General features: G+C 56.4%; 46 protein-coding genes (2 of these 46 running past the window's edge). 26 read left to right on the forward strand and 20 right to left on the reverse strand.

All coding sequences use genetic code 11. The features are described from left to right. The 4 genes from ACWJJK_RS03415 to ACWJJK_RS03430 all read right to left on the reverse strand — a co-directional run. On the reverse strand, positions 1-1,359 hold the 5' portion of the coding sequence (locus ACWJJK_RS03415; protein WP_454128650.1) for a spermine/spermidine synthase domain-containing protein. It extends 1,119 nt beyond the left edge of the window; the window shows 1,359 of its 2,478 coding nt (coding positions 1-1,359); it begins with the start codon at positions 1,357-1,359; the stop codon falls past the left edge of the window. Positions 1,360-1,361: 2 nt separating this feature from the next. Beyond that, the gene (locus tag ACWJJK_RS03420) at positions 1,362-2,099 is read right to left on the reverse strand and encodes a protein-L-isoaspartate(D-aspartate) O-methyltransferase (protein WP_156880204.1); all 738 of its coding nucleotides are present in this window, start codon (positions 2,097-2,099) and stop codon (positions 1,362-1,364) included. Between the two features lie 227 nt (positions 2,100-2,326). Then, a complete protein-coding gene (locus ACWJJK_RS03425) occupies positions 2,327-4,192 on the reverse strand; it encodes a YVTN family beta-propeller repeat protein (protein ID WP_454128651.1) in 1,866 nt (621 codons plus the stop codon). 38 nt (positions 4,193-4,230) lie between these two features. Further along, positions 4,231-5,232 (reverse strand): multicopper oxidase domain-containing protein, encoded by a 1,002-nt coding sequence (locus ACWJJK_RS03430; protein WP_454128652.1) that lies wholly within the window; start codon positions 5,230-5,232, stop codon positions 4,231-4,233. A gap of 262 nt (positions 5,233-5,494) precedes the next feature. Between ACWJJK_RS03430 and ACWJJK_RS03435 the strand changes: the two genes are divergently transcribed. Further along, on the forward strand, positions 5,495-5,947 hold the full coding sequence (locus ACWJJK_RS03435; RefSeq protein WP_454128653.1) for an Rrf2 family transcriptional regulator: 453 nt from the start codon (positions 5,495-5,497) through the stop codon (positions 5,945-5,947). Between the two features lie 20 nt (positions 5,948-5,967). Here ACWJJK_RS03435 and ACWJJK_RS03440 read toward each other — a convergent pair whose 3' ends face one another. Further along, positions 5,968-7,203 carry a competence/damage-inducible protein A gene (locus ACWJJK_RS03440; protein ID WP_454128654.1) on the reverse strand — a complete coding sequence of 412 codons (1,236 nt, stop codon included), beginning with the start codon at positions 7,201-7,203 and terminating at the stop codon, positions 5,968-5,970. A gap of 2 nt (positions 7,204-7,205) precedes the next feature. Further along, on the reverse strand, positions 7,206-8,141 hold the full coding sequence (locus tag ACWJJK_RS03445; RefSeq protein ID WP_454128655.1) for an AEC family transporter: 936 nt from the start codon (positions 8,139-8,141) through the stop codon (positions 7,206-7,208). A 96-nt stretch (positions 8,142-8,237) separates the two neighbouring features. Here ACWJJK_RS03445 and pyrF point away from each other — a divergent pair, with 96 nt between their 5' ends. Together pyrF and ACWJJK_RS03455 are read left to right on the forward strand one after the other, a co-directional pair. Beyond that, positions 8,238-8,972: an orotidine-5'-phosphate decarboxylase gene (pyrF, locus tag ACWJJK_RS03450; protein ID WP_454128656.1), complete on the forward strand. Its 735-nt coding sequence runs from the start codon at positions 8,238-8,240 to the stop codon at positions 8,970-8,972. Between the two features lie 37 nt (positions 8,973-9,009). Beyond that, positions 9,010-9,963, forward strand: coding sequence for an MDR/zinc-dependent alcohol dehydrogenase-like family protein (locus ACWJJK_RS03455; RefSeq protein ID WP_156880195.1), 954 nt, complete (start codon positions 9,010-9,012; stop codon positions 9,961-9,963). 7 nt (positions 9,964-9,970) lie between these two features. Here ACWJJK_RS03455 and ACWJJK_RS03460 read toward each other — a convergent pair whose 3' ends face one another. Further along, entirely contained in the window at positions 9,971-10,552 is a 582-nt protein-coding gene (locus ACWJJK_RS03460) for a DUF4124 domain-containing protein (protein WP_156880193.1), read from the reverse strand. A 174-nt stretch (positions 10,553-10,726) separates the two neighbouring features. Here ACWJJK_RS03460 and ACWJJK_RS03465 point away from each other — a divergent pair, with 174 nt between their 5' ends. Together ACWJJK_RS03465 and ACWJJK_RS03470 are read left to right on the forward strand one after the other, a co-directional pair. After that, complete coding sequence (locus tag ACWJJK_RS03465) at positions 10,727-11,452, forward strand: sulfite exporter TauE/SafE family protein (RefSeq protein WP_454128657.1); 726 nt, start codon at positions 10,727-10,729, stop codon at positions 11,450-11,452. A gap of 21 nt (positions 11,453-11,473) precedes the next feature. Then, positions 11,474-12,415 carry a sigma-54 interaction domain-containing protein gene (locus tag ACWJJK_RS03470; protein ID WP_077728389.1) on the forward strand — a complete coding sequence of 314 codons (942 nt, stop codon included), beginning with the start codon at positions 11,474-11,476 and terminating at the stop codon, positions 12,413-12,415. An 80-nt stretch (positions 12,416-12,495) separates the two neighbouring features. Here ACWJJK_RS03470 and ACWJJK_RS03475 read toward each other — a convergent pair whose 3' ends face one another. Both ACWJJK_RS03475 and ACWJJK_RS03480 read right to left on the reverse strand, forming a co-directional pair. After that, positions 12,496-13,722 (reverse strand): argininosuccinate synthase, encoded by a 1,227-nt coding sequence (locus tag ACWJJK_RS03475; RefSeq protein WP_156880191.1) that lies wholly within the window; start codon positions 13,720-13,722, stop codon positions 12,496-12,498. Between the two features lie 312 nt (positions 13,723-14,034). Continuing rightward, on the reverse strand, positions 14,035-15,354 hold the full coding sequence (locus ACWJJK_RS03480) for a sigma-54 interaction domain-containing protein (RefSeq protein ID WP_240502380.1): 1,320 nt from the start codon (positions 15,352-15,354) through the stop codon (positions 14,035-14,037). 265 nt (positions 15,355-15,619) lie between these two features. Here ACWJJK_RS03480 and ACWJJK_RS03485 point away from each other — a divergent pair, with 265 nt between their 5' ends. The 3 genes from ACWJJK_RS03485 (at position 15,620) to thiE (ending at position 18,160) form a co-directional block, all read left to right on the forward strand. Further along, complete coding sequence (locus ACWJJK_RS03485) at positions 15,620-16,324, forward strand: MBL fold metallo-hydrolase (protein WP_077728385.1); 705 nt, start codon at positions 15,620-15,622, stop codon at positions 16,322-16,324. Positions 16,325-16,414: 90 nt separating this feature from the next. Beyond that, on the forward strand, positions 16,415-17,338 hold the full coding sequence (locus ACWJJK_RS03490; protein WP_077728384.1) for a sulfite exporter TauE/SafE family protein: 924 nt from the start codon (positions 16,415-16,417) through the stop codon (positions 17,336-17,338). Positions 17,339-17,485: 147 nt separating this feature from the next. Beyond that, positions 17,486-18,160, forward strand: a complete 675-nt coding sequence (thiE, locus tag ACWJJK_RS03495; RefSeq protein WP_156880189.1) for a thiamine phosphate synthase — start codon at positions 17,486-17,488, stop codon at positions 18,158-18,160. A 42-nt stretch (positions 18,161-18,202) separates the two neighbouring features. Here thiE and xdp1 read toward each other — a convergent pair whose 3' ends face one another. Continuing rightward, the gene (gene xdp1, locus ACWJJK_RS03500) at positions 18,203-19,021 is read right to left on the reverse strand and encodes an exosortase-dependent surface protein XDP1 (RefSeq protein ID WP_143735049.1); all 819 of its coding nucleotides are present in this window, start codon (positions 19,019-19,021) and stop codon (positions 18,203-18,205) included. A gap of 287 nt (positions 19,022-19,308) precedes the next feature. Next, complete coding sequence (gene prsT / locus ACWJJK_RS03505) at positions 19,309-22,149, reverse strand: XrtA/PEP-CTERM system TPR-repeat protein PrsT (protein WP_133717672.1); 2,841 nt, start codon at positions 22,147-22,149, stop codon at positions 19,309-19,311. Positions 22,150-22,352: 203 nt separating this feature from the next. On the opposite strand from prsT, the gene ACWJJK_RS03510 reads away from it, so the two are divergent. Next, positions 22,353-23,102, forward strand: coding sequence for an ElyC/SanA/YdcF family protein (locus ACWJJK_RS03510; protein ID WP_208110136.1), 750 nt, complete (start codon positions 22,353-22,355; stop codon positions 23,100-23,102). 46 nt (positions 23,103-23,148) lie between these two features. On the opposite strand, the gene ACWJJK_RS03515 is transcribed toward ACWJJK_RS03510, so the two are convergent. Continuing rightward, positions 23,149-25,842, reverse strand: a complete 2,694-nt coding sequence (locus tag ACWJJK_RS03515; RefSeq protein WP_454128658.1) for an EAL domain-containing protein — start codon at positions 25,840-25,842, stop codon at positions 23,149-23,151. Continuing rightward, entirely contained in the window at positions 25,839-27,416 is a 1,578-nt protein-coding gene (locus tag ACWJJK_RS03520) for a methyl-accepting chemotaxis protein (RefSeq protein ID WP_347258972.1), read from the reverse strand. Before ACWJJK_RS03520 ends, ACWJJK_RS03515 begins: the two co-directional genes overlap by 4 nt. Before the next feature lie 442 nt (positions 27,417-27,858). Here ACWJJK_RS03520 and ACWJJK_RS03525 point away from each other — a divergent pair, with 442 nt between their 5' ends. The 14 genes from ACWJJK_RS03525 to galU all read left to right on the forward strand — a co-directional run bounded on the left by ACWJJK_RS03525 (position 27,859) and on the right by galU (position 44,404). Continuing rightward, on the forward strand, positions 27,859-29,514 hold the full coding sequence (locus tag ACWJJK_RS03525; protein WP_434131052.1) for a helicase HerA-like domain-containing protein: 1,656 nt from the start codon (positions 27,859-27,861) through the stop codon (positions 29,512-29,514). Positions 29,515-29,895: 381 nt separating this feature from the next. Further along, positions 29,896-32,475 carry a DNA gyrase subunit A gene (gene gyrA, locus ACWJJK_RS03530; RefSeq protein ID WP_156880179.1) on the forward strand — a complete coding sequence of 860 codons (2,580 nt, stop codon included), beginning with the start codon at positions 29,896-29,898 and terminating at the stop codon, positions 32,473-32,475. Continuing rightward, positions 32,468-33,550 (forward strand): 3-phosphoserine/phosphohydroxythreonine transaminase, encoded by a 1,083-nt coding sequence (gene serC, locus ACWJJK_RS03535; protein WP_077728377.1) that lies wholly within the window; start codon positions 32,468-32,470, stop codon positions 33,548-33,550. The genes gyrA and serC overlap by 8 nt, the downstream gene beginning before the upstream one ends. Before the next feature lie 4 nt (positions 33,551-33,554). Beyond that, positions 33,555-34,718 (forward strand): phosphoglycerate dehydrogenase, encoded by a 1,164-nt coding sequence (locus ACWJJK_RS03540; RefSeq protein ID WP_086135201.1) that lies wholly within the window; start codon positions 33,555-33,557, stop codon positions 34,716-34,718. A gap of 9 nt (positions 34,719-34,727) precedes the next feature. Next, on the forward strand, positions 34,728-35,834 hold the full coding sequence (gene pheA / locus ACWJJK_RS03545; RefSeq protein ID WP_077728375.1) for a prephenate dehydratase: 1,107 nt from the start codon (positions 34,728-34,730) through the stop codon (positions 35,832-35,834). 30 nt (positions 35,835-35,864) lie between these two features. Continuing rightward, the gene (hisC, locus tag ACWJJK_RS03550; protein ID WP_086135202.1) at positions 35,865-36,980 is read left to right on the forward strand and encodes a histidinol-phosphate transaminase; all 1,116 of its coding nucleotides are present in this window, start codon (positions 35,865-35,867) and stop codon (positions 36,978-36,980) included. Beyond that, on the forward strand, positions 36,977-37,846 hold the full coding sequence (locus ACWJJK_RS03555; protein WP_086135203.1) for a prephenate dehydrogenase: 870 nt from the start codon (positions 36,977-36,979) through the stop codon (positions 37,844-37,846). The genes hisC and ACWJJK_RS03555 overlap by 4 nt, the downstream gene beginning before the upstream one ends. A 7-nt stretch (positions 37,847-37,853) precedes the next feature. Further along, positions 37,854-39,182 (forward strand): 3-phosphoshikimate 1-carboxyvinyltransferase, encoded by a 1,329-nt coding sequence (aroA, locus tag ACWJJK_RS03560; RefSeq protein WP_156880177.1) that lies wholly within the window; start codon positions 37,854-37,856, stop codon positions 39,180-39,182. After that, positions 39,179-39,847, forward strand: coding sequence for a (d)CMP kinase (cmk, locus tag ACWJJK_RS03565; protein ID WP_077728371.1), 669 nt, complete (start codon positions 39,179-39,181; stop codon positions 39,845-39,847). Before aroA ends, cmk begins: the two co-directional genes overlap by 4 nt. 109 nt (positions 39,848-39,956) lie before the next feature. After that, on the forward strand, positions 39,957-41,627 hold the full coding sequence (rpsA, locus tag ACWJJK_RS03570; protein ID WP_077728370.1) for a 30S ribosomal protein S1: 1,671 nt from the start codon (positions 39,957-39,959) through the stop codon (positions 41,625-41,627). Positions 41,628-41,670: 43 nt separating this feature from the next. Then, positions 41,671-41,970, forward strand: coding sequence for an integration host factor subunit beta (locus ACWJJK_RS03575; protein WP_276205321.1), 300 nt, complete (start codon positions 41,671-41,673; stop codon positions 41,968-41,970). A 490-nt stretch (positions 41,971-42,460) separates the two neighbouring features. Continuing rightward, the gene (locus tag ACWJJK_RS03580) at positions 42,461-42,766 is read left to right on the forward strand and encodes a ComEA family DNA-binding protein (RefSeq protein ID WP_077728369.1); all 306 of its coding nucleotides are present in this window, start codon (positions 42,461-42,463) and stop codon (positions 42,764-42,766) included. Between the two features lie 137 nt (positions 42,767-42,903). Then, a complete protein-coding gene (cysC, locus tag ACWJJK_RS03585) occupies positions 42,904-43,497 on the forward strand; it encodes an adenylyl-sulfate kinase (RefSeq protein WP_077728534.1) in 594 nt (197 codons plus the stop codon). 28 nt (positions 43,498-43,525) lie between these two features. Continuing rightward, complete coding sequence (galU, locus tag ACWJJK_RS03590) at positions 43,526-44,404, forward strand: UTP--glucose-1-phosphate uridylyltransferase GalU (RefSeq protein WP_077728368.1); 879 nt, start codon at positions 43,526-43,528, stop codon at positions 44,402-44,404. Between the two features lie 331 nt (positions 44,405-44,735). Here the strand turns inward: galU and ggt are convergent, their stop codons facing one another. From ggt to hrcA, 6 genes are all read right to left on the reverse strand, one after another. Continuing rightward, positions 44,736-46,481 (reverse strand): gamma-glutamyltransferase, encoded by a 1,746-nt coding sequence (gene ggt, locus ACWJJK_RS03595; RefSeq protein ID WP_156880175.1) that lies wholly within the window; start codon positions 46,479-46,481, stop codon positions 44,736-44,738. Positions 46,482-46,515: 34 nt separating this feature from the next. Then, a complete protein-coding gene (gene dapB, locus ACWJJK_RS03600) occupies positions 46,516-47,322 on the reverse strand; it encodes a 4-hydroxy-tetrahydrodipicolinate reductase (protein WP_156880173.1) in 807 nt (268 codons plus the stop codon). Positions 47,323-47,397: 75 nt separating this feature from the next. After that, positions 47,398-48,540, reverse strand: a complete 1,143-nt coding sequence (gene dnaJ / locus ACWJJK_RS03605; protein WP_077728365.1) for a molecular chaperone DnaJ — start codon at positions 48,538-48,540, stop codon at positions 47,398-47,400. Positions 48,541-48,763: 223 nt separating this feature from the next. Continuing rightward, the gene (dnaK, locus tag ACWJJK_RS03610) at positions 48,764-50,692 is read right to left on the reverse strand and encodes a molecular chaperone DnaK (RefSeq protein ID WP_077728364.1); all 1,929 of its coding nucleotides are present in this window, start codon (positions 50,690-50,692) and stop codon (positions 48,764-48,766) included. Positions 50,693-50,768: 76 nt separating this feature from the next. Beyond that, positions 50,769-51,386, reverse strand: a complete 618-nt coding sequence (gene grpE / locus ACWJJK_RS03615) for a nucleotide exchange factor GrpE (RefSeq protein WP_077728363.1) — start codon at positions 51,384-51,386, stop codon at positions 50,769-50,771. An 85-nt stretch (positions 51,387-51,471) separates the two neighbouring features. After that, positions 51,472-52,530, reverse strand: coding sequence for a heat-inducible transcriptional repressor HrcA (gene hrcA, locus ACWJJK_RS03620; RefSeq protein WP_077728362.1), 1,059 nt, complete (start codon positions 52,528-52,530; stop codon positions 51,472-51,474). Between the two features lie 174 nt (positions 52,531-52,704). Here hrcA and bfr point away from each other — a divergent pair, with 174 nt between their 5' ends. From bfr to recN, 3 genes are read left to right on the forward strand one after another with little or no spacing between them, the layout of a single operon-like run. Next, positions 52,705-53,169 carry a bacterioferritin gene (gene bfr / locus ACWJJK_RS03625; RefSeq protein ID WP_077728361.1) on the forward strand — a complete coding sequence of 155 codons (465 nt, stop codon included), beginning with the start codon at positions 52,705-52,707 and terminating at the stop codon, positions 53,167-53,169. Between the two features lie 60 nt (positions 53,170-53,229). Then, positions 53,230-54,114: an NAD(+) kinase gene (locus ACWJJK_RS03630; protein WP_077728360.1), complete on the forward strand. Its 885-nt coding sequence runs from the start codon at positions 53,230-53,232 to the stop codon at positions 54,112-54,114. Between the two features lie 2 nt (positions 54,115-54,116). Next, positions 54,117-55,805, forward strand: a complete 1,689-nt coding sequence (recN, locus tag ACWJJK_RS03635) for a DNA repair protein RecN (protein WP_077728359.1) — start codon at positions 54,117-54,119, stop codon at positions 55,803-55,805. A 163-nt stretch (positions 55,806-55,968) separates the two neighbouring features. On the opposite strand, the gene ACWJJK_RS03640 is transcribed toward recN, so the two are convergent. Continuing rightward, a protein-coding gene (locus ACWJJK_RS03640) for an Rne/Rng family ribonuclease (RefSeq protein ID WP_077728358.1) crosses the window boundary here: on the reverse strand, positions 55,969-57,671 show its 3' portion. 877 nt of this gene lie beyond the right edge of the window; only the last 1,703 of its 2,580 coding nucleotides appear in the window; its start codon lies off the right edge, out of view — the gene reads right to left on this strand; it ends in the stop codon at positions 55,969-55,971.

The raw sequence follows: 57,671 nt of genomic DNA on the forward strand, positions 1-57,671 counted from the left end.
GCGGGTGATGGCCAGAAAACCGCCGGATCTCAAGTGCGCCAAATAGGCTTGCAGGGCCTTAACCGTATAAAGATAGCTTTCATTCAGCGCATAGGAACCCGCCGACGAGGTGTTGAAGGCGTCCAGCAAGGCGATTTGAATCAAATCGTAATGCTCCGCCGACGCGGCGACGAAACTCCTCGCCTCGGCCGCATGTACGCGAACCGAGGGCTGACCGTAAACCTGCCCGGCAAAATCGGCAAAATCGCGGGATACCAGGTCGATCATTTGCGGATTGAGTTCCACGGCGTCGATGCGTTCCGCATCGTGATAGATCGCCTGAAGCACCTCGCTGCCCCCTCCCGCGCCCAAAACGAGGACTTTCGGCTTCCGAGGCAACAGGTGATACGGCAGGGCGGACGGCACGTAATCGAGAAAAGCGAGCCTGCCTCGGCTTCCATCCCAACGATTGATGGCGCTCATGCCTTCGCCGTCGGTAAACACCGCCAGTTGCTCCGGCACCGGAACCGGGCTGTTCAGGCTGAGCCCCGGCGCATGGCGGAACGGTACTTCGGGGCTGCGCACCACGCTGAGCAGCCCGAGCGGGCTGGAACGTTCCTCGATTCGCTCCGCTCCGGACACGCGCAATGCCTGGGAGAGGCTTTTGTATTCCACCGGCCGGAGTTCCACACCGCTCCAATGAACCAAAAGCCACAAAGCGGCAATCACGGCAATTAAAGGCGCGATCAGTTCGCGGCGGCGCATCCCCAATGCGATCCAGGCCAAGGACGCGGCCGCAAATCCCACTCCGCTCGCGAGGACCAGCGCATTCAACGGAAACACCAGGAACAGCATAAGAACGACCGCCAAAGCGCCTGTTCCCGCTCCCGAGAGATCGGCCGCATAGGTGCGGCCGATCGTCGCTTTGTAGCGCTGGAAGGTCAGGCCGATGCAGTTGGCCGCGAAAAAGAAGGGCGGCGTCAGGATAAGGTAGATCAGAACGAGATGCCCCCACTCCCGCGGACTCCAAAGCACTTCCAGCGCATTGAAGGGCACTTGCTGCGCGGCCAGAAAGCACAATGTCGCGCTCAAGCCGAACAAAGCCGCGTTGAGAACGAATGCGGCGCCGAAACGGGGCAACAAGTATTCCCGTGCGAGCGTCAGGAACGTTCCGCTCGCGCCGTAGCCGAGCAGCGCCAAGCTGATCATCATGTAGGCAAAGTGATGCCATTGGATAACGGAAAAAAGCCGCATCAAGAGGATTTCATAGACCAGCGCCGCAGCCGAAATCAGCGAAACCGAGAGCAAGAGCAGCCGCGGCGGCGCTTCATGGCGCGCGCGCTCCTCGTCGCGGCGAGATTCGATCGCGGAATCGGCCATGTCTAATGAGCGCCAGTCAAAGGCACGAATTGCACCGGCACGATCTGCCGAGTCGAGATCTTGCCCTGTTCGCTCTTCTCGACGAGCACCAGATACTGCAACAGGAATTGTCCGCCGACCGGTATGATCATGCGGCCGCCCGGCTTGAGCTGTTGCACCAGCGGCGGCGGAATTTGCGTGGGGGCGGCGGTGACGATGATGGCATCGAAAGGCGCGTGTTCCGGCCAGCCGTAATAGCCGTCGCCGGTCTTGGTCTCAACCTTGGCGTAGCCCAGCCGTTTCAGACGTTCCGTCGCCATTTGGGTCAATTCCGGCACAATCTCGATGGAGTAGACCCGCTCGGCCAATTCCGCCAGGACGGCCGCCTGATAGCCGGAACCGGTGCCGATTTCGAGCACCGTGTCATCCGGTTTGACCCGCAGCAGATCGGTCATCAGCGCCACGATGAAAGGCTGGGAAATCGTTTGTCCGTAACCGATGGGCAAAGGCCGGTTCGCATACGCGATACTGCGCAGATCCTCGCTCACGAACTCGTGCCGGGGAACCTTCCCCATGGCGGCCAGGACTTGGGCGTCCAACTCGGTTTTGCCGATTTCGCTGCTGACCCAGCGTGTTTCGCGCCGGATTTCATCGATCAGAGCCTGGCGTTTGGCGGCATATTCGTCGGCGTGAGCCGCTGTGCCGAAGAGTCCGATGCACAGCAGCGCGACCGAGAATCTCAGACGGCGAGTGAAAGGCATCACTGAATCTCCTCCTGACGGATCGCCCGATCATACCGTTAGAGAGGGCTCGTGAGTCTTGGTATCCGTGAAAGTTGGAATAAAGTCGAGTCTGCGGCCGAATCCGCGACTCGGGGTAGCGTGTGAAGGGATGTCGTCGAAACGAAAAGACGCCCGCTCAAGCGCCATAGTGTCGCTTGAGCGGGCGGAGAGCTCCTAACTTTGGAAAAAGAGGAACCGTTTCCGGATCAGTGCTTGCCCTCCGATTGCACCATCTTTCCGGATAATTCAATTCCGCGTTGAGCGGTCGTCAGAGCGCCCAGCCAAGACTCGACCTCGGCGCTGAGCTGGCCGGAGCCCGACAGTTTGGCGGTTTGCTCGATCCATCCGTGATCGGCGACGGGCAGCGGCAGGACGCCTTGGCCGCCCATGCCGTTGTTGCCGACGATATCGGCATCCTTGACGTCGGCGAGCATCACGCGGCCGGCGACTTCAAGCTTGTCCATGTCGACCACGATGAGGTCGTTGGCGAACTTGCTGGCGACATAGGCGTAGTAGCCACCGCCTTTTTTCATGCCGAAGTTGACGCCATGGCAGCCCGGCTCGCAGGGCAGGCTCTTGACCACCTTGTGAGTCGACGTGTCGGTGATGGTAATGGTTGCGCTCAGAGTGTTGGCCGTGACCACGTATTTTCCGTCCGGGCTGATCGGGGTCTGGATCGGCAGCAAGCCATACGCCTCGCCTGTCGTCTTGCCGCTGATCGGATCGTAATCCGCAGCGAGATCGATGTCCTTGATCTTCTGCTTGCTCTTGATGTCGATCACGCTCAGGGTGCTGAGCAGCGGCGGTGTCCCGAGCAGGTTGGCTACATAGGCCTTGTCGGTCGCGTCGCCCCAGATGGCGATGGGAATCACGCCGACGTTCGGCACGGTGGAGGCCTGGCCGCTGTCCAGATCGACGATGGATACGGAGCCCGCCAAGGCATTCGGCGTCAGCGCGTATTTGCCGTCATGGGTCACGTGATGGCCATGGGGTCCGGAGTTCGGGCCAGTGTTAACGCTGTCCTGAGCCGTCGGGTGCTTGCCTCCGGTCAGCTTCAATACGCGGTCTTCGCCGTTGAGTGCCACGGTCAGGCTGTCATCCGACGGTCGCGACATGACATGAGAAGGCGATTGGCCGACCGTCAGAGCGCCGTAAATCTGTCCGGTTTCACGGTCGAAGGTGACCAAGCGCTTATCGAACCATTCGGTTTGATAGATGTACTTGTAGGACCTGTCCGTCCACATGTTGTGAGGATTGTTCATATTGATGTCGACGCCCTTGACCTTTTTCTTGATGGTCCAGTTCGCTGCGTCAACTTGTGTGGCGGAACCCGGCTTGCTCTTGCCCTTGATGGTCTCGAACTGAGCGTTCACCCAGACCTCGCCGACACCGGGCGTAGCCGGATTGGACAACTTGTTCGGCATGGATACGTTCAGCGCATCCAGGCTGATGACGGTTCCGCCCAGATTCAGGGGGATGGACGGGAGCTTTAGGTCCCAGTTCGGTTTGGAATAGTCACGCCAGAGCGACGGCGTGGTGGCAACGAAGAAGGTCCGAAGCAGCTTCTTGGCGATATCGCTGGTGGTCGGCACTTTTGCCCCGGTGACGAGCTGGATTTCGCTGCCCAGATCCAGCCCTTCCGTATTGGGGTCATCCACTACGACGGCGCCAAACATGTAGGGATGGACCTTGCAGGTAAATACGTACAGGCCGGGTTTATCGAACGTTTGTGTGACGCTGGCGCTCGACGGCTTGTCCTGGTCGACCGGGAACTTGGCGGCGCCGGGCTGCCACAACAGGCTGGTAATCGTGTGTTCGGCGTTGACGTCGGTCATCTTGATCAAGACCGCGTCGCCGGGTTTGACCACGACCAGGCTGTCGCCATCCGTCGGGTCTTTGAACCACCGACCGGGCTCGTCGGTCATTTCCAGCGCGCCGACCGGCATGACGCCCGGAACGCTGAGAATGACGTCGTCTTCGGACGAGGCTGTTTCGGCGCTCACGATGGGCGTCAAGCTCATGGTTCCGAGACTCACGGCAATGGCGGTGGTCAGTTTGCGAAACTTATTCATATTCATAACCTCTTGTTTTGATGTGATTTTGATAGAGCTTACTTGACGACTTTGAAGTCACCCATCATGCCGGCCTGCATGTGCTGGATGACATGGCAGTGGAAGTGCCAGTCGCCGGTGCCGACGCCTTCGCCGGCTTGGACGACGAACGTGTCGCGGCTGATCGGTCCGATGTTGACCGTATCGACGACATGGGTGGTGCCGGGGTTGAGCCAACGGTGCCCGTGCAAATGGAAGGTGTGGAAGGCGGTTCCCAGCCCGATCACGTGGAAGCGGACTTTCTCGCCGAGACGCGCGCCCACCGTGGGATTGGTCCACAGCGGAACCTGCTTGCCCTTGAGGATGTTATTGACTTCCATCCCCCAGAATGTCGTTTCGTGCATCCACAGGATGAACTCGCGTTTGATATCGCCGACATTCACATCCTCGATCTTGCCGTTGATGAGTGCCGGCACCTTTCCGCTACGCGGATTGACGATCAGGGTGCCGAACAGTCCCTTGTCCTCGGCTCCGAGCATGGGATTGCCGAAGGTGTGGTCGTGATACGGCCAGGTGCCCGCGGTACCCGGCGCTGCGGTCCATTTGTAGGTGTACGGCTTGCCGGGGAAGGCGGCTTCGTCGGCAACGCCGTTGAGCATCTTCATCGTGCCGTCGCTGCGGATATCGAAATGCACCCCGTGCACGTGCAGGCTGACGGGCTGATCGGTGTTGGGGATGCCGTTTTCCAGGGTGATTTCCGCAACATCGCCCTCGGTCATGACGATGGCAGGGCCCGGAATGGTCGGCTTGTCGCTGTACCGCGCAGTGACATCCTCGGTTTGGCCACCAGCAGTCTGGATCTTATGGCTCACCATCTGATAGCCGAATTGCCCGGACGGTAAGGGGGCGGCACGCAAGGTGATGCGATGGGTGCTCCCCGAAACCGAATCGGTTTTGGCAGGGACATACTCCGCTTGCGCGATCGGGATAAAAAAGATCGCCAACAGCAAAGGTGATGAGAGAAACGATGACGTTCGTCGGAGAATACACGAGAGACTCATAGTCACACTCCTAATAAAGGGTTCCAGTCCGTTTCCGGACCTGACGTCGGCCCAAAAAATTGATGCATCTCTTATGGCATCTTGTTTATCATGCATATCAAATACATGATTACGGTTCTAATGTATCGCACATGCATGTTTATATTTCAAGACGGCATGACCGAAAAAGTCAAGAAATTATTGAGTCGATACTTGTGTGCCGCATTTGCCTTAAGCCAATCGGTATCGTAAAACGGCTCTAATTGTCCATTCGAGGTGCTAAATGCAGCTGACCCGTTACACCGATTACGGTTTAAGAGTGCTGATGTATGTCGGCATACACACTGAACGCATGGTGACTATCGCCGAGATCGCCAGCGTGTTCGATATGTCTCACAACCATTTGATGAAGGTCGTTCAGGAGCTGTCCGCAAAGGGCTATGTCAAGAGCACGCGCGGAAAGCATGGCGGGATAGAGCTCGGACGCCCTCCCGAGGAGATCAATATCGGCGAAGTCGTACGCCACATGGAGAGCAACTTCCACGTTGTGGAATGCCTTGATCCCGGACGCAGTTTGTGCCGAATCATTCCGGGCTGCACCCTGAAAAAGGTGCTTCAGGAAGCGGTCTCGGCCTTTCAGGAAGTTCTGAATCGGTATACGTTGGCGGATCTTCTTAAGAATCGCGCCGTGCTGAACCGATTGCTGACCGAGCGACGAGTCGTCAGCAGGGCTTGAGACGGCCGCTTTGTGCCAAATTACAAGGCGTGGAAACCTGGTTTTTTCTGGAAATACCGACGCAAGAGATCGAAACTAAGCGCCGTGGCGGTGGATTGTTTACGTGCGGTACCGCCGCCTATAGTCCGCGTTTGCCGCCAGACGCCATCGGGAGCCGCAAGGATGAAATGGATTTCGATCGTTGCGGTTTCGTCGTGTAGCTTGTCGCGGGCGTAGTACGCGATTTGAGCAAGCGCATGATCCGCGCCTTGCTCCCGTAGACGCGGGGCAATCCATGCTGCGGCCTGGGCAAGATCGTCGGACGGCTCCACTCCGAAATATCGGCACAGGCCGGCCGAATCCGGGATCACGACCGCTCCGCGGAACCAGGGCTCGCCGGCGCAGCGGTTGGCCAGCTTGCCTCCGCTCAGAGTTTCGACGACATGAAGCGTCGACCCGCGCGCGGCGAGTTCGCGGCCCACCACCGAAGCTATGTCGTTTTCCGCTTCCCCCGAGCCGCCGATCGAAAATACTGCATCCCCGATTGCGTCGGCGGCGCGTTTTGCGATGTCGTTGATCTCGGTCTCGGAGAAATCGGCGGGAAACAGCAGCTTGACCTGGTTTTCCGGTCCTCCGGCGCGAAAGCCGAGTTTTACCTCGGGCGGCAAGGCGATTCGATCGAGACGCTCCTGTAGACTCGATTCGCCCATGCCCACAGTGTTCAATACCACCAGCCGCGCCGGACACAACCGAAAGCGACGGCGCAGATCCGGTTCGATCCAGCGACGGAACATCGCCTTCATCTCGCCGGGCACGCCGGGCATGAAGACGAAGCGGCAGCGGCCGGCCGTGAGGGCGAAGCCGGGAGCGGTGCCCCAAAGATTGTCGAGACGCTCCGAGCCGCGCGGGAGGAGTGCCTGCTTCCTGTTGACGTCCGGCATAGCGCGTCCGAATCGCATGAAATAAGACTCGACCTGAGCCAGCGCATCTTCGTCCAGTTCGAGGGGCGGGCCGAAAGCCTGGCTGACTGCTTCGGCGGTGAGATCGTCGCAGGTCGGTCCCAATCCGCCGGTACAAATGCAAAGATCGGCGCGCCCGGCGATTTCGCGGAGCAGATCGACCAACGCTTCCAGCCGGTCGCCGACCGCGGTATGCCGGGCCACGTCAAACCCCAGGGCGGTCAACTTTCGCGACAGCCAGGCCGAATTGGTATCGGTGATTTCGCCGGTGACGACTTCATCCCCTTGCGAAAAGATTTCTGCGACAGGTCTTTGCATGATCAATGTCCGGAATGTATGGCAGCCACCCGATGATGCCAGAAGGGTAGGGAGACCATGGCGAAGAGCGTGGTCAGCGAGACGGCCAGGGCGTAGAACGAGGTGTCGAGGCGGTAGCGGTCGCAATAAACGACGCCGAGCAGCATGCTCGGCATGGCGGCCTCCAGCACCAACGCAGTCAGGGTATCGCCCTCGAATCCCAGGGAGAGTCCCAATCCCAGACCGAACAACGGCATGGCGCCCATTTTGGACGCCACGACAAGCGAAGCGAGCGGCAGGTTACGGCTGTGCCAGGAATTCCAGCGCAGGCCGAGTCCCAGTGAAATCAGCATGAGAGGCACGACGGCCGCAGACAAGCCCATCAAAAACCGCTCCATCCAGGCGGGTTGCGCCACGCCCGCGAAATTCAGGCCTAGTGCGACCGCCGCGGCCCAGAGCGGCGGATTGAGCAGCAGAGAGCGGAGCATCGAATCGTTTTCAGAATTCGTCGTACCGTAATGCCGGGCGATCAGGATACCGAGAGTAAAAACCAGCGGCATGGATGCGAACAAATCGATTTGAATGACGATGGTGCGTGCCCACGCACCGAAGGTCTGCTCCAGCACGGGAAGCCCCATGTAAGTCACGTTCGAGAAAGCGATGCTCAGCATCGCGGCGCCCAGGCGTGGCGGAGCCAGCCTGACGATTCGGGCAGCCAGCCAGGTGATGGCGATGCCGAACAGAATGATTCCCGCGCCGAACAGCGAGATCTTCAGCGTTTCGATACCTAAATCGGCCGTCCACAGCACGGAAAGCACCAGCGACGGCAACAAAAGATGGAACACCACAGCGGTCAGCACCAAGCGAGTTTGATCGGCATCCAGGCCGCCAGGCCGTATAATGCGCCACATTGCGCCGCACAGGATCAATACGGCCATCTGCATCAGCACGGAAACCATTCGCGACTCCTGGGTTCGAGGAGGCGTTATTCTAGCAATCGCAGTGCCGACACCGAGACCACAGCGGTCGAACGACCCGGAAAAAGAGGAACAGCCATGACCGACACCCTTTCGAAGAAACCTATCCCTCCCCGAGACCGCCTCATCATGGCGCTGGACCTGCCGAGCATGACCGAAGCCAAGGACCTGGTGGAAACCTTGGGCGATTCGGTGAGTTTTTACAAAATCGGGCTGGAACTGTTCATGGCCGGCGACTACTTCGAATTGATCGAATGGCTCAAGAAGCGGGGCAAGAAGATCTTCGCCGACCTCAAGTTTTTCGACGTGCCGGAAACGGTTGCGCGGGCAGTTAGAGCCCTGAGCGCCCATGGCGTCGAATTCGCCACCGTGCACGGCAACGATGCGATCATGGAAGCCGCTGCGAAAGCCAAGGGCAATCTCAAGATTCTGGCCGTCACGGTATTGACCAGCCTCGATCAAGGCGATCTCAGGGATCTCGGCTTCGAGTGCGACGTGCAGCGCTTGGTTCTCTCCCGCGCCCGGCGCGCTTTGGCCTTGGGCTGCGACGGCGTGATTTCTTCGGGCCTTGAGGTTCCCGCATTGCGGCGGGAGATCGACGAAAAGCTGCTGGTCATTTCACCCGGCATTCGTCCCGTGGAAAACCGTCCGACGGACGACCAGAAGCGGGTCGTGACGGTCGAGCAAGCCTTCTTGAACGGCGCCGATTACATCGTCGTCGGCCGCCCGATACGGGATGCGGACAATCCGCGCGAGGCGGCGGAAAAGGTGCAGGCGCAGATCGAAAACGTGTTCAGAAGGGTGGCGAGTTAAAACGTCAGCTCTGGCTTGTCGTCTCGCGAGTCCCGCTATGCAAGCCCTTTGGCTGGAAGACAGACGGCTCTCCATTCGTAACGATCTTTCCATTCCCGTCCCGCCCGCAGGCGAGGCGCTGGTTCGGGTGCGGCTCGCGGGCATCTGCGGCACGGATTTGGAGTTGGTGCGGGGTTATTATCCTTACGCCGGCATTCCCGGACATGAATTCGTCGGCGAAGTCGCCGACTCGCCCGATGGTACGCTCATAGGCTGCCGGATAGTCGGTGAAATCAATGTCTCTTGCGGAGAGTGCGAGATCTGCCGGCGAAATCTTCCTACCCACTGCGCGCGCCGTACCGTGCTCGGTATCCGCGATCGGCGCGGCGCATTCGCCGAATATCTCACCTTGCCTTTGCGGAATCTGCATCGGGTGCCGGACACCGTGCCGGATGAGGCGGCGGTCTTTGCCGAACCACTCGCCGCGGCGCTGCAAATTCAGCGGCAAATATCGATAAATGCCGGCGATCGAATATTGTTGATCGGAGCGGGCCGATTGGGACAGCTCATTGTTCAGACGCTGACGCTTACCGGCTGCGATTTGTGCGTTTCGGCGCGACATCCCCGGCAGAAAGCGCTGCTTCTGAGTCGGGGAATCCGGTTGATTGCCGAAGACGAGATTCCCGCTCGACATTACGACATCGTCATCGAGGCGACCGGTTCGCCGGCCGGTTTCGATCTTGCCCGGCGCGCCGTCCGCCCGCGCGGCACGCTGGTGTTGAAATCGACTTATCGGGACAGCGTAAACGTGAATCTTTCTTCCTTGGTCGTGGACGAGATTTCGCTGCTCGGTTCTCGCTGCGGTCCTTTCGACTCGGCCCTGCGCTTGCTGGAGCAGAAAGCCGTTGATCCCTCTCCGTTGATCGATGCGGAATATTCTCTAGCTCGTGCGGTCGAAGCCTTCGAATTGGCCAAGAGGCCGGGCGTCCTTAAGGTACTGATCCGTCCATAGTCGACTATTAGCGGCGGTGGACGCTTCCCGGAACCACTATCGGATATGGCGCGATCGGGATATGCCTTGCGGCCTCGACCTTCCGGCGTGCCCGTTCCAGTTGATCTTGCTGGGTTTGAATCGTTTCGTCTTTCGATTCCAAAGCTTGCTGCAAGCGGGCCTTCTCCTCCCGATATCTTTCCTTCAGCCGTTCCATGTCCTGCCCGCTCGGAGACCTGAATTCGGACGCCTTCCTGCCGCTCAATAGGGCGGCGCGATGAGCGAGCAAGTCCAAAATCAACTCTTGCTTGGCCGCAGGCGTCAATTCGTACTCCGGTCCCAAACCGGCCGGCATCTTCTTTATTCGATCCATTTCCCGATCGATCCGGCGCAAATGGTCCTTGGCGAGATTTCGGCAGACTGCGTCGATCGGGCCTTTATAAACGTTTCGCTGCTCGTCCTCGGCCGGAGTCGCATTCATGCCCGCGGGTGGATGATAGCCGTAGCGGACAGTGCCCGAATTATCCGTCCAACGATAAAGAGTCGCGGCTCCTGCCGGCGTGGCCTGACTCGCGAAAAGAAAATAAACAGCAGCAAAACGCAGTTTCATGGAATTTCTCCTGCGATGGCAGTTCTTAATCTGACTGTGGGACCCCCGATTCGCTCCCGTCGACTCGCCTGAACGTTGCCTGACGAAGGGCTCTCCAGGATACGCGCCGAGGCAGCTTATCGTTAAGCCCGATCTGTTATACCTATAAGTTTTTGTGCTATCGTTCGCCCCCTTATGCACCATCTCGAAACCGCGTTCAGCACGTCCTATCTCGTAGCCCTGCTGATGGGGCTTTTCAGTTCCCTGCATTGCTTAGGGATGTGCGGTTCCATCATCGGTTCGCTGACCCTGAGTTTGAGGCGGGAAATCCGCGAGCAAAAATCCCTGCTCATGCCCTTCGTATTCAGCTACAACTTGGGGCGCATAGCCAGCTACTCGTTGGGGGGGCTGCTTGCGGGTCTTGCTCATCATGTTCTCAGTATGCCGCTCGGAGAAGGGCACGGGCATCGCATCTTGCAAATCATATCCGCACTGATCATGGCCGGAGCGGGTCTGCATATCGCCGGCTGGTTTCCGCGATTCGCTTACATCGAGAAGGCCGGCGGAATCATCTGGAAAAGAATCGAGCCTTACGGCCGGCGCCTGATCCCGGTGGAGACCTTGCCCAAGGCTTTCATCTTCGGCATGATTTGGGGTTGGCTGCCGTGCGGTCTGGTCTATACCGCGTTGGCGCTCGCCGCGACGACCGGAGATGTGGTGCGCAGCACCTTCACCATATTGGCGTTCGGCATAGGTACTTTGCCTGCCGTCATGGGCGTCGGTATAATGACCTCGTTAATGGTGCGGTTGTCCAATATGAAGAAATTTCGCCAGGCGGCAGGGGTCACTCTGATTGTCTTGGCCCTATTGGCGGCATTCCCTTGGCTCAACCCCATGGTTCGCCATACAATAGGTTCCTAAAAGAAGGAGGAGGGTGAGATTATGTTTGAGAAGCTGATCGGCCAATCACCGAATTTCGAGGCGTTATTGCGCAGCGCCAGAATGATTGCCGCGACCGACGTGACTGTTTTGGTCGTCGGAGAGACCGGTACCGGCAAGGAGGTGCTGGCGCATGCTTTGAAAGAACATAGTCCTCGTGCAAATAAACCTTTCATCACGCTGAATTGCGCCGCACTTCCCGAGGCGTTGGCCGAGTCGGAATTGTTCGGGCATCGCAAAGGCTCGTTCACCGGTGCGGTGAATGGTCAAACCGGCCGTCTTCAAGCCGCTGACGGGGGTACCGTATTCCTCGACGAAGTCGATTCTCTGCCCATGGCTCTGCAGGCGAAGTTCCTGCGTTTCCTCGAGACCGGCGAGATTCAGCCGGTCGGCGAAACCCATACGTTGAACGTAGACGTCCGGATTATCGCCGCGACCAATGCCAATCTTCAGGAAAAGATTGCGCGGGGAGAGTTCCGTAAAGACCTCTATTACCGTCTCAACGTCGTTCCGATCGAGATACCGCCGTTGCGCGAGCGCATGGGCGACATCCAGTTGCTGCTGCAGCACTTTATGATGCAGTTTGCCGAAGAGCATAAGCTTCCGGAGGCTTCGTTCAGCAAGGCGGCTCTCAGCCGGCTTGCAACTTACTCCTGGCCTGGCAACGTCAGAGAACTTCGCAATGTGTGCGAGCGACTGTCCATCCTGCTGGCCGGGCGGACTATCGATGAGGGCAATCTGCCTCTGGAGATCGTCAATAGGGTGCCGTCGCAGAAGCCGGTATTTGACTTGCCTGAGCTGGGCATCGATCTGGAAAAAGTCGAGATGGATCTGATTCGCCAGGCCTTGGCGCGGACCAATGGCAACCGCAGCCGCTCGGCCCGGCTTTTGGGAATCTCACGGGATACTTTGCTTTATCGCATGCAGAAATACGGAATCAGCTAAGAGACATTTTCCTGGGCGGTCTCACTCTCCCGCCCAACGGAATTCTTAAAGCCCGCGGTAAGACCACGGGCTTTTTTCGTTTAGACGAACTTCAGACCTTTTTTCGCAGCAATCCGCATGCGTAAGGCATTGAGTTTGATGAACCCTTCCGCGTCTTTCTGGTTGTACGCGCCGCGATCGTCCTCGAACGTGGCGATGCTCATGTCGAACAGGCTGTTGCTGTCGGACTTGCGGCCGACGACGGTCACATTGCCTTTGTAAAGCTTCACTCTGACTTCGCCGTTCACTGCCGCCTGCGAGGCGTCGATTAGTTCTTGCAGCATCAGACGTTCCGGGCTCCACCAGTAGCCGTTGTAAATTAGGCTGGCATAGCGGGGCATCAGTTCGTCCTTCAGATGTGCTACTTCGCGGTCCAGCGTGAGGGATTCGATGGCGCGATGGGCTCTGAGCATGATGGTGCCGCCCGGTGTTTCGTAGCAGCCGCGGGACTTCATGCCGACGTACCGGTTTTCGACGATATCCAAGCGGCCGACGCCGTTAGCGCCGCCCAGTTGGTTGAGCTTCGCCAGGATTTGTGCGGGTGAGAGCGATTCGCCGTTGATAGCTACGATGTCGCCGCGCTCGTAACTCAGCTCGATATAGGTCGGTTTGTCCGCTGCTTTTTCCGGGGACACGGTCCAGCGCCACATGTCTTCCTCGGGTTCGGCCCATGGATCTTCGAGAATGCCGCCTTCGTAGGAGATGTGCAGCAGGTTGGCGTCCATGGAATAAGGCGATGCCTTGCCACGTTTCATTTCGATCGGAATGCCGTGCCGCTCGGCATAGGCCAGGAGCTTCTCGCGCGAATTCAGATCCCATTCCCGCCAAGGGGCGATGATCTTGATGTCGGGCCGCAGCGCGTAAGCGCCCAATTCGAACCGGACCTGATCGTTGCCCTTACCGGTAGCGCCGTGGGCGATGGCGTCGGCCCCGGTCTCGTTGGTGATTTCGATGAGACGCTTGGCGATCAAGGGTCGGGCAATCGACGTTCCCAAGAGGTATTCGCCTTCATAGATCGCATTGGCGCGGAACATCGGGAACACGAAATCCCGGGCGAATTCCTCCTTGAGGTCGTCGATGTAGATTTCTTTGATGCCGAGAGCCTGAGCTTTGGCACGCGCGGGCTCCAACTCCTCGCCCTGGCCGATGTCCGCGGTGAAGGTGACGACTTCGCAGCCGTAGGTCTCCTGCAGCCACTTGAGGATGACAGAGGTGTCGAGCCCGCCGGAGTAGGCAAGGGCGACCTTTTTTACAGTCTGGTTGGACATGATGTTCCCGTTGCGTGAAGAAGAGAAAAACGGCGAGATTATAACGTTGTCGCGAAGCTCGCGCAGCGTGAGGCTACGGATTTCGAACGTTTCGAGAGGTCAAGGTTCGGATGACCTCGGATGAATTTTTCTGCTATCCCGATCTGACGGTCCCGTGAGAGTAGGCGACCAACAGCGATCGTCTGGGAAATCCCGCGTTGATCGCGGAGCTGCTGTCGTGTCCATGGCCGAGTTCGATTCCCCAAACACGCGCGACGGTCATCGAGTTCGTCGCCGATGCCGGCTCGTAACGGCAACGATATCGCAGTTCTTTCACAGCCCGTACTTCTTCCGCTTTCTCCAAAAGGTCGCTCGGCTCATGCCGAGCAATTGCGCAGCGCGGTCGATATGGCCATGGGCGGATGCCAGGGCTCGGCGAATGCGATCGGCCTCGTTTTCCGTTACCGGCAAGTCGGCGACCGTCGGCGATAGGGGCTCTTCTCGAAATTCGGGCGGCAGATCGTCCAGCTGCAGTACGTCGCCCCGTCCCACGGCAAAGGCGTATTCCACGACATTTTGCAGTTCGCGCACGTTGCCGGGCCAGTGATGATCCAAAAGCACCCGCATGGCTTCCGGTTCGATGCTCTGGATACGGCGCGGCCCGTGAAGATTGTGCTGGTCGATGAAGTGCTGCAACAGAAGACCGATGTCCTGCCGCCGTGCCCGCAGCGGCGGCAGAAAGATGGGGACCACGCGCAAGCGGTACATCAAATCCTCGCGGAAGTGTCCGGCCTTGACTTCCTCGCGCAGCGACCGGTGGGTGGCCGCGACGATGCGCACGTCCACGGTGATCGGATGATCGCCGCCCACCGGGATAAAGGTTTTCTCCTGGAGTACGCGCAGCAGCTTGGCTTGCAGCTCCAGCGGGAGTTCCGCGACTTCATCGAGGAAAATCGTGCCGCCGTCGGCGCGTTTGAACAGTCCCTGGTGATCCTTGATCGCGCCAGTGAATGCGCCGCGGACATGCCCGAAGAGCTCGCTTTCCAACAGATTGGCGCTAAGCGTGGCGCAGTTGATGGCTAAGAACGGATGACTGCGGCGATGGCTTTCCTCGTGCAGGGCTTGAGCGACCAATTCCTTGCCGGTGCCCGATTCGCCCCGGATCAAAACCGTTGCTTCGGTCTGGGCGACGTTGCGGATGATTTGGAAGGCTTGCTTGAGGGCGGAATCGCGGGTGATGAGGCCATGAAAGACTTCCGCTTTATCCGCCGCTTGCAGTCCGATGCTTTTCGTTCTGGGCTCGGCCTCTGCCGGCCAAAGCATTTCGATCGCTCCCGCAAAACGCCCTTGGGCGTCGAAGAAAGCTTGGGCCGAGCGTTTGACGCGGACGGTTCCGCCCTGTGCATGATCGAGTTCAATCGAAACGCCGTCGATCCTTCCTTCTTGGGCAATGCTATTTCGAACATCGCGATCTCGGCAACGGATGGCAGAGCTACAAGGTTGTCCCAGCACTTGCTCGCTGGAAAAGCCGAGCAGGCGCTCTGCTCCACGGCTCCATAGCAAAATTTCGCCTTTTGCGTTAACGACGAAGACGGCGCCGCCCATCAGTTCGGCCAAAGTCGATACGGCTCTATCGGGTCCGACGGTGCTCAACCAACGATTCAGAAAAGGAGAGAACTGGCTCACAATGAGGCGATTGAAAGGTTTCGGGGGTGTTTCAAGCGACGTGTTTTGTTGCACATAATGTATCACGCGAAACGTATAATGAAACGTCGGGTAGGTAGGGCCATGGCCAGGAGTCGTAAAAACCCGCGAAACGCCGGGCACGCCGTAGATGCGAAGGGTTGTTCCGGCGTAGGCACGGTCTTTGTAAGTAGTCAGTCAGAGTTGGCGGATTCCTGATCCAAAGGAGGCTACGATGATCTTCAAACAACTTTTTGAACCCGATACCTTTACCTACACCTATCTGCTCGCCTGCGAACGGACCCGTCGCGCGTTGCTGATCGATCCGGTCGCGACCGAGGTCGAAAATTATATTGGCCTAATAAAAAAACTTGACCTTGATCTGCGCTACACGATGGAGACTCATGTCCATGCCGACCACATTACGGGCTCCGGGCTTTTGCGCGAGCGTTTGGGCAGCAAGAGCGTCGTGCACCGTGACGCTGGCGCCATGTGCGCCGATCTTCTGGTGACCGACGGCATCCTGCTTCAGATAGGGGACATCGAAATCGAGGTGCGGCACACTCCCGGCCACACCAACGGCTGCGTAAGCTATGTCGTCGGCGACCGGGTTTTTACCGGCGATGCGTTGTTCATCGGAGGTTGCGGGCGTACCGACTTTCAGCAGGGCGATGCCGGTCGGCTGTACGACAGCATCATCAAGAAACTGTTCACCCTGTCGCCCGATACTCTGGTTTATCCGGGGCATGACTACAACGGCAACACGGTTTCTACCATCAAACAGGAGATGGCCAAAAATCCACGCGTGGGAGGCGGCAAGAGTCGCGAGGAATTCATCGATATCATGAATAAACTTGACCTGCCGTATCCGAAGTACATCGATCAGGCGTTGCCGGCAAACCAAGCCTGCGGCCGGGAACTCGCCGTACGCCACGGCTGAAACGCTCGCTCGCCAGAGAAACATTACCGGAACCCGGCCTCTGTGCGTAATTGAGAGGTCGGGTCATCCGGTATTTGAGGGAGATTGCTCATGACCCTCGTCGTCATCTTATCGCTCGTGATCGGTTTGCTGCTGGGATTGCTCGGCGGTGGCGGATCGATACTCACAGTCCCGGTGCTGGTCTATTTGGTCCATATCGAACCTAAAACAGCCATTGCTACATCTCTAGTCGTCGTGGGCGTCACCAGCCTCGCCGCAGTTGTCAATCACGCCCGCAACGGGCGGGTCTGCTGGCGTACCGGACTGATCTTCGGCATCGCGGGCATGGTGGGTGCCTATGGCGGCGGACGGCTGGCGGCCTATGTTCCGGGCGGCGTTTTGCTGTTGCTGTTTGCTGCCATTATGTTCGGCACAGCTTTGGCGATGTTGCGCGGGCGACGGCAAAACAACGTGGAAGCGGATGCGGTTAAGCCGATTTGTCCGGCCGATCTCCCTTTGCTGGCGATTATATTCGACGGGCTCATGGTTGGTGTCCTCACCGGATTGGTTGGTGCCGGCGGCGGCTTCTTGGTCGTGCCTGCCTTGAATTTGCTCGGTGGATTGCCCATGCACGCGGCTATCGGCACCTCATTGTTGGTCATCGCCATGAAATCGTTTGCGGGCCTCGCCGGATATATTACTCACGTCAGTATCGATCTCGAATTGGTTTCCATCGTCACCGGCGTCGCAATCGTTGGCAGCGTGTTAGGCGGACTGCTCTCTCGCCATGTCAGTGGACAATCATTGCGGCGGATCTTTGCGGTATTCGTCATCGCGATCGCCTGCTACCTCCTGTACAAAGAACTGACGCCCCAATTGATCGCAGAGACTCGGGAAGCGCTTCTGAATCGTCCCGATTTCTTTTTAGGTATGGCCACCATGCTGGGGATCGTTGCGATTGCACGGCTTTGGCGATGGATTCATGCTCAAGGCCTGCATCAAAAAAAAAGTAGCATTTACGCTGAATCCCGGTAAAGTGCTGAGCGCTATAAAGATGATTGGCATGCAATTTCGGTAATATTGGCATCCGGCACGGAATTGTTCGGCGATTCTGAGAGCGCCAAATTTGGCGCTCAAATGCCCATTCACCAGTTTACCCATTAAGGGCTGATCGACCAGGACATGCATAACATCCGCTTACCGTTTCCCCGCTCTGGGCTTTATGCCATCACTCGAGAAGCTTACCGGAATGAACAAGCCTTGGCCGAGGCTGTGGCGGCAGCCATTCGGGGCGGGGCTGCCGTGGTTCAGTACCGCGCGAAAGCCTCCCGCGATCCGCTACGCGAGGCGGCGCGTCTCTTGGCCGTCTGTCGCGACGGCGGCGTGCCGTTGATTATCAATGATGATGTGGAACTTGCCCGTCGTGTCGGTGCCGACGGGGTGCACGTGGGTAAGGACGATCTGTCGTTGACGGAAGCGCGGGACGTTCTGGGGCCGAACGCCATCATCGGCGTATCCTGTTACGATTCGGTCGATCTCGCCGTCCGGGCCGAAGCCGGCGGTGCCAGTTATGTCGCTTTTGGCCGGTTTTTCCCTTCCAAGACCAAGCCCGATGCGCCTTGCGCTCACCTCGAAACGTTATCGTTGGCCAAGCGGCGGTTAAGCATTCCTATCGCGGCCATTGGCGGCGTTACGGCTGAGAACGGTGGCCAGTTGGTACATGCCGGGGCGGATTTATTGGCGGTGATCGAGTCGGTATTCGGGGTGGGCGATCCTTGCCTTGCTGCCTCGGAATTTGCTCCTTTGTTTGAACACGTAGGAAGAAGCGAAAGGCCCGTCTCGCCGCCAGCACTTTAACTGGAGTGGCGGCTCGGCGCGGACCAATGGATAACACTTCAGTTAGGCAGTTAGCGTCTTCTTGCCGCGACGAGTTTTCAGCAGGGGAATGCCCCATGCCAGCAACAAGAGGCTCGCCGGCTCTGGAACCGGGCTTCCCGAAGTCGGGGGAGGAGTGCGAATCAAGCCGTGCAGCGAGGCGATCTTCACGAAGTCGTCTTTCGTAGTCAATCCACAAGTCTGTCCAGACCCGCAGGAAATTTTCGGATTGTAGGCGCTGACCAGCCAATATTTGGAGGTGATGCCGGTCGGGTTGATGTTCGTCGGCTGGTCTTTTTGTAAATTGGCGTAGTTGTCAACCAAGGACCACCCGCCGGTCGTGGTTAGATTGCTATAGTTGTATCCGGTTAGGTTCGGCAACACAGCGGTGTCGCTCGTATCTGCGGTATACGCCAGAACCGTGATATCCGTGTCGCAGGTTATTTGAGTATAGCCAATGTCACATTGGCTAGTGTTGCCAAAATTCGGCCATCCGATGGTGATTTGGTCCAGTGCGACGGCTGCATCGAAAGCGAAGACTATCGAATCAATGCGTCGGTAATTGTCCATCGCGTGTTCCGGTGTGGAGCAACTTGAGTCGCCGGCGGAACAAACGCCCAATCCTCCGGAATAGGTGCCTACGTTTGCTGTCCGGAGATTTCCGCTTCCGTAGGTGTTGCTTGAATTTACGTAGGCTGACCACTCTAGGCCCGGAGCACCGCTAGTCGTCGTGATGCCACTGTTGGGGAGTCCCCAGGTATAGTTCGCCGAAGCTATGGGCGCTAAAAATGAAGCAAAGAATCCAACCAAAGCGAATTTACCGAGTCGTTTCAGTGTACGCATTCTGTTACTCATCGTTTTATTGTTGTTACAGCAAGTATTATGCAACCGAGGTGCCAATACTGTTTTTTTGTTAATTTTCAATGGCATGGGCTTTAATGTCGCTAATGAGCGACGGCCATATGGAAAAACTGTAAAAAAAACTGACATGAGGACGCGCTTGTGGGAACAGAACGAGAACGAAAAACTTGGGTGAATCGGTGCTCGTTTCTTAAGTAACGAATTTTTCAAGCGATTGTTCTCGACAAGGAAAATGTAAGCGTCGTACAGCGATCCGAATCTCGGCCCGCTTACCGATGATCCTGCAGCTTAGCCTGTAATTTCTTCGCGTCTTCGATCTCATCGAACATCGTATTCGCACGTAAAGCTTCGTTTAGCTCGTTAAGGGCCTCTTTTCTCCGGCCCAGTGCATCCAAGGCGACGGCAGTGTGGTAACGGATTTCGGGGTCGGACGACGAACGAATATGGGCATTCCGCAAGTAGGGCAATCCTTCGGCAGGCTTTCCCTGTCGCACGAGAATCCATCCGATCGTGTCGTTCACCGAGGGGTTGTCCGGAGCCGCTTTGTGGGCTCGTTCCGCGAGCTCCAAAGCTCTCGGGTCGTTTGCATTCGAATAGAGAACAGCCAGGTTGTTTAAGGTAGGCGGGTAGTCCGGGTATCTTTTGAGAATCCGTTCGAAATACCCGATCGCCTCAGCCTGTTTCCCAGCCTGGAGATAGCCCTCGGCGAGGGCTTGCATCGAATTGAAATCCTCCGAGTGGGAACTTACCCATTGCTCCAGGAAACGGAACGCTTCCTCGCCTTTCCCCGCCAGTCTTTGCGCCTGATAGAGCCTGACGGCGCCCAGTGAATCTTGGTTCTTCTGGAAGGCGGATCGATAACTGACAATGGCCTCGGCGTATTGGGATTGATGCATCCGAATGTCGCCCGTCAGTTGATCGCTCAAAGCGAGGTCGGGATGTCGGTTGTGCAGATTCTCTACTACTTCGATGGCTTTTTCGGTTATCCCAGATTTTAGGTAAGTCTCCACCAAAGCCGCCTGGACGGGAAGATAATCCGGGTTGGCGCGGGCGGCGCTTTCGAGAGACCAGATTGCGTCGCTCACGGCATCCGCAGCGATTTGCAATCCAGCCGTTTTAAACAATCGCTCGGCATCGTTGAATGCCGAGCGGGCTATCTTCTGCAAGATAACTTGCGCGACCGGTTTTTTACCAAGGGCAAGCTGACAGCGGGCGGACGCCGTCAAAACGTCCAAATTGTCGGGAGCTATCGTTTCCGCTTCCTGAGCCACAGCGAGTGCTTTTTGGGTATCGCGGACTCCTAGATACCTGTCGATCAGTTTGAGTTTGATGTGTATGGCCTTGTTATCGGCGGCTCGCGCTTTTTCGAGCCACCGTAGAGCCTCGGTGCTGCGTCCGCGGGCATCCTCCAGCGCAGCGAGTTGGATCATGGTCTGCGTATCCTGGGGCCGTTCTCGAAGAATACCCAAGAAGCGATTTTCGGCTTGCTCGATTTTCCCTTCGATTAGATCTAACTTGCCGAGATTAATCAGCGAAGGAAGAAAGCTGGCGTCTTTTGAGAGCGCTTTTTCGAAATTCTTCCGGGCTGAATCGCGCTCCCCGGATGCCATTTGGGCCGCCGCCAGCATGTTGATCAGCGTCAGGTTATTCGGTTCTCGCTCCAGCGACTTTGTCAGAATCTTCACGGCTTCCGCTGGCTGCCCCCGTTTTAGGTACAGCACACCGAGCGCGATTGCCGCTGGGCGCTGGCCGGGATCGTTCTCGAGAATGGATCTCAGTTCGCTGATACCGATGTTCTGCTGACTCGTTCCCAAGCGGCTAAATGCCAACTGGGTTTTGACCTCCGCTAAACCGCCGCTGGCTTGGCTCGCTTTCTCGAGTGCGGTGATCGCGTCCGAATGCTGGCCTTTGTGCATGTAAGCGGTGCCGAGCAAATACAGCAAGCGGAAATGATCGGGATGGTACTTGAGTGCCTGGCTGAGGATACGGATAGCCTCGTTATGGTCTCTTTGCTCCACCAGCACCGAGCCGAGCGCTTCGGCGACTTCTGCATGGCCTGGATATTGCTCGAAATAGTGGGTCAGGAATTCACGAGCTTTTTCGAAGTGGCGCAGGTTGTAATTAGATAACCCCGCCACCAGCAATAAAGTAGGTTTTCCCCTTACGACTTGCGTATCGAGTCCATCGATAACGGTTACAGTTTCGTTCAACGCGGTTTTCGCAGCTTCGGGCGCACCTTTACGCGCCATTAACAGCGCGTAAAGGTAGTTGGCCCTAGGCTCGAAGGGTTGCGTCTTTCGCAGAAAATTCAGGTCTTCCGAAGTATGATCGTTCTTGCCCAGCTCGAACAGCAGGCCGGCGCGGGCGAGTCGGGCCTCGTAGTGCTTCGGTTCTAGGTCGATCACGCGGCCATATTCTTCTATGGCTTGTTCATGTTGCCCCTTGGCGTGACTGATCGACGCCTTGAGATTCCAGCCATCGGCATTGGTCGCATCGCGGGATACGGCTTCTGCTGCGATCTTTTCGGCGTCGTCCACCATGCCTCGCCGCAAGAGCAGGGTTCCCTGCCCAACCAATGGCGAAACGGCTTTCGGATCGAGTTTCCCTGCCTCCCGGAAACTCGCCGCCGCTGCTTCGAAATCCCGCACCTCCGTATAAGCTTGTCCGCGTAGAGCGAGAATCTCGGACCGAAGCTCCGGTGGAAAACCTTCGGCCGACACCGTCGCGAGCAGATCGTGGTACTTCATCTGCGTTAGTAGGGCCTGGGCGAGTGGCACTACGGTCAAGGAGCGATCCGCGCCCAGGCGATTGGCGTTAAGCAGTTCCTCGGCCGCTAGTTCTCCGTTTCCTAGTTTGAGATAAGAGAGTCCCAGAAGCAGATGAGCCGAAGGTAGTCCAGGTGATAACTGTAGAGCATTCTTCAGTTGAATCACCGCAGTGTTGTAATCCTCCTTGTTGTAATAAACCAAGGCGTCTTCATAAAAAGCGGAGGCACTCTGGGTTTCGGCCCGGGAAACAGGAGACGTTAGCAGGACGGCCACAAAAACATAAGCCATTTGAACTTTAAGAAATACAAAAGGCTTAAAGACTCGAGCCTTGATCGATTGCATGAAATGGTCTCGACAACAATAAGTGGATTGGATCTGAGCTCTCAATGATAGAAGAGCAGTTGAAAAATATTACGAGCCGGACGAGAGGAAGCGGAAAAACGCAGCCTGGAATTTTCGTGCTTTTCTTCTGATTCTAGCGGCTATCCCGTCCCCGATGTCCGCTAATACGTTCTGCTGTCTCTTTTCATAAATATAGTCATATCATGAACTGGAACTGGTCTATTACCAATCTTTTCGCTGCGTTGCTGTTGCCTCCGCTCAACATGCTCGTTATCGGAGCAATCGGTTTCTGGCAGCTCAAGATGCGGCCTCGGCTGGGCCGCGGTTTGATCGCCGTCGGCCTTTTCGGATTGGGGCTGCTGTCGATACCTTACGTGTCCAACTGTCTGTTGGCTACGCTCCAGGTTCCGCCTCTGCCTGCCGTCGACCGCGATGCGGAAGCCATCGTGATTCTCGGCGGGGGCATTCGGTCGAATGCACCGGAGTATGGCGGCGATGCAACCGTCAATGATCGCACTCTGGAAAGGATTCGATACGGAGCGTCCTTGTGCCGCAAGACCGGAAAACCGATCTTGGTCACCGGCGGCGCGCCCGAAGGCTACGCGGCGGAAGGTCCTATCATGCGCTCGATTTTGGAGAACGAGTTCGGCGTCCCGGTCCGCTGGGTCGAAAGCAGGTCCCTAAATACGAGAGAGAATGGCCGATTCTCCGCACCGATTCTCAGGCAAGCAGGCATACGCCGGATTTATCTCGTCAGCCATTCCTGGCATCTGCCGCGAGCGGTTCCGGAGTTCGAGCGGGAAGGCTTGGAAGTGGTCCCTGCCGGAACGGGATATGTGCCGACGGACCGCCTCAGGCCGATCGATTTTGTACCCAGCTATCGGGCCATAACCAACAGCGCCTTCGCATTTCACGAATGGATCGGCCTGGCGTGGTATCGGATTCAAGGCTGACGGCAGGCAGTTCCGGGAGCGATTAGGAATTGGTCCAAGATTCTTGTCAGTTCAACGGGCCACTGCGATCCATGCGGCGCCCTGCCAACTGGGCGATCTCTGAAAGCGGCAGCGGCCGGCTGAACAAATAGCCCTGGCCAAAATGGCAATGGTGGCTGCGGAGAAATTCGAGTTGTTCGGGCGATTCTACTCCCTCGGCAACGACCTGCAGGTTGAGATTGTGGGCCAAACCGATGATCGCTCGAATGATTTTTCCGTTATCGTTCTCCAAACACGCGCCGGCGATGAAGGATTTGTCGATCTTAAGGGCGGAAATTTTGAATTGCCTCAGGTAGCTTAGCGAGGAATAACCGGTGCCGAAGTCGTCGATCAGCACGTCGATCCCCATGTCGGCCAGCTGATCCAACACGGCGATGGTCTCTTGCACCTGCTGCATCGCGAGGCTTTCGGTCAGCTCCAGTTTGAGCCGTGACGGCGAAAGACCGACGCGTGACAGAATGTACCCGATGATCTTGGTGAGGTTATTCCGGAATTGATGGCCGGACAGGTTCACCGAGACGCTGAGATCGGTTCCCAGGATTTTCCCGAACTGAAGACAGTCCCGACAGGCCTGCTCGAGTACCCAATCTCCGACCGGATTAATCAGGCCGGTGTCTTCCAAAAGCGGCACGAACTGGTCTGGAGGAATCATGCCGCGGTCCGGGTGATTCCAGCGGATGAGCGCCTCCATGCTGACGATGCGGCCGTTTCGTAGGTCAACCTGAGGTTGATAATGAAGCGAGAATTCTCTTCGCTCCAGGGCGTTGTATAAGTCGTTTTCCAAATCCAGCCGCGTGCTGTTTTTCTCGTGGATTTTGCCGGAATAGAACTGATAGGTGTTCCGGCCTTGGTGCTTGGCATCGTACATCGCCAAATCGGCGTGGCGGATCAAGTCGTCGACGTTTTCGGCATCGCGGGGGCTCAAAGCGATGCCGATGGTTACGGTAATGCGGCGTGTACGATTGCCGAACAGAAAAGGTTCCGTAAATGCCTTCAACACCCGCTGGGCGATATTATTCGCATCGTCTGGGCCACCCAGGTCGTTGATAATAAGTGCAAATTCATCGCCGCCCAGCCTGGCAACGACGTCGCCTCGGCGGGTGCGTCCTTTTTCACGCAAGCACTTTGTCAGCCGCTCGGCAACCTGTTGCAGCAGGCGGTCGCCGATCTGGTGGCCGAAAGTATCGTTGATGGTCTTGAAGCGGTCGATGTCGAGGTACAGCAACGCTGCCTGCTTGCGTTCGCCATGCGCCCTGAGGATGGCTTTTTTCAGGTGATTGCGGAACATCAGTCGGTTAGGAAGTTCGGTCAGATGGTCGTGATTGATCAGCTGATCGACGAGAGAATTCGTAAATTTTCGGGAGCTTAGATCGGCGAATACACCTATGTAGCGAATGACTTGATGTCCGTCGTCCTTCAATGCAGTGATGCTCAGCCATTCCGGGTAGATCTCGCCGCTCTTCCGTTTATTCCAGATTTCGCCCTGCCATTGGCCGGATTCATCCAGGCTGAGCCACATTTGGCGATAGAATTGCCGGTCGTGCCGTCCGGAACTGAACATCGAAGGTTTGCGTCCTATCACCTCGTCTTTCGAGTAGCCGGTGATGGTGGTCAGCGCACGATTCACCATCACGATATTGGCTTTGGCGTCGGTGATGAGGATGCCTTCCGAACTGGTTTCGAACACGCTGGCGGCGATTCGAAGCTGTTCTTCGGCGCGCCGGCGTCCTTCTTTGTTCCAGATATTCCGGATTGCCAAGGCTAAAGTATCTGCAAAGGTGGCGACGAGAAGTTCGTCGTCCCCGTCGAAGAACCCGCCGTCGGTCTTATCGCAGAGATAGAGGCGCCCATACGTCTCTCCGTTGTGGGAAATCGAGACGGCGAGAAGGTTGCGCATGGGCGGGTGGCCCGGCGGAAATCCCGCCGCATGCGGGTGCTCGTGCAGATTCTGCAGCCGCAGAAACTGGTTCCGGGCCAGTGCCCTCCCGAGGAGTCCCTTTCCTTCCGGCCAGTGTTCGATGCGCTGCGCCTGTTCTTCGCTCAAACCTGTGTAGATGAATTCGGCGAGTTGGCCTTGCTCGTCGAAAATCCCGATCGCCCCGTAGCGCGCCGACAGCAGACGGGTCAGATATTCGAGAGAACTTTCCAATAGATGCCGTTCCAGCTTTATCGTATTCATGATCCGCAGCAAGGAACGGGTCGCTAGGCTAAGCGATCTCAGCTGCTCGGACCATGATGGCGAAGGATCGCGATTCGTCGACAATTCGGCATGGCGATGCGATTCATCCGACAAAAGCTCCTTTTCGCGCTTCAGGAGCGCGTCAATCAGGCTGGTTCGGGTTACGGCTCCGATAAAATCGCCGCTATCGTTGAAAACCGCTAGAGCCGCCAGGTGCTCGTTTTCCAGCCTGCTTTTCACGATTTCGAGCGGCGTGTTTTCATGGACAGGGGCCGGAGTCGGGTCAACCACCAAGTCCGCCAGTATCCGGTCCGGATTCCGGGCGATTTGTTCGCTCGATATGAGTCCCAGAAAGAGACTTATCCCAGCGGGGAGGACATCGAAAACGCTATAGATACAGCCCGGCTCGAGCTCCTCTCGTGATGGCCGGTCGTCGGCTTTTGCTCTTGTCAGTTGATCGGTTAATGCTTCCCGTGCGCAAAGTCTCGAGCGTCCGATTGGATGGTTAGTCGAATCGCTCATTCGTCGGCCTGGGCGAAACGGTTCATGAGGTTTTCAAGATCCACAGCCAACTGTAACGCTTGTTCACTAGTGTTGGCGGTCCGCTCAGCCTCTTTCGCGATGTTCTTGGTTTTTTGGTTGATGTTTTCGACGTTGCGCATGATTTCTTGAGTGACGCAGGATTGCTCCTCCACGGCACTTGCTACCTGCACATTCATATCCTTGATTTCTTCAATCGCTCGCGTGATCTCGGAAAGCGTTTCATTGCAGACCTCCGCCTGTTGCACGCTCACTTGAGCTTGCCGGCGGCCTTTCTCCATAACGGCGGTGGCTTCCTGGGCTTCTTTCTGCAGCCGCTCGACGATTTTCTGGATTTCCCGGGTCGAACTCTGGGTGGTAGACGCCAGCTTGCGTACTTCTTCGGCAACGACCGCGAAACCGCGTCCCCGCTCGCCCGCGCGCGCAGCCTCGATGGCGGCGTTCAAGGCCAACAGATTGGTTTGATCGGCGATGTCGCGGATCACGTTGACTACGACATCGATGCCTCTGCTTTCTTGTTCCAGTTTTTCTATCACCTGTGCGGCATTCTCGACCTCATGGGCCAAGTCGTCGATTGCAACGCTGGTCTGCCCCACGGCATGCTTGCCCTTGCCGGCTGCATGGGTCGCGCGGTCGGCTGCGGAAGCGGCTTCTGCGGCATTGCGGGCGATACTCTGAACGGTTGCCGTCATTTCATCGACCGCCGTCGCTACCATGGCGATCTCCGACTGCTGATGGGTGAGGTCGTTGCTGGTCTGGCCCGCTGCCTGCCGGGCGTGAGTCGCCATGTCCTGGAGCCGGGCGGCGGCATCATCGAAGCGCCCGATTACGGTTCGCAGCCTAGCCTGCAAGGAGACGATAGCGGTCTGCAATTGGCCCACTTCATCATCTCTTCCGGCATAGACCTTTCGGGCGATACCGTTGTCGATGAACTGCTTGGAGAAATTCGCAGCCTGGGTGAGCGGCCGTGTGAGAAGACGTGCCATGAATAACGAGAGGGCCACACTGACGGCGGCTGCCGCATAAAACGCGGGTTGCGCGCCGGCTCCGGTAAAACCGAGAGCTAGCAGGGGCGCCATGGCGACGAGAAATCCGACGAACGCTTTCGCCGAGAAGCTCAATCGGAGCAGCGAAGGCAGCTTGAACTTTTTTTCGCGGAACGACCGGTAGAGCGCTTCGGCCCTAGCAACGTACTCCCGTGAAGGACTCACCCTCACCGATTCGTAGCCGATTATGCGGTCTTTATCCAGCATCGGCATAACGAATGCGTCCACCCAGTAATAGTCGCCGTTCTTACATCGATTTTTGACGATGCCCATCCAAGGGGTCCGGTTTTTCAAGGTGGTCCAGAGATCGGCGAACGCTTCCGGCGGCATATCCGGATGTCGAACGATATTGTGGTTCTTATTCAATAGCTCCTGTTCGGTGAACCCGGCGACCGCCTGAAAGTCCTTGTTCGCGTAAGTGATGATTCCCTTAAGATCGGTAGTCGAGATCAGTTGTGTACCGGCGGGATACGTCGATTCGTTTGCAGTGACGGGAAGATTGATTTTCATAGAGAAGCCTTTGTTCAGTCCGCTCGGCAGGCAAAGCGCGGGCGCGCGTTCCGTTTGCATCGTCGAGGCAGGGTTCGTTCACGTTGCGAAAAGGCCATCCGCGCTGGTGTTAGGAAAAATCCGGGGACCATGGGGATGACGGCCTAGAGTATAGGTGGGAGGAAACAAGAAATTTCTTATTTTTAGCGCTGGCGTTTCCCTGGTCCTTGTACTGCCAGCGAGGCAGTTCGGATAGTAGGAAGCGAGCGGCGCCAAGAGCGGCGGCGCAGGCCGAATCGCACCGGCCCGATTCGCATATTCGCCGAACTGGTCTAACTTTTGGGCCAGTTCTCCAGAAGTTCTACAGTGACTGTCGGGATCGGAGCGAGCGGCGGCTCCCAGCCGTCGGACCGAACCGGCTGGAGGCTCCGGTTTTCTTACAGGCGCTTTTTAGGGGTCCGTTATGTCCGAACACACCGATACGCTGATTGGTCATTTGCTGGAAGTTCGCAACGGTCAATTCGTAGCCAAGCTATTGAGCGAGGAAGAAGGCTTTTGCCCGACTGTGTCGGTGGACGGTGAGCTCAAAGTGGTCGGACAACCGGGATCTTACGTATCGATCCGTCAGCACGGTTTTCGATCCTTGGCGCTGATCAATCATGTAGAAGCAGATCGTTCCGGTGGTCGAATATGCCGTTCCGCGGCCGGCAGCCTGGTCGCGCTTACGCCGCTCGGACAAATTACCGATGAAGGCGTGTTCCAGCGCGGTGTAAGGCATTTTCCGACACCCGGCGCCGAAGTGCACATCGTGGCCGAGGACGAGATCGATTCGATTTTCGCGAATTACCGGCAGTATCGGTTCAATCCCGGCTATCTCCGCAGCCATCCCTCGACCGGCGTTTACCTGGATCCGTCGGCTTTGTGCAGTCGCCATTTCGCTATTCTCGGGCAGTCCGGCTCCGGCAAGTCATGGTCGGTGGCAAGTTTGATTCAGTGCATGGTCGATGCCATGCCCAACGCGCATATCATCCTGCTCGATTTGCACGGCGAATATTGCTGGAAGGATAGGAGCAGGGCTCTCCATTCCGCCTTTAAGCCGGAACAGACGCGTTATCTCGACGCCCGAGCCCTGGAAATTCCTTATTGGCTGATGACTTTCGCCGAGTTGCTCGACCTGCTGATCGATCGCAACGACCCGGGAGCTGCCATACAGACTGCTTTCCTGCGCGAGACGATTTACGAGTTGAAGAAAAAATCGGCGAAATCCCTGGATTTGGAAACAATCTCGCTCGACTCGCCAATTTATTTCTCGTTACAGGAGGTTTACGACAGCTTCAAGGAAGCCAATGAATTCCGCACCGATTTCGGCAAGACCAAAGGCCCGCTGTTCGGCCAGTTCGACGAGTTTCTGGTCAAGCTGCTGAGCCGGCTCAATGACGTGCGCTATGATTTTCTGCTCAATCCGGTAAGACGGAACCGCTCGGAGAGTCTGCCCGGGCTGCTGCGGGATTTCGTCGGATTGGGCGACCCCAAATGTCAGATCACGATTATCGACTTGAGCCCGGTACCTTTCGACGTGCGTCCGACCGTTTCCGCGCAGATCGGGCGCTTGGCCTTCGAGTTCAATTACTGGAACCCGTTCAACCGAGAGTTTCCCATTCTCCTGGTCTGCGAAGAAGCTCATGCCTATATTCCCCGTGAGTCCAACACCCAGTTTGAAGGCACTCGCAAGACCATGGAGCGGATCGCCAAGGAAGGGCGCAAGTACGGTGTCGGTTTGGGGGTTATCAGTCAGCGGCCCCACGAGTTGTCGGAAACGGTATTGTCGCAATGCGGCACGTACATCTGCCTGCGCATTACCAATCCCGACGACCAGGACTATGTGCGCAAGCTGGTGCCGGAGGGCGAGTCCGATTTGGTCGATATCCTGACGTCTCTCAGCCGGGGCGAGGCCATGATCCTCGGCGAGGCCATCCCACTCCCTACCCGGACCCAGATTTATAAGCCCGACCCGACGCCCAACAGCAACGACGCGGATTTCTATTCGGCGTGGAAGTCCGGTCCGGAAGATTTAGACATCGAGGGCATCGTCGATCGATGGAGGCGGCAGGGGCGGTAAGCCGGGTGCTTGTCCGGTACTGACCAGATTTCCGCCATTTTCTTGAATGTCTTGGGTATTATTAATCAGGCCTGTAAATACCCTCCTGGCATTTTCGGGCCGCCGCCCAGGCCCGGTACACGCCCGGCCTGGGCTCACGCGGCTTGTCGCCGCGCCGGGGCATCCCTGCCCCGGATTAACCCGGCCTATATTTATAGGCCGGGTTAACAATGATTTAGATTGCCTATCTAAGGTCGGCCCACAATCTTATGCACAGGGACGGTGAACAACTGTCGTTCCTGCTTTAGTGGAGCGGCCACGCCTCAACGGTTATAATGCCGGTTGGTTATTTACGCGGCGTATCTGAAGCGGCGCGGCTCCTTTACGGTACAGCACTCCCTCATGACTTCCTTCGCCAAAGAAATTATTCCGGTCAGTCTCGAAGACGAGATGAAACAGTCCTATCTCGATTACGCCATGAGCGTGATCGTGGGGCGCGCCTTGCCGGATGTGCGTGACGGTTTGAAGCCGGTACATCGGCGCGTGCTTTACGCCATGCACGAGCTGAGCAACGATTGGAATAAGCCTTACAAGAAGTCTGCCCGCGTCGTGGGTGACGTCATCGGTAAATACCATCCGCACGGCGACGCCGCGGTGTATGACACGATCGTGCGCATGGCCCAGCCGTTTTCGCTGCGCTATATGTTGATCGACGGTCAGGGCAATTTCGGGTCGGTCGATGGCGATCCGCCGGCGGCCATGCGTTATACCGAAGTGCGCATGGCCCGCATTGCGCACGAATTGCTCGCCGATCTCGAGAAAGAGACGGTCGATTTCATCCCGAACTACGACGAATCCGAAAAAGAGCCTTCGGTACTGCCCACGCGCATTCCGAACTTGCTCATCAACGGTTCGGCAGGCATCGCGGTGGGCATGGCGACGAATATCCCGCCCCACAATCTCACCGAAGTCATCAGCGCCTGCTTGTTGCTGATAGAGAATCCGGATGCCGGCATCGCCGAACTGATGGAACACATCCCGGGACCGGATTTTCCCACGGCCGGCATCATCAATGGGGCGAGCGGCATCCGTGAAGCTTATCTCACCGGCCGGGGCCGCATTTACATCCGTGCCCGCTGCGATTTCGAGGAAGACGGCGGACGCACCAGCATCATCGTCAGCGAGTTGCCGTATCAGGTGAACAAGGCCCGGCTCATGGAAAAAATCGCCGAGCTGGCCAAGGAGGGGAAGCTGGAGGGCATTTCCGGGCTGCGCGACGAGTCGGACAAGGACGGCATGCGCATGGTGATCGAACTCAAGCGCGGCGAAGTGCCGGAAGTGGTGCTGAACAATCTCTATCAGCAGACCGCCATGCAGAGCGTGTTCGGCATCAATACCGTGGCCTTGCTGGACGGACGTCCGCGCTGTCTGAACCTCAAGGAGTTGCTCGCGGCGTTTATCGATCATCGCCGCGAAGTCGTCACCCGGCGCACGCTGTACGATCTTCGAAAAGCGCGCGAACGTGCGCATATCCTGGAAGGTCAGGCCGTCGCTCTCGCGAATATCGACGAAGTGATCGAACTGATCAAGACGTCGCCCAATCCTGCGGAAGCGAAACAGCGGCTATTGGAGCGCACCTGGCGTCCCGGCGTGGTTTCGGATCTTCTGGCCAGGGCGGAAGACGCAATGCGGTCCCGTCCGGAAAACCTCGCGGCCGGTTACGGTCTGACCGAACACGGTTACAACCTGTCGCCGGAGCAGGCGCAGGCAATTTTGGATCTCCGTCTGCACCGCCTGACCGGGCTGGAGCAGGACAAGATCATCGATGAATACAAGCAGCTGTTGGCGCAGATTGACGAGCTCCTCGAAATTTTGGCCAGCGACAAGCGATTGATGGAAGTCATCCGCGACGAGCTTGTCGCCATCCGCGACCAGTTCGGCGACAAGCGTCGCACCGAAATCATCGAGGACCGTCTCGATTTGTCCGCGGAAGATCTGATCACCGAGGAAGACGTGGTGGTCACGGTTTCCCACGAAGGCTACGTGAAATCGCAGCCGCTCGGCGCCTACCGGGCGCAACGGCGGGGCGGGCGCGGCAAGGCGGCGGCGACCACCAAGGAAGAGGATTTCATCGAAAAACTCATCGTGGCCAACACCCATGACACCATTCTGTGCTTTTCGAGCGTGGGCAAGGTGTACTGGCTCAAGGTCTACGAGCTGCCTTCGGCCAGCCGCGTGTCGCGCGGCAAGCCTTTCGTCAATCTGCTGCCGCTGGAGCAGGGCGAGCGCATCAATGCCATCCTCCCGATTCGGGAATTCGACGAAAGCCATTACGTTTTCATGGCGACCGCCTCGGGTATCGTCAAAAAAGTGGGGCTGCGGGAGTTCGAGCGTCCGCGCCCGTCCGGGAAAATCGCCATCGATCTGCGGCAGGACGATCACTTGGTGAACGTGGCCATCACAGACGGCAAGCAGCATGTCATGCTGTTCAGCAATGCGGGCAAGGCCGTGTGCTTCGAGGAAGAGGACGTGCGGCCCATGGGGCGTGGCGCAACCGGCGTCCGCGGCATGACGCTGCACGACGGCCAGAAGATCATTGCCCTCATCATCGGCACCGAGGGTTCGGTGCTGAACATTACCGAAAACGGGTTCGGCAAGCGTACGGCGCTGAGCGACTTTCCGATACACCGCCGCGGCGGCCAAGGCGTGATCGCCATCCAAACCAGCGAACGTAACGGTTCGGTAGTCGGCGCCGTACTCGTTCAGGATTCGGACGAGATCATGCTGATCACCGATGCCGGCACGCTGGTGCGGACGCGGGTCGAAGAGATTCGGGAACTCGGGCGCAATACTCAAGGCGTGACGGTGATCCGCCTCAGTCCGGGTGAAAAAGTCGTCGGAGTGGACAGGATTCCGGTCCTTGAGGGCGAAAACGACGAGTTGGCGGAAACGGATGAAGACCAGGAGGGCGACGATGGCTAGGGTTTACAATTTCAGCGCGGGACCGTCCATGCTTCCCGAGCCGGTGTTGCTCCGCGCGCGCGAAGAGTTGCCGGATTGGCATTCCACTGGTATGTCGATCATGGAAATGAGTCACCGCGGCAAAGATTTTGTCGCCGTCGCCGAGAAATCCGAGGCGGACCTGCGCGAGCTTCTGACGATTCCGGCGAATTACAAAGTCTTGTTTTTACAAGGTGGCGCGACCGGACAATTCGCGGCGGTCCCAATGAATCTTCTTCGGGGAAAATTCAAGGCTTGCTATGTCAATACCGGCCTCTGGTCGGAGAAGGCCGTTTCCGAGGCCGAGCGGTACTGCTCGGTCGCTATTGCGGCGAGTTCCAAGGAAAGCGGCTTTACGACTGTTCCGCCTCGCTCCGATTGGCGCATCGATCCGGATGCGGCTTATCTCCATTACACCGCCAACGAAACCATCGGCGGGGTCGAATTCCAGGATGTTCCTGACTCGGCCGGGCTGCCGCTGGTTTGCGACATGTCGTCCAATATCCTGTCGCGCCCGCTGGATGTCGGCCGATTCGGCCTGATTTACGCCGGCGCGCAGAAAAACATGGGGCCGGCCGGTATCGTCGTGGTGATCGTGCGCGAAGATCTGATCGGGCAGGCCCTGACTGGTACGCCGTCGATCTTCGACTATAAGAAGCAGGCGGACAGCGGTTCCATGCTCAATACGCCGCCGACCTACAACTGGTATTTGCTGGGCCTGGTGTTGGAGTGGCTGAGGGATCAGGGCGGATTGGCTGCCGTCGAAGCGCGCAATATCCGTAAGGCGGAAAAACTGTACGCCGCTATCGACGGTTCGACGTTCTATTCGAACCCCATCCAGCCGGCTTATCGTTCCCGCATGAACGTCCCGTTCCGGCTGGCGAAAGCGGACCTGGAAAAAACGTTTTTGGCCGAAGCCAAAGCAGCAGGATTAGTGAACCTGGAGGGGCACCGGTCGGTAGGTGGATTCAGGGCTAGCATCTACAACGCGATGCCTGAAGAAGGAGTCGATGCCTTAATCGAATTCATGCGCGAGTTCGAGCGCAGACACGGATAGTTTCATGTTCAAGATTCTCACCTACGACAACATCTCGGTGGCCGGATTAGAGCGACTGCCCCGCGACCGTTACGAGATTGCGTCGGAAATTCAGCATCCCGACGCGATACTGCTGCGCTCCCATAACCTCCACGGCGTGCCCATCCCGGAATCGGTGAAGGCGGTGGGACGTGCCGGCGCCGGGGTGAACAACATTCCCGTCGCGGAGTATTCGAAGTGCGGCATTCCGGTGTTCAATGCACCGGGCGCCAACGCCAATGCCGTGAAAGAGTTGGTCATTGCGGGGATGCTATTGGCGGCCCGCAACATTTGTACGGCTTGGGACTTTGCCCGCCAGTTGGAGGGCGACGACGAGACGATTCATCACCGCGTCGAAAAAACTAAGAAACAATTCGCCGGTTTCGAGCTGGCGGGCAAGACCTTGGGGGTTTTGGGACTGGGCGCTATTGGCGTAAGAGTGGCCAATGCGGCGACGGGTTTGGGCATGCATGTGATCGGTTACGATCCGCTGCTTACCGTCGAAAGCGCCTGGCAGCTGTCTTCGTCGGTTGCGCGGGCCGCGAGCATCGACGATTTGATTGCGAAGGTCGACCTCCTGACCTTGCACGTGCCGCTGAACGATCAGACGCGCCACCTCGTCAATGCGGCACGAATCGGCATCATGAAGAAAGGGGCGGTCTTGCTCAATTTTTCTCGCGCCGGCATCGTGGACGACGCCAGCGTGTACGGCGCTCTGAACGCAGGCCATCTCGCCGCTTATGTATGCGACTTTCCTTCGCGCGCCATGCTGGACCATCCCCACGCAGTCGTACTTCCGCATCTCGGTGCCTCCACCGCCGAAGCCGAGGAAAACTGTGCGGTAATGGTGGCCGATAGAGTGCGGGATTTTCTGGAAAACGGTAACATCCGACACTCGGTGAATTTTCCGGACGTGGTCATGCCGCGGACCGAGGGCGTCCGCCTCGGAATAGCGAATGAGAACGTGCCCAAGATGGTAGGGCAGATTTCCGGTGCGCTGGCCGACGCCAACCTCAATATTCTCGATTTGTTGAACAAGTCGAGAGGTGAACTTGCTTATACGCTCATCGACCTCAATACCGAGGTGCCCGCCGAAACGCTGGAACATATCCGGGCCATCAAGGGAGTGCTTTCCGCCCGCGTCATATAACGAGTTGTCATGGAGAATTCGAACAATACATCGACTGTCGATACTGCGTTGCTTCACCTCCGCAAGGAGATCGATGCGATCGACGATCGGATCTTGGAGCTGTTGAACCAGCGTGCGCGCTGCGCCCAGCAAGTTGCCGAAATCAAGACGGCGGCGGGCGAGGTCGATTGTTTTCACCGCCCCGAGCGGGAAGCGGAAGTGCTGCGGCGCATCGCCGAAAACAATAGCGGTCCTTTGAGCCAGGAAGCAGTCACCCGTTTTTTCCGCGAGCTCATGTCGGAATGCCTGGCCTTGGAAAAACCGTTGACCGTTGCTTTTCTCGGTCCTCAGGGCACGTTTACGCAGCAGGCCGCTTACAAACACTTCGGCCATGCCATTCAGGCGGTGCCCTTGCCGGCTATCGACGAAATTTTCCGGGCTGTCGAAAGCGGCGCCTGCCAGTACGGCGTGGTGCCCGTCGAAAATTCTACCGAAGGGGTGATCACCCACACCCTGGATAGCTTTTTGCGATCCTTTTTGCTCATCGCCGGCGAGGTGGGGCTGCGTATTCACCACAACCTGATGAGCAAGTTGAGTAGCTCCGAAGAAATACGTGAAGTTTTCTCCCATCAACAATCTCTCGCTCAATGCCGCGAATGGCTGGATCGTTATCTTCCGAACGTTCGGAAGACCGCCGTCAGCAGCAATGCCGAGGCGGCACGACTTGCCGCTGTCATGCCGAATACCGCGGCCATAGCGGGGGAAGTGGCGGCCGAGCTGTATGGACTCAATGTTCTGGAGCGCAACATCGAAGACGAGCCGGACAATACCACGCGGTTCTTGGTGATCGGGCGGAATCCGGTCGGAGCCACCGGAAACGATAAGACGTCGTTACTCCTCTCGACCCGGAACAATCCCGGCGCTCTTTATGCTGTCCTCGAGCCTTTTGCGAGGCACAGCATCAGCATGACCAAAATCGAATCCCGACCGTCTCGCCGGGGTACGTGGGACTATGTCTTCTTCGTCGATGTGGAAGGACACCGGAATGAACCTCGATTGGCGGAGGCATTAAAGGAAGTTGAGAAAAGCGTCACGATGTTGAAAATTCTCGGTTCTTATCCTCGGGCCTCGTCTTGATCGTTCGATCCTAGTATTCGATTCATCTTTATGAAAGCAGAACATTTAGCCGTTCCCGGAGTTCGGGCGCTCACGCCTTACCTGCCCGGCAAACCCATCAGTGAACTGGAACGGGAGTTAGGGCTACGCAATATCGTCAAATTGGCATCGAACGAGAACCCTCTAGGGCCTAGCCCGAAGGCGCTCGAAGCAGCACGTCGTGCATCATCCGAAATCCACCTATACCCGGACGGCAGCGGTTTCGAGCTCAAGGCCGCATTATCGCGCAAACTCGATGTCCGACCCGAACAGATTACCTTGGGTAACGGTTCCAACGACGCACTGGAGTTGGTGGCCCGCGCTTTCCTGTCCCCGCAGTCGAAAGCGATCTATTCCGAATATGCCTTTGCGGTTTATTCCATCGTGACGCAAGCCGTCGGCGCACAGGCGGTCGTTGCACCGGCCCATGATGGCTCTCACGGGCCGCGTTATGGCCATGACTTGCAAGCCATGGCCCAGGCAGTTGATGAATCGACGCGGGTCGTATTCATTGCCAATCCCAATAATCCGACCGGGACCTATTTGACGAAATCGGAGTTGTGCGGTTTTCTCGGCGACCTTCCCGAGCATGTCATCGCCGTTGTGGACGAGGCGTATTTCGAATATGTTGAAGCTCCCGACTATCCCGATTGCATAGAGTGGCTGTCCGATTTTCCCAATTTGATCGTGATCCGGACTTTTTCCAAAGCCTATGGACTGGCGGGGCTGCGGGTCGGGTATGCGGTGTCGAGCCCAGCGATTGCCGATCTTTTGAATCGCGTGCGGCAACCGTTCAACGTCAATTCTCTGGCCTTGGAAGCCGCCAAGGCTGCACTCGACGACAACGATCATCTGACCCGTTCGGTTAGCTTGAATCGAGAGGGCTTGCGTCGACTAAGCGAAGCCTTCACCGAGCGCGACTTAAGCTTCATTCCTTCGGTCGGCAACTTCATTATGGTCGACATGGGAAGACCGGCAGCCCCGGTTTACGAGGCGCTGTTACGGCAGGGCGTCATCGTTCGGCCGGTTGCCAATTACGGGCTTCCCAATCATTTGCGGGTCACCGTCGGTACCGAGGAAGAAAACCGGATTTTCCTGGCCGCACTGGACCGTGTCTTGGCCTTATGATCGAGCGTCTATGCATCATCGGCGTGGGGCTGATCGGCGGATCGGTGGCGCGTGCCGCGCGCGCCAAAGGGCTCTGCCATGAAATCGTGGGCGTCGATGCCGATACCGATAACTTGCGAAACGCATTGGAATGCGGTGTCATCGACGTCGGATATTCCGATACATCGCAAGGCGCTGCAAGTGCCGATTTGGTGATGATCGCGACCCCGGTCGGGACCTTTGATGCCATTTTTAGCGCGTTGAAGCCGGTATGGTCCACCCGAGCGGTCGTTACGGACGCGGGCAGCACGAAGTGTAATGTCATCGAATCCGCCGAAAGAGTTTTTGGTGAAATTCCCGACAATTTTGTGCCAGGCCACCCGATCGCGGGAGCCGAACGGAGCGGTGTGGATGCCTCGACCGCCGATTTGTATCAGGGCAAGCGAGTTATCCTGACGCCTCTAAACAACACGTCGCCGCTGGCCATCAAGCGGGTTGAGCGTTTTTGGCGAGCGATAGGAGCCAAGGTTTCGGAAATGGAGCCAGCCCATCACGACGAAGTGTTGGCCGCGACCAGCCATTTGCCTCACGTGTTGGCCTTTACGCTGACTTACATGCTAGGTAAGAAAGACGAGCAGCAGGAAATTTTTCAGTATGCCGCTGGCGGATTTCGGGACTTTACCCGTATCGCGTCCAGCGATCCGAAAATGTGGCTGGATATCTGCCTCGCGAACCGGCGGCAAATCGTATCCTTGATCCATCAGTTCCGCGAAGAGCTTAGTGTGGCCGCTGGTCTGATTTCGAGAGGGGCCGAGGACGAACTCTATTCTTTATTCTCCGAAGCCCGCAGTGCGCGACAACGATTCTTAGATCAACTTGAAAAATAACAGGTCCATGCAGAACAACACGATCAGCTTTCGGGTGCAGCCGGGTGGCACGCTTCGCGGAGAGGCCCGGGTGCCCGGCGATAAATCCATCTCCCATCGATCCATCATGTTGGGTGCGCTGGCCGAAGGCACGACCCGCGTCACCGGCTTTTTGGAAGCGGAAGATTGCCTCGCCACTATGAATGCGTTTCGGGCGATGGGCGTCGACATCGAGGGCCCGCAAGACGGGCAGGTGTGCATTCGAGGTGTGGGGCTGCATGGGTTGCGTGCGCCCAAAGAACCGTTGTACCTGGGGAATTCGGGCACGTCGATGCGTCTCCTTTGCGGTCTGTTGGCGGGGCAGCATTTTGACTCGGTTTTGACCGGCGACGTTTCTCTTTCCCGCCGCCCCATGAAGCGAGTAACCGAGCCGCTACGTACGATGGGCGCAGTGGTGGAAACTACCGAGGCGGGAACCGCTCCGCTCAAGATTAGAGGCAGCATCAAGCTGAGGGGGATTCACTACGATATGCCGGTGGCCAGTGCCCAGGTCAAGTCCTGTCTTCTCTTGGCCGGGCTTTACGCCGCCGGTAGAACGTGTGTGCGCGAGCCGGCTCCTACGCGCGATCATACCGAGCGCATGTTGGCCGGATTTTCCTATCCGGTGGTTCGTGAAGGCGATACCGTATGCGTACAGCCGGACGGGAGACTTGTTGCCTGCGACATCGATGTGCCTGGCGACATATCATCGGCGGCATTTTTCATGGTCGGCGCAGCAATCGGCGAAGATGCCGATGTCACCCTCCGGCATGTGGGCGTGAATCCGACTCGTACCGGGGTTTTGGACATTCTGCGTCTGATGGGGGCGGATATTCAGGTCGTCGATGTCCGCGAGATGGGCGGTGAGCCGGTTGCGGATATCCGCATCCGTTCAAGTCGCCTGCGCGGGATCGAGATTCCGCAAGAATTGGTGCCTTTGGCGATCGACGAGTTTCCGGTTCTGTTTGTCGCCGCGGCTTGCGCCGAGGGGGAAACTCGATTGACCGGCGCCGAGGAACTACGGGTCAAGGAAAGCGATCGTATCCAAGTAATGGCTGACGGTTTGCAAGCCTTGGGCATCGACGCCCAGCCGACGCCGGATGGTATGATTGTACGGGGCGGAAAACTGTCCGGGGGGAAAGTAAATTCCCACGGCGACCATCGTATTGCCATGGCATTTTCTGTTGCCGCGCTGCGGGCCGCCGGCCTGATCGAAATCGACGACTGCGCGAACGTCAATACATCCTTTCCGAGCTTCGTGGAGTTGGCGCGCGATATGGGCCTAAACATCTCTGCCATTTTCGGCGAAATCCTATGACAACGAAGGTGCCGGTGATCACCATTGATGGGCCGAGCGGTGCCGGCAAGGGGACGGTGAGCCGTGCGTTGGCCAAGACGCTGGGCTGGCATTTCTTGGACAGCGGGGCCATCTACCGTTCATTGGCCTTCGCCGTTACCCAGGCTGCGATCGACCCCCACAATGTCGACGCCGTTGTCAGTGTCGCTCGGTCGATGGATCTTCAATTCGAGGCGAACGATCCGCCGCGCATCCTTCTGAACGGCCAGGATATTGCCTGTCAAATCCAGACGGAAGACTGCGGCAACACGGCTTCGAAGATCGCCGCTTATGGACCGGTACGACAGGCACTCTTGCAGAAGCAGCGCGATTTTCAGCGAGAACCCGGCTTGGTCGCAGACGGCCGCGACATGGGCACAGTCGTTTTTCCCGACGCCCCGTATAAGATATTTTTAACTGCCAGCGCGGAAGTGCGCGCAAAAAGGCGGCATAAGCAGTTGAAAGAGAAGGGGGCTGATGTTAACCTTGAACGCTTAACGAAAGAGATTGAAGAACGGGACCGGCGCGACAAGGAACGTGCTGAGGCGCCGCTGACTGTACCGGATGGCGCTGTTCTGATTGATTCGTCCGATCTCACGATTGATCAAGTTATCGCCCGATGTCTCGATATTATAGGCGGTAGGTAAGATCGTAATCGGTAATTTTTGAGGCGTTGCCGGCGTTTGCTCGGCAATTTGTTTAACCAATTAACCCAAACGGCTAGGGAAACTTGGCTGTTAGAACCAAGTTCGTTTTATGAGCGATAGCTTTGCACAATTGTTTGAAGAGAGTCTGGCTCAGGCGGAAATGCGCCCAGGCAGCATCATCACGGGCACCGTAATCGATATCGGCCCCGATGTGGTCGTAGTCAATGCGGGATTGAAGTCGGAAGGCGTCATACCCAAATGGCAGTTCTTGAATTCCGACGGACAAATCGAAGTACAGATCGGCGACACGGTCGAAGTGGCGCTCGACATGCTGGAGGACGGTTTAGGGGCTACGCTGTTGTCCCGCGACAAGGCAAAGCGGTTGAAGGCATGGCAAGAGCTCGAACAGGCGTACGAGAAGAATGAGACCGTGGTCGGTAGAATTACGGGCAAGGTACGCGGAGGCTTCACGGTGGCCGTCGGTGCGTTGCGCGCCTTTTTGCCCGGATCTCTGGTCGATGTGCGTCCGGTCCGCGACACGTCCTACTTGGAAGGGCGCGACCTCGAATTCAAGGTCATCAAGATCGACCAAAAGCGCAATAATGTTGTGCTTTCCCGCCGCGCCGTAGTGGAATCCGAGTTCAGCGCCGAGAAGGAAGCGTTGCTCGAGAACCTGAAAGAAGGTGCGATCGTCACGGGCGTGGTGAAGAACCTGACCGATTATGGCGCCTTTATCGATCTCGGCGGCATCGACGGCCTGCTCCACATTACCGATATGGCTTGGAAGAGAGTGCGGCATCCCTCGGAAGCCGTTCAGATCGGTCAAGAAATCCAGGTCAAGGTACTTAAGTTTGATCAGGAAAAGAATCGCGTCTCGCTTGGCTTGAAGCAGCTGGGAGAGGATCCGTGGCTGAATATCGCACGTCGTTATCCGCCGGGCACGCGCCTTTTCGGAAAGGTCAGCAACCTTACGGATTACGGCTGTTTCGTCGAGTTGGAAGAGGGCGTCGAAGGCCTCGTTCACGTATCCGAGATGGATTGGACCAACAAGAACGTCAACCCGGCCAAGGTTATCCAGTTGGGTGAGGAAGTCGAGGTCATGGTACTCGACATCGACGAGGAGCGTCGTCGCATTTCTCTCGGCATGAAGCAGTGCAAGCCCAATCCTTGGGAAGAATTTGCTGCGAGCCACAAGAAGGGCGACAAGATTAAGGGCAGCATCAAGTCGATTACCGATTTCGGTATTTTCATCGGACTGGAAGGTGCTATCGACGGTCTGGTGCATCTGTCGGACATTTCTTGGTCCATTCCGGGCGAAGAAGCGATTCGCCAGTACAAGAAAGGCGATGAAGTGGAGACCATCATCCTGGCCATCGATCCTGAGCGGGAACGAATCTCGCTCGGCATAAAGCAGTTGGAGCAGGATCCCTTCCAGAATTACTTGGCGACCCACGAGAAAGGCAGCATTGTCAACGGGGTTGTCAAGGAAGTCGACGCTAAGGGGGCAGTTATCACCCTGGCTGACAGTGTTGAAGGCTATCTCCGCGCGTCCGAAATTTCTCGCGATCGAGTAGAAGACGCTCGTACCCAGTTGAAGGTAGGCGACGAAGTCGAAGCGAAGTTCATCGGGGTCGACAAGAAAAACAAATCCATTACTCTCTCGATTAAGGCGAAGGATCAAGAAGAGGAAGCTGCTGCAATCAAGGGGTACTCACAGCAATCTTCCTCCGGTATGCCTACTTTGGGAGATATCTTCAAGGAACAGATGGAAAATAAATAGTCAGGTCAAGCAAGGGGGGCGGACACACTGCCCCCCGCTATTTATGGAAATGACAGTGACAAAGTCAGAATTGATCAATCTCTTAGCAGAGAAGTACGGCCACTTGGCGTTTAAGGATGTCGAGTTGGCGGTAAAAGGAATGATCGAACATATGACCCATGCCCTTTCATCGGGCGAGCGCATCGAAATTAGAGGGTTCGGGAGTTTCTCGCTGCATTATCGTCCACCGAGGATGGGGCGGAATCCAAAAACAGGCGACTCAGTCGAGTTGGCTTCCAAGTTTGTACCTCATTTTAAGCCTGGCAAAGAACTGCGAGATCGAGTCAATCAAGCGCGGAGTTGAGTTGCCCCTGAGGCCGCCACAAATTAGGCGATATAGATTTGGTCCATTAAAGGCATCGTATTGCGTCTCCGTCCCTCTGTCTCTGTCCTAGCATATTCTGTTTAGCACACCAGCCGGTGTAAGTCCTTCCTCACAAAAATTGCCATCCAGCCGTGACGTGCTCCGACGTGCATTGCTGCACTGGGATCGTCTGGGTCCGGCGACAAGTCAATCTTGGAAAGTGCAGTGGAATGCGCTGGAGTGTCAGCAACCACGCCTATCAACTGCCTTGAAGGTGTCTATGAGAACGCCTCCAATACTGTCCGCTTCGGCAGTAACAGAACCCAAGCGCTGCTTTCATCGGTCTCTCATCTGTAAAGCACTGCCTAAATGACTTGTCGGCAAAAGCTTACGCAAAAATCCGAAAATTCCTACAGTAATTTCAATTGCATATGCGGCATCGACTGCTAGCTTTAAGCTTGCAACATATTTGCAACCTACAGGAGCCGTCATGTTGAAGCTTAGGAAAGTTATATTTGCATTAATGCTTTTTAGCTGTGCGTGGTGCGTATCAGCTGAACCAGTAGATATTAATTCCGCTACGGCCGACCAGCTTGCCCAAAGTTTAAACGGTGTAGGCAAGGCAAAAGCGGAAGCGATTATTCAGGATCGTGAAAAAAACGGCAAATTTAAGTCGGCGGATGATTTGGCGCGTGTCAAAGGAATTGGCACCGCGACAATCGAAAAGAACCGCGACAAGATTACTGTCGGCGCTGAAGCACCAAATTCGGCAGCGGCATCTGCCAAGGCCAAATAATCAAAAATCGACTATCGATTCCGAAAGGCTCCTTCGTGGAGCCTTTTTTTTGAAAAATAAATTTCCATCCTTGGTGAGCGCCATCGAACTCAAGGCTAAAATACTCGAGGGAATTAAAACGAGTGAAAGTGATTTCTATGAGTTCAAACATCGTATGGCACAACGCGTCCGTAACACGAGAAAAGCGAGAGCGGCTTAATGGGCACAAAAGCTTTATTTTATGGTTTACCGGCCTTTCCGGGGCCGGTAAATCGACCTTGGCTCATCGTGTCGAAGAGCTGCTGTTCGAACGGGGATGTCGTACCTACGTGTTCGATGGCGATAACGTACGGCATGGACTTTGCTCTGATTTAGCGTTCAGTATAGAAGACAGACGGGAAAATATCCGCCGCATCGGCGAGATGAGTAAGCTGTTCATCGATGCAGGCGTTATTGCTCTGACGGCTTTTATATCCCCGTTTCGACGGGACCGACAAATGGTGAGATCACTAGTCGGTGAGGGAGATTTCATCGAAGTTTACTGCGATGCATCGGTAGAGGTGTGCGAAAATCGTGACGTCAAAGGTTTGTATAAGAGGGCTCGACTTGGCGAAATTCCTGATTTTACAGGCATCTCTTCTCCGTACGAGGAGCCAGAAAATCCTGAAATTACCTTACATTCAGGTGTCGACTCTTTGGATACATGTGCTCAGATAGTGCTTCGATATCTCGAGGATAAACACAAGATTTAATTTGGTTGAGTAAAGAGCAAAGCAAACAATGAAGAGGATTGTAAGAAAAGCAGTTTTTCCGGTTGCCGGCCTAGGAACGCGATTTCTTCCAGCCACTAAGGCGAGCCCGAAAGAAATGTTGCCTATTGTAGACAAGCCATTGATCCAATATGCCGTGGAAGAAGCGGTTGCGGCCGGGGTCGACGTCATGGTGTTCATTACCAGCCGGACGAAAAGGGCAATTTCAGATCATTTCGACAAGGCCTACGAACTTGAAACCGAGTTGGCCAACCGCGGTAAGTCGGAGATCTTGCGGATTGTTCAAAACATCGTCCCGCCTCATGTCACTTGCGTTTACATTCGCCAAGCGGAAGCCTTGGGCTTGGGGCACGCAGTCAATTGTGCTCGGGCTGTGATTGGAGATGAACCCTTCGCCGTGTTGCTGGCTGACGACATGATCGACGATGGCCATACCGGCTGTCTGTCGCAGATGGTTAAAATCTTCGACGAATGGCAGTGTTCGGTGCTGGGAGTTGAGAGGATCGCTCCTTCGGAAACTCAAAGCTATGGCATTGTTAAAGCTAATCTGATTCAAGACAACATTGGAAAGTTGGAGCAAATCGTCGAGAAACCGAAGCCAGAAAATGCACCTTCGAATTTGGCGGTAGTTGGCCGGTACATTTTAACCCCTGCCATTTTTGACAAACTCGATAACGTGGCTAAAGGGGCCGGGGGCGAAATTCAACTTACCGATGCTATTGCGATGCTGCTGCACGAGGAACCGGTTCTAGCTTATGAATTCCATGGTAAACGTTATGACTGCGGTTCAAAGCTCGGATATTTGATCGCAACGGTAGAGCAGGGTCTGAAACATCCAGAACTGAGTGATAGCTTTAAGGACTATTTGACCACTCTCAAGTTGTCGTAGTAGCGCCTGAAGGGCGTCACCGGGCGGATGGAATTCCCATACGCGGAAGTAGCGGAGGGTCTAGGTAAGGTCGGACATCTAAAATCAGTGCATCGTCCGTGCGATTTTTTACGAACTCAGACGTCGCGCGTTGTGCGGCCCGATGCCAAGCTTTGAGGTGAGCGTGGCGGTCGAGTGATCTCTCTCGACCGCCAAGACTTAAACAATGCTTCGTAAGCGTTATTGACCATTCAAATATAGAGAGCGCTGCGCGAACGCGCGTCAATGCAGTGTCGGAAAAAGCGACGCATAGGTCCAGTTAACGCAAGTCCTCGGACAACAGCGAAACACTCTATTTCAGTTTGGCCAAGCCTTCGCCTCGCGGATCGCTGGCGGCGTAAACGCGATTAATGCTCTTGTCCCAGAGAACCGATTGCATGTCACCGTAGCGGCGACCGATGGGTTTCAACTCATGCCCCCTTTTCTTAAGTTCCACTTGCTCCTCCTCGGTTAGGCCGCCGGGTTCGTATTGGATAACATCCGGTAGATATTGATGGTGAAATCGAGGAATGGACACCCAAGAATCCGGTGTGTGGCCTTCGGCGAAATCCAAAACGGCTAGCAGTACCATGGAGACGATACGGCTTCCGCCGGGGGTTCCGATCATGCCTATGCGATGCTGGTCCTCAACAAACGTCGGCGTCATGCTGGACAGCATCCGTTTACCGGGTGCAATGGTGTTAGCCTCACCGCCTACCAATCCGTAAACATTGCTTGAGCCGGGATGAGCGGCAAAATCATCCATCTCGTCGTTCAGCAATACGCCGGTGCCAGGAGGCATAAATCCGGAGCCAAAAGGATAGTTGATGCTTAGAGTGGCGGCGACACGATTGCCTTCCCTGTCTAGAACGGAAAAATGAGTGGTGTTTTCGCCATCCGGCTCAGGGGCGTTGAACTGACTTAAATACAGACTCGGGAGTGCTCGGCTCGGGTGTATCGCCGCGCGTAAACCGGCGGCATAATTCGGGCTGAGTAACCGACGTAGCGGCATCATTACGAAATCGGGATCACCCAGGAATCGCTCGCGGTCGTGATAGGCGCGCCGCATGGCTTCGACTATGAGATGCTTGCGGGTAGTGCTGTCGACGGCTTTCAGATCGTAGCCGGATAATATGTTCAGGATTTCGATCAAGCCGATCCCGCCCGCGGAAGGCGGTGGTGGCGCGGTTATGCGTATTCCACGGTAGAAGCCTTGAATTGGCTCCCGCTCGACTACACGATAATTGGACAAGTCTTGTAAGGTCCAAATGCCGCCGGCACTTCGGACGCCTTCGACTAATCTTTTCGCGGTATCGCCGTTATAAAAGCCGATGTTGCCGGATTCGCCGAACTGCTTGAGCGTATTCGCGAGTTCCTTTTGCTTCAAAAGCGCACCGGGCTCGGGCACCTTCCCGTTGACTAGAAAAACGTTGGCTGCTGCTTTCGACCCGCGCAGTATGTCGGCGCGAAATGACAGTAGTCGACAATGACGTTCACTTATGGGAAATCCGTCTTCGGCATAGCGAATAGCCGGCGCTAAGTCGCTAGAGAGTGGGAGTCGTCCGTAATGCCGGGCAAGATGCGCGAGCGCGGCCGGCATGCCTGGAATGCCCGCCGAAAGAGCTCCGTTGACTGATTTGTTGGGCACGGCTTTTCCTTCGTCATCGAGGTACATGTCGGGCCGGGCCGCGAAGGGAGCCCGCTCTCGACCGTCCAGCATCACCGTTTTGCCGTCGGACGCTCGATGAAGAAGCCAAAAGCCGCCGCCGCCGAGCCCCGATCCCGCAGGTTCGACCACTGCGAGCGCTGCACTAATGGCCACCGCGGCATCGAACGCATTACCGCCTTTATCCAGAACTTCAAAACCGGCTTCCGTGGCGAGCGGGTGCGCGCTGGCGATGGCAGCTTGTGGCGGAGCAGCCGTCGCTACCGGCAAGAAAAAGATAAGGCAGAAAGTGAGCCGGATTAGCCGCGGCTTAAGAAACGACCTGCTAAGAAGTTTAAGCGTGTTGACTTGGCGGTTGACCCATGGAGAGTACGGACGGAATCGACTGTCCATTACCTAATTGTCACGTTAAGGCGAAGGTAAGCCGTTAGGCCTTGAGCCCCAGTACGTCCTGCATGTCGTAAATGCCCGGCGTTTTGTCCATAAGCCAAATGGCGGCGCGCATGGCTCCCTTGGCAAAGGTCATGCGGCTGGTCGCGTTATGGGTAATTTCGACGCGCTCGCCTTCGTCGGCGAACATCACGGTATGTTCGCCCACGATATCGCCAGCCCGAATCACGGAAAAGCCTATCGTTTTGGGATCGCGTTCCCCGGTGTAGCCTTCCCGTCCATGGACGGCGCATTCGCGCAGATCTCGGCCGAGTGCGGCGGCCACGACCTCGCCCATACGTAATGCCGTCCCGGAGGGGGCATCCACTTTATGCCTGTGATGGGCCTCGATGATCTCGATATCGGTTTGCTCGCCGATGACCTTCGCAGCGATTTCCAACAGTTTGAGGCAAAGATTTACCCCTACGCTCATGTTCGGTGCTAGTACGAGCGGCATCGTAAGTGCGATATGTTCGATATCCGCTTTCTGTTCAGGCGTGAAGCCAGTCGTACCGATAACGAGTCGTTTACCGTGCTCCCGACACACCGCGAGATGTTCCATGGTTGCCTCGGGGCGAGTGAAGTCGACGACGACATCGAGGCCCGAGATGACGCGGCTCAGGTCGTCAACCACGGGGATGTTGAGCTTCGACAGTCCGGCAAGCTCTCCGGCGTCCTTCCCCGTTTCGGGGCTGCCTTTTCTCTCCACCGCGGCTGTCAGGAGCATTCCGTTGGTGTCGAGGCAGGCGCGTATCAAGGCTTGTCCCATGCGACCAGCGGCTCCGACGATTCCAACTTTGATCATTATGGTTTTCCTGAGATATGGCTTTGGTATTTTTGTGTCGATCAGTGGCCTTGCGGCGTTTCGACAATCCGGCAATTAAAGCCCGAGTTTGTCGAAAAACTGTTTCACTCCGTCGAGCCAGCCATGGGCTTGTGGACTGTGATGACTGCCGCCCCCGCTCAGGGAGTCGTCCAGTTTCTTGATCAACTCGATCTGGTCCTTATTGAGATGTACCGGCGTTTCGATACGGACTCGGCACAACAGATCGCCCTGCGGGCCGCCGCGCACCGGTTTTACCCCTTTGCCGCGCAGCCGGAACAGCCGGCCGGTTTGGGTTTCCGCGGGAATCTTAAGTACCACTTTGCCATCGAGCGTTGGAACCTCCAGTTCGCCGCCCAAACAAGCGGTCGGGAAGCTGATCGGAACCTCACAATAGAGATTGGCACCATCCCGGGTAAAAATCGGGTGCTCTTTAACGGAGATTTGTACGTACAAGTCGCCCGGTGGTCCTCCGCTTTCTCCCGCTTCGCCTTCGCCGGCCAAACGGATACGATCCCCCGTGTCCACACCTGGCGGGATCTTGACCGATAGCGTTTTGGTTTCCTGAACACGTCCCTGCCCGTGACAGACGCGACAAGGATCCTTTATTTGCTGGCCCGTACCGTGACAGGTCGGGCAGGTTTGCTGCACGGCGAAGAAGCCTTGCTGCATGCGGATGGCGCCATGGCCCTGGCAAGTAGAGCAGGTCGTGGGTCCCGTGCCCTTCTTGGCGCCGGTGCCATTGCATTCGTCACAAGTTACGAAGGTCGGTACGCGGATCTTGACTTCGGTGCCCGCGACCGCTTCCTCGAGGGTGATCTCCAGGTTATAGCGAAGATCGGCACCGCGTTGCACGCGACTGCCCCGTCTTCGGCCTGTCGCACCGCCACCGAAGATATCACCAAAGACATCACTGAAGATGTCGCTGAAACTTTCGCCGGTAAAGCCGAACCCACCGGCTGCGCCCATGGATGGATCAACTCCGGCATGGCCGAATTGATCATAAGCGGAACGCTTCTTCGGATCGGAAAGCACATCGTAGGCTTCCTTGATCTTTTTGAACTGCTCTTCCGCTTTCGGATTGTCGCGGTTGCGATCTGGATGATATTTCATCGCTAAGCGACGAAAGCTCTTTTTGATGTCGCTATCGCTCGCGTTTCGCGCCACGCCTAAAAGTTCGTAATAATCTTCTTTCGCCATAACATAAAGAGCCGCAGGGCTTTGCCTGCGGCTAAGTTGGAGTCAATGCGCAGGACGCATCAAACTTGCCCGAAATACTCAGGCGTTAATTCCTCGCCACCTTCCCTCACCCGAAAGCTCGACTGCTTTACGCATAAACTTAGGAGAGGAGGGCGGATGAGCAGAGCAGTTTGCTTCCGCTCATCTGCATTCATGGCACAGTGCCAAACCGAGCGATAAGGCCTTATTTCCGATCCTCTTTCACTTCTTCGAATTCGGCATCGACGACATCTTCGCCTGCCTTGGCTTCCGTCGGTTGTTCGGTTTCAGCGCCGGGCGAACCAGCTGTCTCGCCTTTCTGTGCGTATAAGCGTTCCGCCAGTTTACCCGAAAGCTCGGTCAGATGTTCAGTCTTTCGCTCGATTTCCGCCTTATCGTCACCGTTCATGGCGGTCTTCAATTCACTAATCGCACCTTCGATTTTGCTGCGCTCGTCGCTTTCCACTTTATCGCCAAGTTCGTGCAGCGTCTTGTTCGTTGCATGGATCATGGCGTCTGCGTTATTGCGCGCAGTTACCAGTTCGTGCAGTTTCTTGTCTTCTTCGGCATGCAGTTCCGCATCCTTGACCATACGCTTGATCTCGTCCTCGGTCAGGCCGCTGGAGGCGGTGATGCGGATCGATTGCTGCTTGCCAGTAGCCTTGTCCTTGGCCGACACGTGCAGGATGCCGTTGGCGTCGATATCGAAAGTCACTTCGACCTGCGGTATGCCGCGCGGAGCCGGCGGGATGTCGGTCAGATCGAATTTGCCGAGAGACTTGTTGTCTTTCGCCATTTCACGTTCGCCCTGCAGGACGTGAATCGTAACCGCGGTTTGGTTGTCCTCGGCCGTCGAGAAGACCTGCCCGGTTTTGGTGGGGATGGTGGTGTTCTTCTCGATCAGCTTGGTCATGACGCCGCCCAAGGTCTCGATGCCTAGAGACAACGGAGTGACGTCCAGCAGCAGTACGTCTTTGACCTGTCCACCCAGAACGCCGCCTTGGATCGCCGCACCGAGCGCCACCGCTTCATCCGGATTGACGTCCTTGCGAGGCTCTTTGCCGAAGATGTCCTTCACGAAATCCTGAACTTTCGGCATGCGCGTCTGCCCACCGACGAGGATAACCTCGTTGATTTCGCTGGGCTTGAGGCCAGCATCCTTGAGCGCGGTTTCGCACGGGCCTTTTGTCTTCAAGATCAGATCCTCGACCAAGGATTCGAGCTTGGCACGGGTAAGCTTCATATTGAGATGCTTGGGCCCGCTCGCATCGGCCGTGACGTAGGGCAGGTTGATGTCGGTCTGCTGGCTCGAAGACAGCTCGATCTTCGCCTTTTCCGCCGCTTCCTTCAGGCGTTGCAGAGCCAACGGATCATTGTGCAGGTCGATGCCGTTCTCTTTCTTAAACTCGTCGCAGATGTAATCGATGATGCGCAGGTCGAAGTCTTCGCCGCCAAGATGGGTGTCGCCGTTGGTGGAAAGTACTTCAAACTGATGCTCACCGTCGACTTCGGCAATTTCGATGATGGAAATATCGAACGTACCGCCGCCGAGATCGTAGACCGCAACTTTGATGTCTCCGTGCTTTCTGTCCAGACCGAAGGCCATGGCTGCGGCGGTCGGCTCATTGATGATGCGCTTGACATCGAGCCCAGCAATGCGGCCGGCGTCTTTCGTTGCTTGGCGTTGGGAGTCGTTAAAGTACGCGGGTACGGTGATGACCGCCTCTTTGATCTCCTCGCCGAGAAACGCTTCGGCGTCCTTTTTCAGCTTCATCAATACGCGTGCCGAAATTTCCGGGGGGGCCATTTTTTTGCCGTTGACTTCGACCCACGCGTCGCCGTTATCGGCTTCGACAATCTTGTACGGCACAAGATGTATGTCTTTTTGAACCACAGAATCCTTGAAGCGGCGTCCGATAAGCCGCTTTATGGCATATAAGGTATTCTTGGGATTGGTGATCGCCTGCCGCTTAGCGGACTGCCCGACCAGTACCTCGTTATCGGCCGTAAAGGCCACGACCGAGGGGGTGGTGCGAGCGCCTTCGGCATTTTCGATGACGCGCGGTTTGCCCCCTTCAAGAATGGCCACACAGGAATTGGTGGTGCCCAAATCGATGCCAATAATCTTCGCCATTTAATTCTCCAAATTAATCAATAGCTTGTGGGTTAGGTGTGGGTTTAGCGTTAATATGGGGGCGCCAAGGCTGATTTCAAGCTTGCTCGTCGATGCGCGTGGATTCTGCGGCGGCTTGGGCAATAACCACCATGGCCGGACGTAACAGGCGATCATGGAGGAGATATCCTTTTTGGAAAACTTTTACCACCGTATTGGGCTCGATATCAGTGGTCGGTTGCATCGCCATGGCCTGGTGTAAGTCCGGATTGAACTTTTCGCCTATGGGATCCACTGCTCGGACGCTGAATTTTTCCAGTACCGAATTCAGCTGCTTTAGCGTGAGCTCCATGCCTTCGCGCAATTTCACCACATCCGAGGTCTCTCCGACGGCCGCTTGCAGCCCGAGTTCGAGGCTATCGACCACGGTCAATAGCTCCTTCGAAAATTTCTCCAGAGCATATTTATTGGCATTCTGGAGTTCTTTTTCCGAGCGTCGGCGCAAATTCTCCAACTCGGCCTGGGTGCGTACGAATTTGTCCCAATTCTCCTCCGCTCGGCGAGTTGCTTCGGTCAATTGCTGTGCAAGTTGCTCGATCGGCGTTGGTTCGACAACACCTTCTTCCGTTGTGATTGCCGTGTCGACAGAAGCGGCTTGTTCCGCTTGATCTGGCGCCTTTGGCGCCGATTCGGGCGAAGCCTGGTCTTTGCTCATATAACTGCTCCTCAACGAAAAATAATGAGCCCGTGTGCCTATGCACGCACACAGGTCGACGATTTCTACCAATATGGGTTAAGAATTAAGATGGGGTCAGCGATTTTTGATTCAAGGCGGCCCCCAACAATTTCGCGGTAATGTCAACCAAAGGAATGACCCGCTCATACGCCATGCGGGTGGGGCCGATAACGCCGAGTACGCCTACCGCCTCGCCATTGAGAGAGTAGGAGGCGGTTACCAGGCTGCACTGATCCAGCGCACGATAGCCGGATTCCTCGCCTATAAAGATCTTGACGCCGGGGGTTTCTAGGCAACGGTCTAGTAGATGGACTAAGTCTTCCTTCTGATGAAACGTTTCGAATAAGGAACGGAGCCGCTCCATATTGGCCAAATCGGCAAAATCCATCAGATTGATTTCGCCGGTTAGCACAAACGGGTTCCGACGTTTTCCTTTATCCTTAAGCGCCAAATCCGCGATTTCAGCCGCATCAATAATTTCCTGGCTTAAACGATTCCGCATTTCCTGCAAGTCGTTAAATAGACTCTCGCGGATCGCAGTTAGATCCTTGCCTGCATAGGTTGAATTGAGGAAATTTGCTGCCGCTTGCAAATCGGCAGGCGTGAACTGACGGGGTGAGTGAATGATCTTGTTGTGGACTTCCTGTTCGTTAGTGACCAGGATGACCAGCAAGCGTTGACCGGACAGCGGGATAAATTCGATGTGTCTGAAGGTGACTATCTCCCTGCGCGGCAACATCACGAGGCCCGCCATATGGGTTACTTCCGAGAGGACGCGAGAGGCGGCTTCGAGCAAATCGTCGGGATCTTCCTGAGTATTCAGGTCCTGGCGGAGCTGTCGGATGATGTCTTGCTGCAAAGGTTTGATGGTCAGCAAGGTATCAACAAAAAAACGGTAGCCGGTTACCGTCGGCATGCGTCCCGCTGACGTATGTGGCGATGTGATCAGCCCTATGTCTTCGAGATCCGCCATGATGTTGCGGATCGTCGCCGGGCTTAAATTCAAGCCGGTGTCGCGCGCTAAAGCCCGCGAACCAACCGGCTGGCCTTCGCCGATATAACGCTCCACCAGCACTTTAAGCAAGTGTTGGGCTCGCTCGCTCAATTGGGGATATTTAGGCACCGGTATCCTCGAATGGTGGGGGTTTTAGCACTCGAGACCATCGAGTGCTAAAAAGTTAGCAACCCCTAGATAATGTGTCAAGAAGCTCATACCATATCGAGCAAAGCGGCGTCTAATTAGGTGTAAATCTTAGGTCACCACATGGCGAACGCTTCCATATCCAAGGAGAGAATTATGCAAGGCGACTCGACGGTTATCGATTATCTTAATCGCGTGCTGGGCAACGAACTGATCGGCATTAACCAGTATTTTCTTCATGCGAGAATGTACAGGAACTGGGGGTTGGGCGAGCTCGACAAGCACGAATATGATGAATCTATCGGTAAGATGAAGCGTGCCGACAAGTTGATCGAGCGTATTTTGTTTCTTGAAGGATTGCCAAACTTGCAGGATTTGGGGCATTTGAAGATCGGAGAAAATCCGGAGGAAATGCTCGGCTGCGACCTTCAGTTGGAACTTCAAAGCGTATCTTTGCTGCGCGAAGCGGTCGAGTTTTGTGAAAAGGCCGGAGATTATGTCTCCCGAGATCTTCTGGAAGAGATACTCGAAGATGAGGAAGAGCAGGTCGACTGGCTTGAAACGCAGGCGGAGTTGATTCGGAAAATCGGCCTGCAGAACTATTTGCAGTCTCAGATGTAAGCTGCGGTACCGGTCAGCCCCATTTACAGTGACGCGGGACGCTCGCGGCTTCAGACACATATGCCATCCATTTTCCGGAACGTAGCCCTAATCGGGAAGCCCGATGCGCCACGCATAGCCGAAACCCTTTCCTCGCTTTACGGACATCTTACCGGGAGATGCCTGCGTGTTTTGGTGCAACGGGACTGCGCTCATTTCGTAGCCGATTCTTCGCCGGAAACGTGTACCGTTGCCGAAATAGGCCAGTGCTGCGATCTCGCAATTGTGGTTGGCGGCGATGGCACACTTTTATCCGCCGCGCGTGTTCTCGCGCAGTTCGAGATTCCATTGATTGGGGTCAATCTGGGGCGATTGGGGTTCCTGGTCGATATTTCTCCGTCGGACGCCGGAGCGAAGCTCGATGAAATTCTTGACGGACGCTACAGTGCCGATGAGCGCTTTCTGTTGCGGGCGAAAATTTTTCGCAACGGTCATGTGATATACGAGCAGACGGCGGTTAACGAAGTAGTCGTGCATAGCGGGAATGCCGCCAGCATGATCGAGATTGAGGCATCGATCAACGGCGTTTTTCTGAATTCGCAACGCTCTGATGGGCTTATCGCGTCAACTCCCACGGGCTCTACGGCTTACGCCCTGTCGGCTGGAGGTCCGATTCTTTATCCCACGCTTAAGGCTATCGTATTAGCGCCGATCAATCCCCATACCTTGTCTAATCGTCCGATCGTGGTGGATGACGACAGCGTAATCGAAATTGCCTTCCGTCCCAGCAAACAATTCAAAGCTCAGGTCGTTTGCGACAATGTGTCGTTTCCTGATGTCGAAATAGAGGATCGCATCGAGATTCGAAGAGAACCTAAGACTTTTCGCATTCTTCATCCGCTTGACTATGATTTCTTTGAGATTCTCAGAGCGAAGCTCAACTGGAGCTCCGGTTATCGAAGCTGACTATGCTTGTCCACCTCAGCATCAGAGATTTGGCCGTCGTCCGATCACTCGATCTGGAGTTTGAGCGCGGATTGACCGTGCTAACCGGCGAGACCGGCGCCGGGAAATCGATATTATTAACTGCTTTGGGGTTGGCTTTGGGCGAGCGTGCCGATTCGGGGTTCATCCGCCCCGGGGCTGCGCGCGCCGAGATCAGTCTTTCGTTCGGCTTGGAGGATGCTGCAGATGCGCGTCGCTGGCTCGACGAAAATGAATTATCGGAGGACGGCGAGTGTCTGGTGCGGCGGGTTATCAGTCAAGACGGCCGTTCGAAGGCTTTCGTCAATGGTCGCCCGGTTACCTTGCAAGCCTTGCAGGAGTTGGGTTCCAGCTTGGTCGAGATACACGGCCAGCATGCTCATGTACATCTTCTGAAGGCAGCGGAGCAGCGCCGGTTACTGGATGAAGCCGCTGGGAACGAATCGTTGTTGGTCCAGATCGGCAATCTCTATGATCGTTGGCGAAGTACTCGGTGCGAGCTGGAAAAGCTTACCAATACAGCCAAGGATCAAGCCGCCCGCGAAGAGTTGTTGCGCTACCAAATCGACGAGTTGGAGCAGCACGACATCTCTGGGCTCGATTACCCGGCCCTAGTTGACGAGCATACACTCCTTGCCAATGTTGGCAAAATTCTCACCACCGGTCAGGCGCAGCTCGAACTCCTCTATGAAGATGAAAGTCAATCGGTCAACGCGCGCCTGGCGCAAGCTATCCATGCCCTATCGGATTTGAGCCGGCTGGCTCCCGAACTGGAAGAAACGACCGCTCTCCTAAATGAAGCGCAAGTGCAAGTTAAAGAAGGGGCATTGCAGCTCCGTCGTCAACTGGAGCGGATTGAGGCCGACCCCGGTCGTCTGGACTGGCTTGAACAGCGCCTTGGCGATATCCATCGTTTGGCCCGCAAACACCAGGTCCGGCCGGAAGAATTGCCTGGACTGCTTGATTCGCTACGCTCGGAATTGAACGGTATCGCCCATGGATCGGAAAGAATCGAAGCGTTGGAGTCGGATCTTCGGCAGGTCCTCACGGATTACGGGAAAGTTGCCGATATGTTGTCCCAACGCCGTCGTACGGCCGCTAGCCGGTTACAGTCACGGATCTCGGAGATGATTCAGGAATTGGGCATGCCACAGGGGCAGTTTTTGGTGGATGTGGGTGCCGAGAATGCGAAAGAACCGACCCCGTTTGGCCTGGATCAGGCCGAGTTCTTGGTAAGCGCCAACCCGGGATTGCCGCCGCGTCCTTTGGCCAAAGTCGCGTCTGGCGGCGAATTGTCACGCATCAGTCTAGCCATTCAGGTGGCTGCTACCGACTCCAAGACAGTTCCGAGCTTGATATTCGATGAGGTGGATACGGGAATCGGCGGCCGGGTGGCCGAAATCGTCGGTCAAAAACTGCGCGCGCTGGGACAGGGGCGGCAGGTATTTTGCGTGACCCACCTGCCTCAGGTTGCGGCTCAAGGTCATTACCACTTGTTAGTAGAAAAAGTCAGCACCGATGGGGTAACACTATCGACCGTCCGAAAGCTTTCTCGTGAAGAGAGGAAGCAGGAGATTGCGCGTATGCTTGGTGGAATCCGTGTCACCCAGCAAACCTTGGCGCATGCCGAGGAGATGTTGAATAGCCACTTGCAAAGCGAGTTGGAGGTGTGACTGAGCGCTGAAGATTGTTTAAGAAGTGAACTGTACGAGCCATTTGCAGTGCGACAAAGGCCCTCGGATTATACGGTAGATCTAAGACAAACGAAGAAGTTGTCGGGCGGCAGAGCCGCCCGACAAGTTGACTAGCACGCTATTTCTTTCTCCCTGGCCAAAATCACTCCGTGCCACTTTCGACACTCGATTTGTCCGGTACGACAACGGCAGTAGTGCTCCGACTTTCTTCGGCTGGTCGGTGCTCATCGGTGGCTCGGTTGTCATTGGCCGTCGAGACCACTTCACCCGTTTCGCGGCGATCTTCGTGAATACTGTCATCGGGTCCTTCGCTGGACTCACTTCGTTTGGCGCTAAACCTCTTATCTCGTCTGCCGCGCCCCCGGCGTTTGGCCAAGGATCGGCGAGGCGATTTACGCGCTTCGAGACTCAAATCTTCCGCTTCGGTTTCCTCGCTATCATCCGATGGTGAATCAAGCTCAAAGGACCCGATAACCGGCGTACTAACTGAGCTTATGCTTTCGCGCTCGCCCCGAGATTCCTCGGGCGCCCTGGGCCTTGGCAAATGGACCGCAGGAATCTCCGGCTTTTCCTCTTTCTCCAGCGACGGACGGTCTGGTTCGGTTACGATTTGGACCCCATTGTCGGAAACCAGAGCGGACATGATTGTCTCAGTCGGTGCCTCTTCGGTAGGTTTGTACCCAATCGTTTGACGCTCCGGGATCGGGAGATTGGCGTCTTCGATTTTCTCCGGGGCGATCTCTCTAGCTTGGTTTTGCTGGCCGCTACGCGCTAAGCCGGGCTCGCCCCGCCTCGGGCGTCTCCTGCGCGACCCCCCGCGTCTGGACTGATCTCGGGTTCGCCGGTCACCATTGCCGAATTCCTGTTTCTCCGGAATTGGAGTTCGGGCTTCGATTTCTCTGGTTTCAAGCATTTCCCCGCTCATTGACTGCTGACGCTGTTTGAAGTCGGCTATCCGATGGGGGCGGTGTTGAGCGACTTGTGAGAGTATCGGCTGAGGCTTTTCGACGACAGCTTCCGCTTCGTCCTCAAGTTTGCCGCCGGTCAAAATCGACCAGAACCGCTTTATGAAGCCACCTGCGGCGTGTTTCCCTGCGCTAGTAATCGGAGCCGGATGAGCGGGCAGGAATTCCTTAACGGCAGGCTCCGCGCTGATTGATGCGCTTTCCCTCGTAAATCTGGGGAGCTCGGATTCAGCTGACTTCAGCATCTGATAGCTCGGTTTCCGCTCTCCTTCTTCCTCTGCGCCAGTGCTTCGCACGCGCTGGATTTCATACGCCGGCGTCTCAAGATGTTTGGTCGGTATTACGATAACACTAACTAGGTGGCGCTTTTCGATGTCCGCGACAGCCGAGCGCTTTTCGTTGAGAAGGTAGGTAGCCGAATCTACGGGCAGATGCGCGATAACCTTGTCGGTATTTTTTTTCATCGCCTCTTCTTCGATGATACGCAGTACCGAGAGTGCCAACGACTGTACGCTGCGCACGGAGCCTTGGCCGTTACATCGTGGACAGGTGAGCAGGCTGGATTCACCGAGCGACGGTCGGAGGCGCTGACGGGACATCTCGAGCAAACCAAAACGAGAGATTCGGCCGATTTGTATCCGGGCTCTATCCGCCTTGATCGCGTCACGTAATCGGTTTTCGACGGCCCGCTGATTACGCGCCGCCATCATGTCTATGAAGTCGATCACGAACAAACCGCCCAAATCCCGCAGTCTGAGTTGGCGCGCGATTTCGTCGGCGGCTTCCAAGTTGGTATTTAGCGCTGTTTCTTCGATATCGCCGCCTTTGGTTGCCCGGGCGGAGTTGATGTCGATCGCTGTCAAGGCTTCGCTGTGATCGA

This window comes from Methylocaldum gracile (genome assembly GCF_053646815.1).

Bases quoted from the DNA above. Each gene is read 5' to 3' on its own strand.
- ACWJJK_RS03420 (WP_156880204.1), bottom strand. From the start codon at position 2,099: ATGCCTTTCACTCGCCGTCTGAGATTCTCGGTCGCGCTGCTGTGCATC.
- ACWJJK_RS03425 (WP_454128651.1), bottom strand. From the start codon at position 4,192: ATGAATAAGTTTCGCAAACTGACCACCGCCATTGCCGTGAGTCTCGGA.
- ACWJJK_RS03430 (WP_454128652.1), bottom strand. From the start codon at position 5,232: ATGAGTCTCTCGTGTATTCTCCGACGAACGTCATCGTTTCTCTCATCA.
- ACWJJK_RS03435 (WP_454128653.1), top strand. From the start codon at position 5,495: ATGCAGCTGACCCGTTACACCGATTACGGTTTAAGAGTGCTGATGTAT.
- ACWJJK_RS03440 (WP_454128654.1), bottom strand. From the start codon at position 7,203: ATGCAAAGACCTGTCGCAGAAATCTTTTCGCAAGGGGATGAAGTCGTC.
- ACWJJK_RS03445 (WP_454128655.1), bottom strand. From the start codon at position 8,141: ATGGTTTCCGTGCTGATGCAGATGGCCGTATTGATCCTGTGCGGCGCA.
- pyrF (WP_454128656.1), top strand. From the start codon at position 8,238: ATGACCGACACCCTTTCGAAGAAACCTATCCCTCCCCGAGACCGCCTC.
- ACWJJK_RS03455 (WP_156880195.1), top strand. From the start codon at position 9,010: ATGCAAGCCCTTTGGCTGGAAGACAGACGGCTCTCCATTCGTAACGAT.
- ACWJJK_RS03460 (WP_156880193.1), bottom strand. From the start codon at position 10,552: ATGAAACTGCGTTTTGCTGCTGTTTATTTTCTTTTCGCGAGTCAGGCC.
- ACWJJK_RS03465 (WP_454128657.1), top strand. From the start codon at position 10,727: ATGCACCATCTCGAAACCGCGTTCAGCACGTCCTATCTCGTAGCCCTG.
- ACWJJK_RS03470 (WP_077728389.1), top strand. From the start codon at position 11,474: ATGTTTGAGAAGCTGATCGGCCAATCACCGAATTTCGAGGCGTTATTG.
- ACWJJK_RS03475 (WP_156880191.1), bottom strand. From the start codon at position 13,722: ATGTCCAACCAGACTGTAAAAAAGGTCGCCCTTGCCTACTCCGGCGGG.
- ACWJJK_RS03485 (WP_077728385.1), top strand. From the start codon at position 15,620: ATGATCTTCAAACAACTTTTTGAACCCGATACCTTTACCTACACCTAT.
- ACWJJK_RS03490 (WP_077728384.1), top strand. From the start codon at position 16,415: ATGACCCTCGTCGTCATCTTATCGCTCGTGATCGGTTTGCTGCTGGGA.
- thiE (WP_156880189.1), top strand. From the start codon at position 17,486: ATGCATAACATCCGCTTACCGTTTCCCCGCTCTGGGCTTTATGCCATC.
- xdp1 (WP_143735049.1), bottom strand. From the start codon at position 19,021: ATGCGTACACTGAAACGACTCGGTAAATTCGCTTTGGTTGGATTCTTT.
- prsT (WP_133717672.1), bottom strand. From the start codon at position 22,149: ATGCAATCGATCAAGGCTCGAGTCTTTAAGCCTTTTGTATTTCTTAAA.
- ACWJJK_RS03510 (WP_208110136.1), top strand. From the start codon at position 22,353: ATGAACTGGAACTGGTCTATTACCAATCTTTTCGCTGCGTTGCTGTTG.
- ACWJJK_RS03515 (WP_454128658.1), bottom strand. From the start codon at position 25,842: ATGAGCGATTCGACTAACCATCCAATCGGACGCTCGAGACTTTGCGCA.
- ACWJJK_RS03520 (WP_347258972.1), bottom strand. From the start codon at position 27,416: ATGAAAATCAATCTTCCCGTCACTGCAAACGAATCGACGTATCCCGCC.
- ACWJJK_RS03525 (WP_434131052.1), top strand. From the start codon at position 27,859: ATGTCCGAACACACCGATACGCTGATTGGTCATTTGCTGGAAGTTCGC.
- gyrA (WP_156880179.1), top strand. From the start codon at position 29,896: ATGACTTCCTTCGCCAAAGAAATTATTCCGGTCAGTCTCGAAGACGAG.
- serC (WP_077728377.1), top strand. From the start codon at position 32,468: ATGGCTAGGGTTTACAATTTCAGCGCGGGACCGTCCATGCTTCCCGAG.
- ACWJJK_RS03540 (WP_086135201.1), top strand. From the start codon at position 33,555: ATGTTCAAGATTCTCACCTACGACAACATCTCGGTGGCCGGATTAGAG.
- pheA (WP_077728375.1), top strand. From the start codon at position 34,728: ATGGAGAATTCGAACAATACATCGACTGTCGATACTGCGTTGCTTCAC.
- hisC (WP_086135202.1), top strand. From the start codon at position 35,865: ATGAAAGCAGAACATTTAGCCGTTCCCGGAGTTCGGGCGCTCACGCCT.
- ACWJJK_RS03555 (WP_086135203.1), top strand. From the start codon at position 36,977: ATGATCGAGCGTCTATGCATCATCGGCGTGGGGCTGATCGGCGGATCG.
- aroA (WP_156880177.1), top strand. From the start codon at position 37,854: ATGCAGAACAACACGATCAGCTTTCGGGTGCAGCCGGGTGGCACGCTT.
- cmk (WP_077728371.1), top strand. From the start codon at position 39,179: ATGACAACGAAGGTGCCGGTGATCACCATTGATGGGCCGAGCGGTGCC.
- rpsA (WP_077728370.1), top strand. From the start codon at position 39,957: ATGAGCGATAGCTTTGCACAATTGTTTGAAGAGAGTCTGGCTCAGGCG.
- ACWJJK_RS03575 (WP_276205321.1), top strand. From the start codon at position 41,671: ATGGAAATGACAGTGACAAAGTCAGAATTGATCAATCTCTTAGCAGAG.
- ACWJJK_RS03580 (WP_077728369.1), top strand. From the start codon at position 42,461: ATGTTGAAGCTTAGGAAAGTTATATTTGCATTAATGCTTTTTAGCTGT.
- cysC (WP_077728534.1), top strand. From the start codon at position 42,904: ATGAGTTCAAACATCGTATGGCACAACGCGTCCGTAACACGAGAAAAG.
- galU (WP_077728368.1), top strand. From the start codon at position 43,526: ATGAAGAGGATTGTAAGAAAAGCAGTTTTTCCGGTTGCCGGCCTAGGA.
- ggt (WP_156880175.1), bottom strand. From the start codon at position 46,481: ATGGACAGTCGATTCCGTCCGTACTCTCCATGGGTCAACCGCCAAGTC.
- dapB (WP_156880173.1), bottom strand. From the start codon at position 47,322: ATGATCAAAGTTGGAATCGTCGGAGCCGCTGGTCGCATGGGACAAGCC.
- dnaJ (WP_077728365.1), bottom strand. From the start codon at position 48,540: ATGGCGAAAGAAGATTATTACGAACTTTTAGGCGTGGCGCGAAACGCG.
- dnaK (WP_077728364.1), bottom strand. From the start codon at position 50,692: ATGGCGAAGATTATTGGCATCGATTTGGGCACCACCAATTCCTGTGTG.
- grpE (WP_077728363.1), bottom strand. From the start codon at position 51,386: ATGAGCAAAGACCAGGCTTCGCCCGAATCGGCGCCAAAGGCGCCAGAT.
- bfr (WP_077728361.1), top strand. From the start codon at position 52,705: ATGCAAGGCGACTCGACGGTTATCGATTATCTTAATCGCGTGCTGGGC.
- ACWJJK_RS03630 (WP_077728360.1), top strand. From the start codon at position 53,230: ATGCCATCCATTTTCCGGAACGTAGCCCTAATCGGGAAGCCCGATGCG.
- recN (WP_077728359.1), top strand. From the start codon at position 54,117: ATGCTTGTCCACCTCAGCATCAGAGATTTGGCCGTCGTCCGATCACTC.